This is a genomic window from Parasphingorhabdus sp., from assembly GCF_036568145.1.
Classification (GTDB): Bacteria; Pseudomonadota; Alphaproteobacteria; order Sphingomonadales; family Sphingomonadaceae; genus Parasphingorhabdus.
In genome coordinates, this window is the sequence record NZ_DATCTC010000032.1 from 1 (window position 1) to 57671 (window position 57671).

Sequence of the window (57671 nt, forward strand, 5' to 3'; positions counted from 1 at the left end):
GTTCGCTTATTGTCATTTTAATTCTTGAAACAATGTTCACGATGCCAAGCCAGAAATGCTGGGTGCGGGCGGTCCGCCGTGCGGTGTGGAGCCAATGCAATGCAGTTTTTATTAATCATTGCACGGATACTATCGGGATCATTAGCTTGGCGACTGACCAGGATTCCAAGATCGTCTTTGAGGCTAATTAATCCTCGGTCAAACATCCAATGAACTGTTCCTGATAGGGCGAGGCCATTGCTAACAATATCCGGACCGCCTTTCTCTACTGGCTTAATATGCGCCGCTTCTACTTCTGCTCTGCCTCCGCCATTAATTAGCTTCAGACCGGTGATAGCGCACCGGCAATCGTAAGCTTCCACCACCCGTCTCCTAAACAGCCGGTCACGAACGAAACGTGATCCAAGGTTGGCAACACGGTCACGCTCAACTTCAAACTGAAAGGGCGATCGCTCCTCACGCAATGTGGGTGCAATTGATTCTTCGATATCCACGCGGGGAAGAAAACTATTATCTTCCGCTAATCCCAAATCAATGATGCGGTTGAAATCTTGGGGTGACAACGGACGGACAGCAGATTGTGCGCGGCCCGAATTTCTGCCCTCGGCATTAAGAACACCTAGTTCCACGACACCATGCGGCCCGTTGAAGGGCACTGGGTTGACGAAATCCAGATAGCTACCCGGCTCAATCAGCGCTAGATACATATTCTTCGCAGTGGGATCGGGAATAACCTGTTCTACTTTTGCGACAGCAAAATACCCGCGCGTATCCGCCACCTTGCTTGGTTCATAATAGATGATCCAATCGCCGATACATTGCTCAACCCGCGTCAGATATTGGCGCGGGAATTGGTATCGCTCAGCCGGACTGTCGTCATAGATCGAATCTGATCGGTGTATGAAAACGCCAAAGGTCATTGATAGACGCTAGCGGGCCTTAAAGAGTTTGGAAATCTTAATGTGTGTTTCGTCTATTCTCTCGCACGGACGCTCACGTTTTATGGATCAATCCTTGGAGCTTGCAACTCCTCTTGCTGATTTTAAAAAAGTCGGTATGGTAATCTCCAATAATCAGAAAAAGACATTTTGGAGAGAAACGATGGCGTGGGATTTTGAAACCGACTCAGAATTTCAGCAGAAGCTCGACTGGATGGAGGAGTTTGTTCGTGAGAAGGTCGAGCCCCTTGGCATGCTCGGCATCCATCCCTATGATGTTAAAAATCCGCGCCGGAATGAGCTTGTACGGCCATTACAGCAAGAGGTTAAGGATAATTCTCTCTGGGCCTGCCATCTTGGTCCCGAGCTTGGTGGGCAAGGATATGGCCAAGTCAAACTGGGGCTTATGAACGAGATACTGGGCGGTGCAACTTTCGCTCCTATCGTATTTGGTTGCCAGGCGCCCGATACCGGCAATGCAGAGATCATTGCGCACTATGGAACGTCAGAACAGAAGAACCGGTATCTACTTCCGTTGCTGAATAACGAAATCGTTTCCGCATTTTCCATGACCGAGCCACAGGGTGGTTCCGACCCGACCAATTTCGTGACCCAAGCGGAGCTTGACGGTAACCATTGGAAGATCAACGGGGAAAAGTGGTTCTCCACCAACGGCAAATGGGCCGATTTTCTGATCGTGATGGCAGTGACCAATCCCGATGCGCCGCGTCATCAGCGCATGAGCATGTTCATCGTGCCGATTGACACGCCCGGCGTTGAGGTCGTGCGCAATGTCGGCGTTTATGGGCAGCAGGATGGGTCCGAAAGCTATGTCCGTTACACCGATGTGCGTGTACCGGCCGATCATCTGCTGGGCGAGCAGGGCAGCGCCTTTGCTATCTCTCAGACCCGGCTTGGCGGGGGGCGGGTTCACCATGCCATGCGTACCGTGGGCAGTTGCAAACGCTTGCTCGACATGATGAGCCGCCGCGCGGTCAGCCGAAAGACCCGCACAGGACAGATCGGTGATTATCAGGCGGTGCAGATGCAGATTGCCGACAGCTATATCGAACTGGAGCAATTCAAGCTTTTCGTACTCAAGACTGCATGGATGATCGACAAATATCAGGATTATCGAAAGGTCCGCAAAGACATAGCGGCGATCAAGGCGCTGATGCCGAAGGTGTATCACGACATTGCGGCTCGCTGCATCCATATCCACGGATCGCTGGGCGTATCGAATGAAATGCCTTTCGTAGGTTCGCTGATCGGTTCGATGGTCATGGGGATCGCTGACGGCCCGACCGAAGTCCACAAAGTGACTGTCGCGAAGCAACATCTGCGCGCCTATGCGGATGTGAACGACCCGATGTTCCCCGAATATTCACTGATCAACCGACGAATCGCCGCGCAGGAAATCTATGGCGAGGCGGTCGATGACTTTGCAGATGTAGCGGAGGCCAGCGCATGATTGGCGGTGTTCGCGCAGGTGTCCATTTCGCACGATGGGATGGCGGCTCATGATAGTATCGAAAACTGCCCCCAAGCTCGGCCTCATCACCAAAATGCTCTACGGCGTGGGCTCCGTTGGCTATGGTATCAAGGATGTCGCGTTCCGCTCATTCCTGCTACTCTATTATAATCAGGTCGTGGGTGTGCGAGCGGACCTGGTATCTGCCGCGATTTTGGTGGCGCTGGTTTTCGATGCCATATCCGATCCTATTGTCGGTCAATGGTCAGACAATATCAGGACACGGTTCGGCCGCAGGCATCCGTTCATGTTCTTTTCCGCCATTCCGGCTGCAGGCAGTCTGTTGCTATTATTCATGCCGCCTGAGGGCATGTCCGATTTTGCTGCGTTCTGGTATATCATAGTCGTCGGGTGCTGCGTACGTACATTCATCACATTTTACGAGATACCCAGCTCCGCCCTCGCCCCGGAATTGACCAGCGACTATAATGAGCGAACCTCCGTCGCCAGCTTCCGGTTCTTTTTCGGCTATCTTGGGGGAATCGGGATGGCGTTTCTAACGCTGATGGTGTTCCTCGCCCCGACTGAGGAATATGCTGTCGGACAGCTCAATCCGATGGGCTATTGGCGCTTTGCGGTTTTCGGATCGTTGACGATGTTCTTTGCCATAATATTGTCGAGCCTCGGCACGTTCCATCGCGTAAAATATTTCAAACCGCCTCTGCCCAGCCCCTGGCTTGGTGTATTCCGGACGCTGGGCCAGATGCGAGAGACTTTCTCGCACAAGGGATTTTTGGCGCTGCTCGGTTTTGGCCTGCTGAAATATACCGGCATCGGCATGACCTCTGCCTTGTCGATCTATTTTGGCACCTATCTATGGGGCCTCTCCTCATCGCAGCTTGCGATCCTTGTTCTCGACTCTCTCGTCGGGGCTAGTCTTGGGCTATTCATGGCCCCTTGGCTTTCCCGAATTTTCGGAAAGCGCAACGCCGCGATTGGCCTTGCCGTTCTGGCTGTCCTGATCGGAGCGACCCCCTATATTTTGCGTATCTCCGGCCTGTTTTTCGAGAATGGCGACCCGCTGCTGGTGCCGACCCTTTTCATGCTTTCGGGGCTGTATAACATGTGCGGCTTTTCCTCGGCTGTTCTGACCCATGCCATGGTCGGTGACGTAGTAGAGGAAAGCCAGCTTGCGACAGGCCGCCGGTCGGAAGGACTGTTTTACGCCGCCAATACCTTCATGCAGAAAGCGACATCCGGCCTCGGCGTTTTTGCAGCCGGTTTGCTGGTTGCATTCGTGGGCCTTACGCCCGGCAGCAATCCGGGCGCCATCGACCCGGCAATTCCGTTGCAGCTCGCAATGGTGTATATACCCGCATTGCTGCTGCTTTACATTGGCGGAGCGTCGTTCCTGATGTTTTACAAGATCGATCGCGATAGCCACGAAGCCAATCTGGAAGAGCTGCGTATTCGCGACCGGGAGTCCGAATATGATGTCGAGAGCATCGTAAGCTCGTCCAGTTGACACGCCCCAACAAGTTTTAACCGAAATGCCGTGCAACGCGGTCTGAATAGCTAAACAGGAGGAATTGATGGCGACCAAAGCCAAAGTTGAAACAAGCAGCCCGGACGAGGCCTTTCGAAAGGAAGTTCGGACGTTCCTGAGCGAAAATTTCCCGCCCGAGTTGAAAGGCAAAGGCAATGCCCTGGCTTCGGTCGAAGGGCCGGGCCATGAAACCGAAGCGCAGAAAAACTGGCGTCAGGCGATGGGATCGCGCGGATGGGGCACGCCCACCTGGCCAGCGGAATATGGCGGCGGTGGCCTCAACCGCAAACAGGCTGCGATCCTGAACGAAGAAATGGCCAAGGCCGGAGCCTATAATCCGATTGGCGGCATGGGCGTTATGATGTTTGGTCCTACCTTGCTGGAATATGGCAACGAGGCGCAGAAAAAGGAGCATATTCCACCAATCTGCCGTGGTGAAATCCGCTGGTGCCAAGGTTATTCCGAACCTAACGCGGGGTCCGACCTCGCCAATCTGCAGACTTTTGCCGAAGACAAGGGCGATCACTATGTCGTCAACGGCCAGAAGACCTGGACCAGCGGCGGCCAGTGGGCGGACAAGTGCTTCTGTCTCGTCCGCACGGACAAGAGCGACAAGCATCGCGGCATCTCTTTCCTGCTGATGGACATGGATGCACCGGGCGTCGAAGTCCGGCCGATCCAGATGATCAGCGGAATGAGCCCGTTCTGCGAAACGTTCTTCACCGATGTGAAGGTTCCGAAAGAAAATCTCGTCGGCGAAGAGGGCCAGGGCTGGACCATCGGCAAGCGATTGTTGCAGCATGAGCGCACAAATCTGTCAGGCGGTGGCAGCATGGCACGTCGCGGTGGATCAAACCTGGCTGATCTTGCCAAAAAATATATGGAAACCGACGCCGACGGCCGTCTTTCCGATAAGGTCATGCGCGACAGGATCGCGGATTTCGAAATCCGCTGGAGCGCGTTCCTGCTGACGGCCCGCCGCGCAGCTGAAGAAAGCAAGGCATCGGGCGGCGTGTCGGAAATCAGCTCTGTGCTGAAAAAACTGGGCACCAAGCTTGGCCAGGAACGGGCCGAAATGAGCATCGAGATCATGGGCTTGCAGGGCCTTGGCTGGGAAGGTGAAGGGTTCACCGAGGCTGAGCTGGCCGGTGTGCGCGGATGGCTCTTTGGCAAGGCTACGACCATTTACGGCGGCTCTACCGAAATCCAGAACAATATCATTTCCAAGCGCGTGCTTGGAATGCTCGATCACCAATAAGAAAAAGGGACGAAATAATGGCCGTTCTAAACGAAGAACAAGAAATGCTGCGCGATATGGCGCGCGAATGGTCGACCAATGAAAGCCCGGTCGCCGAATTCCGCAAAGTCCGCGCAAGCGGCGCACCCGAAGCGTTCAACCCGGACGCTTATAAAGCGATGGCCGAAATGGGCTGGACCGGGGTCATCATCCCCGAAGAACATGGCGGCAGCGATTTCGGCTGGATGTCCGTTGGTCTGATTGTCGAAGAACTTGGCAAGACGCTGACGGCAAGTCCGCTTATCGCTTCAACACTGGCAGCTTCGGCGATCATTCTTGGCGGAAGTGACAAACAGAAGGCCGAGTGGCTGCCCAGAATTGCCAGCGGTGAGCTTATCGCCACTCTCGCCATCGACGAAGGACCGCATCATAACCCGGCAAATATCGCTACATCGGTCAGCGGCGGCAAGGTGTCAGGCACCAAGGCATTCGTACACGAAGCCCATGCAGCCGACCTGTTCGTTGTCGCAGCCACTGACGGGCTATATCTCGTCGAAAATGGCGATAGGGTCAGCCTTTCCACCCGCAAGCTCACGGATCAGCGCAGCCATGCTGAGGTCACGTTCGATGGCGCGGTAGCGGATAAGTTGGAGGGCGGCGGAGATGATCTGCTCGATCATGTTCTCGACCGCGCACGCATCATCACTGCCTGCGAAATGCTCGGAATGGCGCAGCGCGTGTTCGATACAACGCTCGATTATCTGAAACAGCGCGTACAGTTCAATCAGGTGCTGGCCAGTTTTCAGGCATTGCAGCACCGGATGGCCGACCTGTTCGGTGAATTGGCAACCATGCGATCTGCTGTCGAAGGTGGCTTAATGGCGCTCGATGCCGGTTTCCGCGTCCCGGAAGCGGCCTGCATTGCCAAGGCCCGCGCATCTGACGTGCTTCACCTTATTAGCCGTGAAGGCGTGCAGTTACATGGCGGTATGGGCATGACCGACGAATATGACATCGGTCTGTATCTGAAGCGTGCCAGAATATTGGAAGCCAGTTGGGGCACTTCGTCCTACTTGCGCAACCGCTTTGCCAATCTGAGCGGATACTAAGCCATTGGATCCGATCGAGGATCCGGATGGAATCTATGATAAAGCCAGTGCCCGACAAGGGGCACTGGCTAATCATGCGCGTTTTGTAGACGAGAATCTTAAGCGCAATTTTATTGCCAATTTCATTCACGGCGTTCTGGGCATGACGGGTTTCCGCCTGATGTATGCCCCTACCATCATCCCGGCCTATCTTATGATGCTAACCGATAGCGCAGCGGCTGTTGGTCTCGCCAGCGCGCTATTGCAGCTTGGCGCGACGATTTCCCCGATTGCCAGCGGGTCGCGGATAGAACATCGCAGCCACATATTGTCGTACGCGATCCGCGTCGGCTCCCTGATGCGATTGCAGATTCTCGGCATGGCGCTCGCAGCGTGGTTCCTGACTGGAAATACCCTGCTTTTCGTCACCTTGGGCCTGTTTTTGCTGCTCGGCTTTTTCACCGGAGCGCAGCGGGTTGCTTTCCAGATGCTGATGAGCAAGCTGATCCCAATCCGCAAGCGTGGCAGGTTGCAAGGATATCGCAATCTTGCTGGTGGCTTGATTGCTGCTGTTCTGGCCTGGGTAGCGGGGAATTATTTCATTGCTCAAAACTGGTTGGGCAATGGCTATGCGACAACATTCCTCTTCGCGTTTCTGCTGACCAGCGCCGGGTTGGTGGTGTTAAAAACCATGATCCGCGAACCGGCAGCGCCCATTTCGCGTCCCCGGATGCCGATGATGGAAAGGATCAAGGAATTTCCCGTCCTGCTGTCGGACAAGGATTTTCGCGGCTTCTTAATCGTTCAATGCTTTGCTACCGCTGCGCGCGTAGGGGCGCCTTTCTATACGATTTATGCTGGCAGCTTGCTGGGCCTCGACGGGGCACTGATCGGCGGCCTCAGCTTTGTGTTTCTCGGCTCCGATACCATCGCGAATATTATCTGGGGGCCAATGGGCGACCGGTTCGGATTTCGCATCGTTTATATTGGTTCGCTGCTATGTTCGATAGCTGGCGTCATCACCCTGATGATGGCGAGCAGCGCCAATCCCATTTACGCGGCATTCATCCTTTTGGGCTTTGGCACATCGGGCTGGATGCTGGCAGCGAGCACGATGGTGCTGGAATTCGGTAGCCAGGAAGATATCCCGATGCGGCTTGGCCTTGTGACAACGGTAGAGGGCATCATCGCCGCCATCGGGCCTGTATTGGCCGGGGTAGCGATAGCCTTTGTGGGATTCGAACCGTTTTTTGCGACGGTGCTGACTGCACTCATGATTGCGGCAGCGCTGATTTTATTCATGGTGCGTGAACCACGCAACGTCATCAACTAAGCCTAGTTCCAACCCACGCTTGGCTCTATCGCGTTCTATTTATCAATCATTCCATCATAGAGGGTGGATGCATAGACACGGATAGCTTCATTGGGATCAGTGAAACGCCGTGCCCATCGACGTCCTTCATATGCCCCGTTCAGAGTTGACATGAAGACTTGGCTCGCAACGAGGGGATCAATAGGCCGAACGGATCCATCGGCAATGCCATCAATTAGCATCCCGGCAAAGCGCCGGGCCAACCGGTTGGAGCGTGTCACGACGTTGAAACGGTCGTTGCTTTCAAGGGCCTGAAGAGCAGTTGTGCGTAGTAACGGTGTCGTGTCATAAAATTGCAGGTCAATGAGTCCGGCCATGACACTCGACAAACGGGTCCAGTAATTGCCGTCCAGACTTAAGCCAGCCATCTGGGCCGCCGAAAGCCGGTCATAGCTTTGCTGGAAACAGGCGAGGACCAAGTCATCCTTGGCCTCGTGATGATGATAGAAGCTGCCCTTCGTCACATTGAGGATTTTGGCGATCCGGTTCACCGAAGCGCCATGATAGCCCCGCTCGTTAATCGTTACCGTCGCGGCGCGTAGAAACTCGGCGTTCTGGCTGGGTGCCTCACCTATATCCGTGCGCCAGAGTTTTCCGTCCAGCTTTTGCGGGTTCCATTCGCTGCCGGGTGCAGCAACTCCATAAGCCAGAACATCGAAAAGCCGTTCTTGAACACGGTCGAAATCCAGTACAGAATAGCGCGTTGACCATGCGGGCCACCACATCATTGCTTCCAGCAACACATGTGCTCGCACAGTGTAGAGTGCCTTTTGCGCGTCATTGGTCGGTTTGCCAAAAAATTCGCGAACTATATTCACGATGGATCGGTACCGGTTGAGAAGCGGCTTTTGCGTATCTTCGTCTAGCGTGCGTATTTCAGAAAGAGCCGTCAACAGGCCAGTTTCACCGCGCCTGATCCGTTTGCGCAAGGCCACATGTTCGGCAAGATAATAGCGAAGACGGGCTGCCGGATTATCCTGTGCACGAGAATCCCGCGCCATTTGTTCCATCAGGTCGAGCGTGGCATCATAAACGGCAACGACGAGTTTCTCCTTGCGAGAGAAATAATAGGTAATGCTCGTTGCATTGAGTCCAATCGCTTTCGCAACCGAAGCCAGGGTCGTCGCCTGCACCCCCTGCGTGTTGATTAGCACAGACGCGGCCTTGATGATGGAGTCCCGCTTCTTGTCAAACCTATCGGTAGCCTTGTCTTTCGTCGCCATCGGACCCCCCACTGCGCGTAACGTCAAGTCATCACATGCGCCTGATTTTCATGTCAGACAAATCCAGTCAGAACAAGCTGTGCAGGTCCTTTTTAAGAATCTTCCCATTCGCATTGCGCGGCAAGACATCCTGCACAAACACGATACGAACCGGCACCTTGAACTTGGCCAGACGCGCCGCGACCCATTCTTGCAATTCTTGCTCGCTCGCACTTTCACCCGGTGCAAGATGAACAACTGCTGCGGGTTCCTCACCCAATTGCTTATGCGACATACCAATCAAGGCAGCATCAGTAACCGCCGGATGATCGTAAAGTACATTTTCAACTTCAGATGAGTAAATATTCTCGCCCCCGCGCAGGATCATATCCTTCGCCCGGTCGACAATATAGCACCACCCCTCTTCGTCCAGCCGCGCCAAATCACCTGTTCTTACCCATCCGTCTATGAATGTCTCTGCCGTGGCTTGCGGGTTGTTCCAATATCCTTTCACAACCATCGGCCCGCGCGCCCATAGTTCGCCAACTTCACCCGTGGCCATTTCCTGTGTGCCGTCCTCGTTCATGATTTTCAGATCGGCAACCGCGACGGGCGGGCCGCAACTATCGGGCCGGTTCAGATAGTCTTCGCTTGAATGGCTTGTGACCGTCGCCATCGTTTCGGTCATCCCCCAGCCATTACCGGGCAATGCGCCAAATTCTTCGCGGATCTTGCGAACCAGTTCGGGTGCGGCAGGAGCGCCGCCATATGCTATAGCCTCAAGACTGAAGAGATCGTAATTCTTGCGCTCCGGATGCTCAAGCAATTGCCAGGCTATCGTCGGGACACCTCCGGTAGAATTGACCTTTTCGCGCTCGATGATCTGGAATGCCTGGACAGGGTCCCATCTGTGCATGAAAATCAGTGTATTTCCTGCGGCTATGCTCCCCATCAGACCAGCCGAACATGCGGTAACATGGAAAAGGGGTATAACGGTCAAGCCAACCTTCTGGACCGGGTCCGGCAACGGATCACCGCGCCGAAGCACCGTGCAGGCGCCGCTATAGGCGCTGGTCATAATGTTGGTGCAAAGGTTCCGATGCGTGCCAAGTGCACCTTTAGGGTTGCCGGTTGTACCGCTGGTATAGAAAATGGTCGCGTCATCATCGGGCAAGATTTCCACGGCAGGCAGAGTCCCTGCTGGCAGGTCTGCATATTCGCCAGGTTTGCCAATGATGGATTCCAGTGTTTCCGCACCTTCCGGTGCGATTTCGCTGCGCGATACGAATATCGTTTCCAACGCGGGGATCTCTGAAAGGTGCGGCTGGACACGATCCCAGCGCTCGTCATCACAGATCAGAATCTTGGTTCCCGAATTGTCGAGGCCATAGGCAAGTTCCAGCCCGGTCCACCATGCGTTGAGCGGCACGACGATTGCGCCAATCACTGCACCGGCAAAAAACGCGACCGGCCATTCCGGAAGGTTGCGCATCGCCACCGCAACGCGATCCCCCTTCTTTACACCACGCGCCTGCAATTCCGTGGCTAGACGACAGACCGCCCTGAACCACGCATCATAGGTGACGCGCTCGTCCTCGTAGATGGTGAACACACGGTCACCATGCGATTGTCCGGCCATTGCAATGGCGCGTAGATTTGGCGGAGCATTTTTCCATGTGCGGGTCGGGATACCGTTAATATCGACGGTCTCCATCTCGAACTTGGCTCCGGGCGCTGTCAACAGCGCCATGCATTCTTCGCGGCTAATAATCGGCCACCCGGCGGGAGCTTCCCAACCGATTGCCGATGCGAGACTTTCCGTTTGCACTTTACTTGCCATCGTCAGAGTACTTCAAACAAACCAGCTGCACCCATACCGCCACCGACACACATGGTGACAACGACATATTTTTCGCCGCGGCGTTTGCCTTCGATCAGAGCATGACCGACACAGCGCGCACCCGTCATGCCAAAGGGATGCCCGATAGAGATCGACCCACCGTTCACGTTAAGCCTGTCATCCGGAATGCCAAGCCTGTCACGGCAGTAAAGCACTTGCACCGCAAAGGCTTCGTTCAATTCCCACAGACCAATATCACCAATTGTCAGATCGAAGCGTTTGAGCAGCTTGGGAATGGCAAAAACCGGGCCGATGCCCATTTCGTCGGGCTTGGTACCCGCTACCGCCATGCCGACATAACGGCCGAGCGGGCTCAAACCGCGCTGTTCAGCCAGCCCCTCTTCCATTAGCACCGAAGCAGCGGAACCATCCGCAAGCTGTGAAGCGTTGCCTGCGGTGATGCAATATCCCTCACCCATAACGGGTTCGAGTTTCGCCAGACCTTCCAGCGTGGTTGTCGGACGGTTGCAGTCATCCATCGCAATCGTCACGTCTTTCTTGCTGACTTCTCCGGTTTCCTTGTCCTTCACGTTCATGGTCGTGGATATTTCGAGTATCTCGTCGCTGAACTTTCCAGCCTCCTGCGCTGCGGCAGTGCGTCTCTGTGATACTAGCGAATATTCATCCTGCGCTTCGCGGCTAATGCCATAACGCTTGGCCACTGTTTCAGCCGTTCCGATCATCGGCATGAAAATGTCGGGATGCATCTTTAGCAATTCTTCATCGCGTTCCGGCTTGCCGCCGCCCGAACGGATGGCCGAGATCGACTCGACCCCGCCTGCAACGCAAATATCCATACGGTCAACGATGATCTGTTTTGCTGCAGTCGCAATCGCCATCAGTCCTGACGAACATTGGCGGTCCATGGTCATTGCCGCCACATCAACAGGCAATCCGGCGCGAAGAGCGATCTGACGCCCCATGTTGGAGCTTTGCGCTCCGCTCTGGTTGGCGGCCCCGATAACCACGTCATCAACCTCTGCACCGTCGAGTCCCGCACGCTCGACCGCAGCCTTAACCGACCAAGACCCCAATTCCACCGGATGAGTTGCATTAAATGCCCCCCGCATTGATTTCGACAACGGAGTGCGGGCGGTAGACACTATAACGGCATTACGCATTTCAGCTATTTCCTCTCTTATTTATTTGTCGCGATTTAGTCAGAACAAATCACAAAAGGCAAGAGATGATTAGCTTTTCTGAAAATATGGTTTGAGACTAATTATCGTTTAGACTAACTTATTGTAGTTAGTTTGAACTATAGGTATGCCGGAAATCCATAGGGAAAAAGTCAGGGATTAAGCATAAGTTTCCCGGCTTAGAGTCGGCCAAACCTGGCTTTGATAAAAGGAGAGTGAGACAATGAATTCTGCCATTTCAACCGAGCGTCAGGGCAATATCCTGATAATCACAGCGGACAATCCGCCGGTTAACGCACTGAGCCAAGCTGTGCGTGAAGGATTACAAAAGGGCATCGAGCAAGCATTGAGCGATGATAGCATCGAAGCCATAGTGATACGCTGTGATGGCCGCACCTTCTTTGCCGGAGCCGACATCACCGAATTCGGCAAGACACCCAAGGGGCCAAGCTTACCCGAAGTCTGCGATATAATCGAAGCCAGCGAGAAGCCGGTGGTTGCCGCGATCCACGGCACGGCGCTTGGCGGCGGCTGCGAGGTCGCGCTGGCCTGCCATTACCGCGTTGCTGTTCCCTCCGCCAAGCTGGGCCTACCCGAAGTGAAGCTGGGCCTGATTCCCGGTGCTGCAGGGACACAGCGCCTTCCGCGTCTCGTCGGCGCTGAGGCTGCTCTGCCCATCGTTGTCATCGGCGATCCGATTAGCGCCAAGAAAGCGGAAAGCATCGGCCTGCTCGACAAGCTTGTTGGCGAAAACAGTCTGGCGGAAGATGCGGTGGAATTCGTAAAAACGAAAATCGGCCAGCCGGTTCCGCGCACCTCACACGGTACCGCCAATCAAGACGGCGTGAAAGACCCGCAGATTTTTGACAATTTCCGCGCTAAAAACGGGCGCAAGCTACGCGGTTTCGACGCGCCGAATGCTGCGATAGAAGCCGTTAAGGCAGCAGGAGAAATGTCGTTCGAAGACGGCGTAAAGAAAGAGCGCGAGCTGTTTACCAAGCTGATGACAGGAACGCAAAGCGCTGCCATGCGGCATTATTTCTTTGCCGAGCGCGCTGCAAACAAGATCGATGACGTGCCTGCGGACACTCCGTTAATCCCCATCAAGACAGTTGGAATCATCGGAGCCGGAACCATGGGCGGCGGCATCGCCATGAACTTCCTGTCCGCCGGGATTAAAACCGTCATTCTGGAAATGAAGCAGGAAGCGCTGGACCGCGGCATGGGCGTCATCCGCAAGAACTACGAAAATACCGCAAAGCGCGGCCGCATGACCGCCCAGCAGGTTAAAGACGCGATGGGCCTTCTTTCGGGCACGCTCGACTATGAAGATCTCGCCGATTGCGATCTGGTGATCGAAGCCGTTTACGAAAATATGGACGTGAAGAAGGAAGTTTTCGCAAAACTCGACAGCGTGGTAAAGCAAGGCGCTATTCTGGCCTCAAATACAAGCTATCTGAATATCGACGAAATTGCGGCCGCGACCGAACGCCCCGGCTATGTTCTGGGCCTGCATTTCTTTAGTCCCGCAAACATAATGAAGCTGCTTGAAATCGTTCGCGGCGATAAAACACGAGATGACGTGCTTTCCACATCGATGAAACTGGCCAAAAGAATTGGAAAGATTGCCGCTGTGTCCGGTGTCTGTCCTGGCTTTATCGGCAACCGCATGCTCTCGCCTCGTCAGCAACAGGCTAACCAGCTCATCATGGAAGGCGCGAATTATTGGGATGTTGACGATGTCCTGCTTGAATTCGGTTTTCCCATGGGGCCATTCCAGATGGGCGACCTCGCCGGTATCGACATCGGCTGGCACCGCGATCCTTCAAAGGTCACGACGGTACGCGAGGCGCTATGCTCTGTGGGTCGTTTCGGCCAGAAAGCGGGGAAAGGTTTCTACGATTATGACGAAGCCCGTAACCGCACGCCTTCGGACGAGGTGAAAAAAATAATCTCCGACTTCGCCGAGAAGGAGGGCCATGAACAGCGCGATATTTCGAAGGAAGAGATCAAGGAACGCCTGCTTTATCCCATGGTCAATGAAGGGGCTAAAATCCTTGACGAAAAAATGGCACAGCGCGCCAGCGATATCGATGTTGTGTGGATCAACGGCTATGGCTGGCCGCTTTATACCGGCGGTCCGATGTTCTGGGCCGATACGGTCGGATTGGATAATATCGTAGCCGGCCTTGAAAAGCACGACCTTCCGGTCAGCGATTACCTACGCAAAAAGGCGGAAGCAGGCGAAAAATTCACGCGCTGATACATAATGAAGATAGTGGGCAAATATTCCGCCACGAAACATTCAGGGGAGGCCCAGCTCGGCCTCCCCTTTTTTATATCCCGCGCAAATTCATGCGCTTATGGCGCCCTTTTTGCCGGCACCATCGAGCGGTAAAGCGGGCTCAATACAAGCTACATACCCATCGATTGAATATTGGGTATGAGAGAAACCCTCATCGCCGGAGCAAACTCATAGTTTGAAAAATTGAAACCTTCAGCGCCAGTCAATCAGCTTATTGCTTCTTATCTCAGGCATTAAATATAGATCAATATAATGATAAATAATTCTTTTATAGAAATACCGACCCGCTATCGCGTTAATAACCCGGAAAAAAGATTAGCCACAAATCATAGCCCAGAAAGAACCAAATATAGTAATTTAGTGAATTAACTTGACACGCTGCGTCAATTTTACTCATTTAGAACTTACGGTATGTCACACAAAAGTGCAGCCGTTAGAGGAGAGGAATATGATCAAACAAATCCGACGGCACACGTGCGCCATGTCCGCTTTGGCAATTGGCATGGTTACAATGACTCCTGGCACTGCGTTTGCCCAGATAAACGACGATGGCTCCGCAGACGATGTTGAAAACCGAACTATCGTTGTGACAGGGTCACTGATCCGAGGCACTCCGGAAGATAGCGCGCTGCCGGTTGATGTTTTTTCAACCCAAAATTTGGCTGAAGAAGGTGTGACTTCACCGCTTGATTTCATCAAAGATATTCCAGCCGTTGGTTCCGTGCTTGGCGATTCCAACCAGTTCTCGTCTTCAGCGCAAGGTCTTGGCGGCGTTGGTACGCTGAACCTTCGTAACCTGGGTCCGACGCGTACGCTCGTATTGCTGAACGGTCATCGCACGATTATTTCGCCGGGTGACGGCCTGGTCGACACGAACCTGCTACCGATGTTTGCGCTTGAACGGGTGGAACTGTTAAAAGACGGGGCTGCCGTTACCTATGGCTCTGATGCTGTTGCTGGTGTTGCAAATTTCATTACCCGCAAAAATTTTGAAGGTGTCGAAATCCAGGGTGACTACCGCTTCATCAGCGATAGCGATGGTGATTATACCGCCAGCATTCTGGCCGGCAAAAACCTTGGCCCCGATGTGAACATTCTGGCGGGTTTCGGCTATCGCCATCGTTCGCCGCTCGCAGCAATTGATCGCGACTATGCAAACCTAGATTACGAAACCAACCCGGCCGGTTATTCGGTTGTCAGCAATCCGGCGACCTATTTCCCGGCTATCAGGCCAGCTGGCCCTATCCGCGACAATCCAGCGGCAGCACTTCGTCCCACGCTAATCTCCGGAACGCCTTATCAGGATGCGGGTTGTAACGATCTTGGCGGCACTCAGGTCTTTTCAGGCGGAGCGGCTCCTCTCTGCGCATATCAGTTCACCGATTATAATAATCTGGTCGAAGAGCAGGATTTCTATCAGGCATTTGCTCAGATGAATGTCACTCTCTCGGACTCGGTGCGTTTCAACGCGGATGTTCTGTGGGCGCGTAGCGTTACGAAAACCGTCCTGTCGCCATCCTATCCTTCGACAACCTCTCCAGCAGGACCGGGAACCCAATTTAATTATTTCGTACCAAGCACCAACCCCGGCTTCGCGGATTTTGTTGATCAGACCGGCTTCCCAACCGCTGTCGGTCCGTTTACGCCGGGCGCTGCTATCCTTGTATATCGCCCGTTTTCGCTCGGCGGCAATCCACTGGCTGGCGAACCTTACGGCAATGAAAGTTTCAGCAAGAACAATAGCTGGCGCGCTTCGGCTGGTTTTGAATTTGACGTATCTCCGACACTGACGGCTTCCTTGCAGGGCACCTATATTCAGGCCAGTTCGGAATCGCTTGTTCCTGACTATCTGCCTGTTCGTTTGCAAAATGCCCTGGACGGTCTGGGCGGTCCTGACTGCGATGTTGCAACAGGCACACCCGGTCAAGGCGGCTGCATGTATTATAATCCGTTCTCGAACGCGATTGCGCTGAATCCGGTCACCGGCCAGACTAACCCCAACTACACGGGCGCTTCCGGCCAGATGAATTCAAATAATCCTGCGCTGATTGACTGGATGTTTGGCAATACCGGCACCAACCAGCAGGAGCGGCAAGTTGTTATTGATGCGCTGGTCAGCGGCGATCTTGGCGGATTGGATTTCGGCGCAGGTCCGGTCGCATTTGGTATCGGCGCGCAATATCGTTCCACCAATTTCAAAACGGCGGGCCGCAATGACGAGGGGCTGTTTCTGAACGATTCGAACCGTAACCCCTGCCCGATCCTTGGCGATACAACATGTACGGTTCGCACCGGACCTTTTGCGTTCCTTGGGCAATCGCGTAATGTTGCGCTGGAAAGCGATGTGTACGCCGTTTTTGGCGAGGTACAGGTTCCGATTCTCGACAATCTGGAGGTCAATCTGGCGCTGCGTTACGAAGATTATGGCGGACAAACCGGGTCCACTCTGGATCCCAAAGCCAGCTTCCGGTTCGAAGCAACACCGTGGCTGGTGCTGCGTGGTTCCGTCAGCACCACCTTCCGTGGTCCGTTGCCAAGCAACATCTCGCCATCAACTGTGACTGCCTTGCAAGCAATTGACGCCGCAAATGCCGGTTTCCTTTCAGTGGATATCACAGGCGATCCGGCCCTTAAGCCGGAAAGTGCGTTCACCTATAATATCGGCGCTGTGGTCCAGACGGGCGGCTTTAATGCCTCGATCGACTATTGGAGCTATGACTTCGAAGACGCGATCGCGACGCAGGACGAAAATGCCATTGCATCGTCCGTCATTCCGACACCAGGTGGTCTGGCCGATTGTAGCAACCCGCTTGCAGACCGCCTGACCTTCTCCGGCGGCTGTGTTCAGGGTGTGACGACCGGTGCCGACCTTGCCCGTATCCAGACATTCATCGTGAACAGCGCACCCGTAAAAACGGACGGTATCGACCTGAAGGCTGATTACACGTTCCTATTTGGAGAAGCTGCTTTGACAGTGGGTGGTGCAGCAACATGGACCCTCAACTATGATGTGGATCCGCAAAACGTCCTGGGCGTCCAGATTTCCGACGCTTATGATGCCGTTGGTTTTGCGAACTTCGACCGCTCACCGGGCACTATTTCCGAATGGAAGGGTAACGCTTTTGCCAACCTCAATATCAATAATCTCAACCTCCGCTATGTCTTCCGTTATGCCAGCGGAGTGAAGGACGACCGTTGCCCCGATAATGCGCCGTGCTTTACGTCAACATACGGCACAAGCTTCGGTGATCCGACGACGGAGACAGACTTTGGACGCAAAATCCCTGCCCTGACGCAGCATGACTTAACCATGCTTTATGACCTTCCGCTCAACTTTGCGGCCATCCAGTTGCAGGCGTCTGTTGAAAATATCTTTGACGAAGATCCACCAGCAGCGCGGTTCGAGCTTGGCTACAACCCGTTCATCGGAAACCCGCTTGGACGCACAGTTCGATTGGGGGCCAAAGTCAATTTCTAAGGCCCACTTCAACAAAGACTCGAAAATGCCCCGCGCCAAAAACGCTGGGCATTTTCTTTATTCTCACTTTATATCCCCGCTGTGCTTCGCGCAGACAAACACTAGATAAAGGTTCAAAATCATTACTCTTGCAAATCTATTAGAACCTGTCCTGTCCGACGATGGACATTTTACCGGCCAGCCCGGCCCAGCCGTCGGCCCACGCCTGTTCGGGGGCCAGGCCATAGCGCAGGCATTAATGGCAGCCTCTCTTGAAGAAGGGAGCGAGCGCTTAGCCCACTCGCTACATTGCTATTTTCTCAAGCCGGGAAATGCCGAAGAACCGGTTGATTATCGCGTTACCCACCTGACCAGCGGACGTAGCTTCTCGATACGGCGCGTAGAGGCCATTCAGAATGAGGTCGTCATATTCTCGATGATCGCATCGTTTCAGCATCCCGAAGCCGGCTTTACGCATCAGGACGCGGCCCGCGATGTTCCAACTGTGGAACAAGCATCTGCCAATCTGCAAAGCTGGCTGGATCAACACAGCGATTCGCCGATCCGCCCCGTGATCGAACGTATATCGAAGCGTCCGATCGAGATCATACCCCTTGATGCATCAGTTTTGATGGGAAGCTCATCACAGGAAGCGAAATCGGGTGCGTGGATGCGAATGCGTGAACCAGCAAATGCCAACCCTCGAATGAACCGCGCCCTGCTTTCCTACGCATCCGATATGCTGCTTCTTCGCAATGCTATATTGCCCCACATCCGCGAATCCAATTGGCAAGATTTGCAGACCGCTAGTCTCGATCATGCAATCTGGTTTCATGACACACCGGATTTTGATCAATGGCACCTGTTCCTTATGGAAAGTCCGTGGGCCGGGGGAGCACGCGGGCTGAACCGTGGACATTTTTTTACACAAGACGGACGAATGATCGCAACTGTCACCCAGGAAAGCCTGATGCGCCCGCACGGAGATGCGCGCAAAGGGCTGGCTGAATGACAGGCGAAAGGGAACGTAAAACAGGTTAGACGCAACCGGTGCGTCCATGGAAATGATCACATAGATTTGCAAATTATTTGGGGGCCAGCTTAACCTAACCTGCCGGGTTAATGCTGCCATTGAGCCGAAATTTCCAATGCGTGATCACCAACGCACGAAAAGGGCTGGGGATAAAATGGATTCCATTTACGCCCCGCCAAGTCTGCAACAAATTATCGCAGCAAATCATAACCCGTCATAATAACGTCATTTCGGGCAGCTAGGGGGCGCTCAGCTTCCAGCTAACCTCTTCACAATCCAACTATAAATTACCTCAGGAGCAATCATGCGCCATTCATTACTGCTGTCCGTTGCATTCGTGGCACTTTCCGCACAGCCTTCCTTCGCTAATAGTTCTGTTGACGATAGTATGTTTGACGACATTGTCGTGACCGGAACGCGTGATGCCAGCCGTACCCAGTTTGACACCATGGCGCCCGTTGACGTTGTTTCGGGGAGCGCCATTCAAAGCAGCGTATCCGACGACCTGTCCGACACACTGGCACAGCTCGCTCCGTCGTTTAACGTCCAGCGGCTTCCCGCCAATGACGGGCTGGCCTTCGTGCGCCCGGTGCGGCTGCGCAACCTGTCGCCCGATCATACGCTCGTGCTGGTCAATGGCCGCCGCTTCCACCGTTCGGCGCTACTTTCGACCGCTCAGGCAGTAGATTTCGCCCAGATTCCAACCTTCGCAGTCAAACGGATCGAAGTTCTACGTGATGGCGCTGCTGCCCAATATGGATCGGACGCGATTGCGGGCGTGGTCAATGTCATCCTTGACGATGATGCCGGATTTTCCGCTTATGGCAAATTTTCCGAATATTATGAAGGCGATGGCGCACAATATCAGACCGGTATTCGCACCGGCGTGAACTTTGGCGACGGCGGCTACCTGACGATAACGGCAGAATATTCCGAAGCTGACGCAACCTCGCGCACGCGCCAGCGTCCCGATGCAATCGCCTATCAGGAAGCAAATCCCGATATCGACGTGCCTAATCCTGTGCAGCGCTGGGGCCAGCCGGACGTCAATTCCCTGCGCGCCGCGTTCAATACCGCTATGCCGATTTCGGAAGCTTTTGAACCCTATGCGTTCGGTACTTTCAGCTGGGGCGACGGCGTGACCGACTTTAACTGGCGCAACCCCGATGGCACGGCCAATGTCTATAATCCCAGCACGGTTTTCCCTGACTGGAACGTATTGTCACTCTATCCGGCCGGTTTCACGCCCCGTTTCGGGTCCGATTGGACCGACCACCAGATTGTTGGCGGTGTGCGAGGCGATTTGTCGGACAGCTTCAGCTATGATTTCAGCGCGTCCCAGGGTGAAAACAGCATTGATTACACCATCGACGAAACGATCAACGCATCACTGGGGCCATTGAGTCCGACCTATTTCTATCTTGGTCAACTGACTCAGCAGGAATTCAACCTCAATGCCGATTTTGTCTATCGCGCTGACCTGGGACTCGCATCACCATTAAACATCGCCTTTGGCGCGGAACGCCGCCTGGAGACTTATAAAGTCGGCGCGGGCGATGACGCATCCTTTGCCGTCGGGCCGGGTGCTGCAACCGGGCTTGCGGCCAATTCCAACGGCTTTCCGGGCTATAGCACGGATCAGGCAGGTGAATGGGATCAGGAAAGCTATGCCGGTTATCTTGATCTGGAAACCCAGCCGCTACCGGGTTGGACCGTTGGCGGAGCGATGCGTTATGAAGATTATTCCGAATTTGGAGACACGCTGAATTTCAAAGCCTCCAGCCGCGTTGAACTGACCGATGCGCTGGCTTTGCGCGGCAGCTATTCCACAGGTTTCCGTGCCCCGTCACCGGCACAGACATTTACCAGCCGCACATCCCAGGGGCTCGACACGACGAACCTGCAAATATTTACATCGGGACGTCTGGCGCTCAATGATCCGATCGCCCTCGCCCTTGGGGCGCAGCCGCTCAAGCCGGAAAAATCCCGTTCGATTGCGGCCGGGCTTTCTTACCGGACAGGCGGACTCACAGCGACGGTTGACCTCTACCAGATCAAGGTGAAGGACCGCTTTGGTACTTCGCAAAGCTTCGTAGTGCCTGATGAATTCGACAATCCAATGGGCTACACGTCAGTTTCTTACTTCACCAACGATTATGACACGCGTACCCGTGGTATTGATGTCGTGCTGGCCTGGAACGGTCAGGTCGGCCCCGGCACCCTCGACCTTTCGGCTGCTTATAATTACAACCAGACCAAAGCGACCGCCGGTTCGGTTGCCGACAGAACTGCCGATCAAAAGCGTATATTTGAAGGGGCCCGTCCAAAGCAGAACGCTACCGGATCCATCGGCTATACACTTGGCGATTTCAACATCATGGCACGCGCGCGCTATTATGGAAAATGGACCGACTCCTCGGGCAATTCCACCGGCAAGATTTTCCAGGACTTTGGCAGCATCGCTCTGTTTGACCTGTCCGTCGATTACAAGATGACACAGAATATCAGCCTGCGTGTCGGTGCGGAAAATATCTTTGACACCTATCCGGACGAAGCGACCAACCAGGCGGTTCGCGGACTCATCTATTCACGTAATGCCCCATATGACACCGATGGCGGTCAATATTATGTCCGCGTCGGAGTGGAGTTTTAACATGATTGCCCGGCGGCAATTCATTGCGGGCGCCGCCCTGCTTCCGGCAATGCTGGAAGCAGGGGCTGGGGTGGCAAAGCCAGTCATGTCACCGGCAAAACTGGCAACCAATGAGGCCTATTGGCAAACGGTTGCCGCCCAATATGAATTGCCGCAAGGCATTACCCAGTTGGAAAATGGCAATTGGGGCGTGATGTCAAAGCCGGTACTCGACGCCTATTTCCGAAATCAGCGCAAAGTTAACCGCGAGAGTTCCTATTACTCACGGCGCGAATACGGCTCGCAATGGGTCGCTGTTCGTGAGCGCGTCGCCAATATGGTGGGCGTCAGGTCCGACGAGATCGCCCTCACCCGCAACGCGACAGAGGCGCTGCAATGTCTGATCGGCGGGTATAATCGTCTTGGTTCCGGAGACGCCGTTCTTTATGCCGATCACGATTATTCCGCCATGCAGTCCTCAATGGATTGGCTCCGCAGCCGCCGCGGGGTTGATGTCATACGCATTACACTACCCGAACCGGCGACATGGCAGGGGATGATTGACGCCTATGCACAGGCGCTCGACGCCAACCCGCGTGTCCGGCTGATCCTCCTCACCCATTTGGGTCACCGCAGCGGGCTGGTGCTGCCCATCCGGAAGATCATTGAAATGGCATCAGCGCGCGGGGTCGATGCCATAGTCGATGCAGCGCACAGTGTGGGTCAGCTCGACTTCAAGCTGCCCGCATTGGGTGCGAGCTTCGTCGGCTTTAACCTACACAAATGGATCGGTGCGCCTTTGGGAGTGGGCGGATTTTATATTGCGAAAGACCGGATCCCAGACATTGATCCGCATATGACTGACTTGGATGATACAACCGCCAACATCAACGCGCGCGTCCATAGCGGCACGGCCAATTTTGCCGCTACAATGACTGTGCCCAATGCAATCGATTTCCAGGAGGGAATCGGGGGCGCGGCCAAGGAAGCCCGGCTTCGTCATTTGCGGAACCTGTGGGCCGAACAACTGCGCGATATGCAGGGGCTTGAGATACTTACGCCCGCCGATCCGCGCCTGAGCTGCGGCATGACCTCATTCCGTTTTTCTGATCGCCGGAGCATGGCCGATAATGAAGCGGTTGCACGGGAACTTCTGGAGCGTTTTAACATCTTCACTGTAGCACGCGACGGACTTGCCAAGGGTTCCTGCGTCAGGATAACCCCGGCCTTGTTCAATAGCAGCGATGATATCGCACGGCTGACCACCGCTCTTCGGACCATGAGCAAAGGGTGATCATTATCCGGAACGTCCCTGATACAAGACCATCCCCCCGCTCACACCTCCTGCGGTAATTTTTCAGGGAGCGGGAATAGGGTAACAAACTGTTTTGCCAGTTTGCGGTCCCCCTCAAGCATGAGCAGCCCGGCTGTTTCCAGTGTTTCTATGGGCTCGCCGCCATAGACAACTGCTGCCAGCATTTCTGCAGATCCGGTGAAGATGAAGTCTGCGCCTTCTGTCTCGCTCCGCTGCGTTTCAATGGCACCGTCACGGATTGTGACGACAAATTGGTCACGCCCTATCCGGAAGCCTGCTTTTGCAGAGAAGCCTTTTACACGGTCCGGGTCGAGCATTGTGCGGAATGACATCATGATCGACGCCGCGCTGAGCGGCAGGGTCGGGTCATGATTAGGATGCCGCGTTGCCCACTTACCCAGCACCTGGATAATGTCCTCCGCCTCATAACCCCATTCGGTCAGTTCATAAACCTGAGCGGACACCGGCGGGGGTGCCTTGCGCTTTTTAAGGATGCGCGAAGCTTCAAGCCCCTCCAGCCGCTGGGTCAGGATTTTGGCGCTGATCCCCGGCAGTCCTGCACGAAGCTCGCTAAACCGGCGCGGCCCGAACATCAATTCGCGGATGATGAGAATGCTCCACCGCTCACCGATAAGGTCAAGAGCAAAGGCGGTTCCGCAGGCATCATCATACCAGCGATTTCGAACGCCTTGCCGATTTTCAGTTTCTTTTTGTAACTTCATGGTTGCTTTTTGTAACTCACATTCTAATTATTTGCAAATGCCGACTCGAACGAAGGGAGCTAATAATGACAAAAGCCGCTATTTGCCTTTGGTATGAAAGTGATGCCAAGGCAGCCGCCGAATTTTATGCCGCCACTTTTCCCGATAGCCATGTTGATGCAGTGCACCATGCCCCTAGCGACTTTCCCGGCGGCAAGGAAGGCGATGAACTGACTGTTGAATTCACAGTGCTTGGTCTGCCCTGCATGGCGATTATTGGCGGCCCCACTTTCAAACAGAGCGAGGCCTTTTCTTTTCAGGTCGAAACTGCGGATCAGGAAGAAACCGATCGCTATTGGAACGCCATAGTCGGCAATGGCGGACAGGAAAGCGAATGTGGCTGGTGCAAGGACCGTTGGGGCGTCAGCTGGCAGATCACTCCGCGCATATTGAACGAAGCAATGGCGCAAGGCGGCGAGGTTGCCAAACGTGCTTTCACAGCCATGATGCCAATGAAGAAAATCGACGTTGCCGCGATTGAAGCGGCTGTAAAAAGAGAAGCTCTATGATGGAGCTATTCGGTCATCCATTCTCATCATGCACGCAAAAGGCAACGATTGCTCTTTACGAAACACAAACGCCGTTCAATTTCCGCATGCTGGATCCAGAGCATCCCGATAATGAGGCCGAGTTTGCAAAACTCGCACCGCTCGGGAAATTTCCGCTGTTACTGGATAACGGATTGGTGATCGAGGAAACAACGATCATCATAGAGCATATCGCACAACATCACGCACCTGACGCTGGCCTGATCCCCGCGAACGCAGATGATGCACGGCACGTCCGTCTATTCGACCGAATCTGCGATTTTTATGTCATGACGCCAATGCAGCGGATCGTTGCTGATTTCATGCGCCCGGCAGAAGATCGTGATCCGACAGGCGTAGCAGGCGAAAAAGCAACGCTCGACAAGGCCTATAGCTGGTTGGAAGAACGGCTGGAGGCGGGTGAATGGGCGACAGGCCGGACGTTCACCCTTGCCGATTGTGCGGCGGCTCCGGCTCTGTTTTACGCGGACTGGGTATATCCGATTGCCGACAGCCTGCCCCTGCTGAAAGCCTATCGCGCGCGCCTGCTGTCCCACCCTTCGGTCGCACGCGCGGTGGATGAGGGCCGCCCTTATCGTTCCTTTTTTCCGGGCGGAGCGCCTGACAGGGACTGAACCAACGAACAGGGCAGAGCAACAATGAAAATAGGAGCATAAAATGACAGATTGCACCCCGAAAACCCCCGAAGAAACCTACGAACTTTCCATCACCCGCCATATCGCCGCGCCACCGGAACGGGTCTGGCAAGTCATGACCGAGCGCATGACCGAATGGTGGTGCCCGAAACCGTGGCGAACAGAGATTATCGAGCAGGACTGGCGCACCGGAGGCCGCACGGCGACGATCATGCACGGCCCCGATGGCGAGCGGCATGAAGGCGAAGGTATTTTCCTGGACGTCACGCCGGGCAAACGCTTTGCCTTTACAGATGCGATGACGGCGGACCTGAAACCGCAAGGACCCTTCATGATCGGCATTTTCGAGATCGAGCCAGAGGACGGCGGGACCCGCTACACCGCAAGCGCGCGCCACTGGACCAAGGAGGCACAACAACAGCACGAAGAAATGGGATTTACCGACGGATGGAGTACCGTTTCCGACCAGCTTGCGGAGCTATGCGAGAGAGAAACGGCGGAGGCTTGAATGGCCATAAAGCTTAACCACACTATTATCCGGTCTAGCGACAAGGAAAAGGCGGCGAATTTCCTGACCCATATATTGGGCCTGCCTGACCCCAAGCCCGCTGGCCATTTTCTTGTGGTCGAGCTTGATAATGAGGTCTCGCTCGATTTCATGGAGAAAGAAGGCGATGTCGCGCATCAGCATTATGCATTCCAGATCGAAGATGCCGACTTCGACGCAGTGTTCGGCCGCATCAAGGCGGCGAGCATAGATTATTGGGCCGACCCGGCGCGCTCGCAGCCCGGAGAGATTAACCACAGGAACGGCGGACGCGGGGTGTATTTCCCCGACCCTGACGGCCATCTGCTGGAAGTGTTGACCCGGCCATAGGGCGATAGGGCGATGGCTAAATTTGGATGAAAACTATGTTTGATTGGAAACCATAATGTCTATTGATCCGAACACGAATATCGAAATATCCGCTTTCAAATGGGTGCCTGATTTCGCGAAAGGAATGGTCCGCGATATGCGGATCCGATGGGCGCTGGAAGAAATCGGTCAACCCTATAGCACTGTCTTGGTCGATGCGACCCAGCCTCGCGGCGAAGACTATCGGGAATGGCAACCCTTTGGCCAAGTCCCCGCCTTCGATGACGGCAAAGTACGCTTGTTCGAGACCGGCGCGATCCTGCTTTATCTTGGTGAACAGGACGAGCGGCTGATGCCGCGTAGCCCGCAGGCAAAATGGGAAACCACGACATGGCTTATCGCCGCACTTAACAGCGTGGAACCGATGCTGATGACGATCGTATCCTATGACATTTTCCATGCCGACAAGGATTGGGCCAAGGCTGCACGGCCAGCAGCGGTCGAGCTTGCCGAAGCGCGGCTCAAGAGCGTGTCCGATGCACTTGGCGACAAGGATTGGCTGACAAGTCAGTTCAGTATCGCAGACATCATGATGGTAACCGTGCTGCGCAACATAAAACACACCGACATTATCAACGGTTTTCCGAAACTTGCCGCTTACCAGAAGCGCGGTGAGGAACGACCTGCATTCAAACGCGCACTGGATGCACAAATGGCCCCATTCACCGAAAACGAGCCACAACCGGCTTAGCCCAAAGAAGGAGAGAGAAAATGAGCTATATAGACGGATTTGTAATCGCGGTTCCGACCAGCAACAAACAGAAATTCATCGATCATGCCAAAGGTGCGGACTCCATGTTTCTGGAGATGGGTGCGACACGCGTTCTTGAATGCTGGGGCGATGACGTTCCTGAAGGAAAGACCACTGATTTTCGCAGCGCGGTCAAGGCACAGGATGATGAAACAGTGGCATTTTCCTGGATAGAGTGGCCGGACAAGGCAACGCGCGATGCTGCGATGAAGAAAATGATGGATCCCGATAATGATGATCCGCGGATGGATCAGGAAAAAAATCCGATGCCCTTTGATGGCAAACGCATGATTTTTGGCGGCTTTGAAGCGGTTGTGACACTAGAAAAATAGGGAGCAGGAAGATGACAAACAAGCATGGTGATTTCATCTGGTATGAATTGATGACAAGCGACGCCGATGCAGCGCAAAATTTTTATGGCCCGCTGATCGGTTGGAATTTCTCCAAAATCGGTCAGGCAGATATGGATTACAGGGAAATTTCCATAAACGGTAACGGCGTTGGCGGTATATTGACGTTGACGCCAGAAATGTTGGCTGGCGGAGCGGTTCCTTGCTGGACGGGTTATATCAATGTCGATGATGTCGACGCGAGCGCCAAAAGCATCAAGGATGCGGGCGGCACCATCCATATGGAGCCATGGGATATCCCCGATGTCGGGCGCGTAGCCTTTGCCGCCGATGATCAGGGCGTGCCATTCTACATCATGTCACCGACGCCGCCAGCCGATAATCCGGATGCAACAAGCAATGCCTTTGCCGCAACCGAGTCCATGGTCGGGCATTGTGCTTGGAATGAACTGGCCACCACCGATCCGAAGGCTGCAAAGGACTTTTACAGCCAGCAATTTGGATGGAAAGAGAATGGCGACATGGACATGGGTCCGATGGGCAAATATGAATTTTTAAAGGTTGGCGATGATCGCGGTTTCATGCTGGGTGCGCTTATGCCCAAACCCGATGAAATGCCGATGTCGGCCTGGACCTATTATTTCCGTGTCCCCGATATTGACAAGGCTGTTGTAGCGATAAACGCGAACGGCGGCACGGTTACGTGGGAGCCGACCGAAATCCCTGGCGGTGATTTTTCCCTGAGCGGTATAGATCCGCAAGGTGCCAATTTCGCGCTGGTCGGACCGAGAAAATAGGCATCAGCGTTCGTTATAACCTTTGCCCTTGAGGATCTTTTCCCGGCTTTTTTCAATGCGGGCGACACGGGTTTTGGACTGTTTGGCGTCCGTAAAGTGTAGAATATATCCACGCTTGCGTCCGGGAGTGAGTGTATCAAACGCTTCGGCCAGTTCCGGGTCACCGTCCAATATATCGACTAATTCATCCGGGTATGTGAGGTTTTCTTTCGCGTCAAAGTCAACCTCCAACCCGTCCTTTTCCGCTTGTATGGCCTTTGCGATATAGGCTTTGATGGTGTTTTCGTTGTCGGTAATTTCTTGCAGCCCACTGAAGCGCATCTGGCGCATGGCTTGCGAATGCTTGCCGGGCTTCACAAGAATATTCTTGTCGTCCTCTAACAGCGCGCCCTTGAAGAACCCGAGCGCACAATAGTTCTTCATCGCATAGATGATGGCGGCATTGCTCCCCTGATACGAATAACAGAGTTTGCTCCATTTAACGCTCTCATCAAGGCCGCAGTCCAGGATAAGAGAACGCAGCTTCTTCCTTTCTTCCTGCCATATTGGCTTGTTCAATAATTTATCGATTTCCGGAGTAGATCGTTTTTGCGTCATAACATACCCTCTCAGGGGACCGGCTTCGTTATCGCTGTGCGATAGTTATAATCGCGCACCAACAGAATCGGTCACATAGGTTAGCCTTGTGGTCAGTATCATTTTTTGCTCTGTTTTGATGCCACTTTACAAATATATTATTACATAGCATTCTAAGTAACTATACGCCATGCGGTCACGATTCCGGTCCCTTTCACATCGGTCGTTACAACATGCTAAGGCTTTCACAGATGATTCTGAAGGAACAACATGACTGAAACATATAGCGGCGGGGCACTGGAAGACATTCGCGTGGTCGAGATGGGGCAATTGATTGCCGGTCCCTTTTGCGGGCAGTTGCTTGGCGATATGGGGGCTGAAATTGTTAAGCTCGAGCCACCTGAAACCGGCGATCCGATGCGCTATTGGGGTCAGGGCGACAAACCAAGCTGGTGGCGTGTGGTCGCGCGCAACAAATATTCTGTAGCATGCGACCTACGTTCGGCGGAAGGGCAGCAACTGGCCCGCGACCTGATCGCAAAAGCCGACATATTGATCGAGAATTTCCGCCCCGGCACGCTGGAAAAATGGAATCTGGACCCGGCTGACCTTCGCAAAACCAATCCCGGATTGATCGTCGTGCGCGTGTCCGGCTATGGCCAGACCGGCCCCTATTCGGCGCGTGCCGGATTTGGCGGCATAGGTGAGGCAATGGGCGGATGGCGCGGCATAGTCGGCCATCCCGACCGCCCACCCGCACGCATGGGTGTGTCCATAGGTGACACGCTTGCGGCCAGCTATGGATGCATGGGCGCACTTGCCGCGCTCCACCACCGCGACAAAACCGGCGAGGGACAGATTGTTGATTCCGCGCTCTACGAAGCTGTGTTGCAGGTGATGGAATCAACCATATCCGATTATTCGACCAGCGGAACCAAGCGTAAGCGCACCGGGTCCACCCTGCCCGCTATCGCCCCGTCAAATGTCTATCCATGCCGCGACGGCGAATATCTGATCGGTGCCAATCAGGACGGTGTTTTCGCGCGGCTGGCCGCTGCGATGGGAAGGCCCGAACTGGCCACCGACGAACGCTATGCCACCCACATAGCTCGCGGCGCGCGGCAGGAAGAGCTGGATGCGCTGATCAGCGAATGGACGAAAACAATGACGGTCGAGGAGCTTGAGGCCAAGATGGTCGAAGCCGGTGTTCCCGCCGGACGTATCTATGATGCCGAGGACATGATGGCCGACCCGCATTTTGCAGCGCGCGAGGCGTTAGTAACCGTCCCCGATGCAGAGCTGGGCGAAGTAACCATGCAGAACGTCTTTCCGAAAATGTCCAAAACCCCCGGCAGCGTGCGCCGCCCTGCCCCGCTCACTATCGGTCAGGATAGCGATGATGTTATCCAGCGGTGGTTGGGCGGCGAAGAAGCGAAGGAATGAATATCCTCTCGCTACAGATTGAAACCTGTATTTGAAATATCCAGCACTTCACCGCATTGATCACAAGTTGGCACATATTGCAGCTTGTGGCCGCATGGCTTGTGCGTCAGAATTAACGGCGGTCCTTTTTCATCGGCAAACCAGCGGTCGCCCCATTGAAGCAAGGCCAGCAAGACAGGATATAGATCACGGCCCTTTTCGGTCAGCCGATATTCAAAGCGCTGTTCATTCGCTGAATAGGGAATTGCCTTGATAATATCCTGCTCCTGAAGCCGCTCCAGCCGGTCAGACAGAATATTGGTGGCCATCGCCGTATCGCGCTGAATCTCGTCAAACCGGTTTATCCCGGTAAAACAGGCGCGAACAACCAAAGTTGCCCAGCGGTCCCCGAAAAGCTCTATGACCGAGTCCGTCATGGTGCGATTGCCACGCTTTGCGCTTGCCGCTGCGGTCTGCTTGCGCCGCCTGCCATATACGGGGGTGACCTGACTAAGTCCTGGCCCCGCCGCCCAGCTTACATCTCTGGGATCAATTTCTGTTTTACATTCTACGCAGGTTGGCTGGGGAATAGTTTCGTTGCCGCACTCTCTATGGAACATCCGGACTTCAAAACCGCGCGCACCCCATTCCCATCGCCGCTGCCAGCGCAATATCATCAAGGCCACAGGGAAAAGCCCCCTGCCTTTTTCGGTCAGCCGATATCCCTTCTGACGCTGCGTATCTTTAGTGAAGACATCGGTTTCAACCAGCTTGACCAGACGGTTGCTCAGGACCGAACGCACTATGCCGGTTTCTTCCAGAAATTCCTGAAAACGGCTCTTGCCCAGAAAGGCCTGCTCCATAATCAGAAGCACCGGGACATCGCCAACCACTTCCAGAGCGCGCCAAATCGAGCAAGCCCGAATGGTGTCAATCTTCATGGTTCATTTCCCAGTTACCTTGTGCCAATTGCCCTCCAATCGCACATATCCCGGAATGAGAATATCATATTAGATACAGGGCAGTTCCAGATCGGACGCCATGCTTACGATAACCATTTCGACCTTGGGGTCAATGAAAGACAGGCAAGCAAAGCTTCCCGTTGAAACTGAACCCTGCCGTTCACTCACAGAGCCAAGTGAACGGCAGGATATTTTTTAGAACTTCATATCGACTGCCAGGGCTATATTGCGGGGACGATCATAAATCGCGTTATACGCATTACCCGTGTTGCTGGTAATCGTTGTCCCCAAAGGCACAGCACCCGCAGTCTGCTTGATACGCTCGTCGGTCAGATTGCGTCCGATCAAGGCAATCGACCATTTGTCATCGACATGGCCAAGCGAGATACGCGCACCCATTTTGACATAGCCATCCTGACGCGTGCGCGGATCAAGATTGGCCGCTGCAATATATGCACTCGAAAAATCGGCATTAAGATTGATGCCCAGCTTCATAGAGTCGCTGACCGGGTGGCTAAAGTCTCCGTTCAGGTTTCCCGACCATTTGGGTGACAATGTGTTGCGCTTGCCCGAATAGTCACAAAATCCGTCCGGTGAATCCGGAACTTGCAGATAATAGCATTGCCCCTCGATGAAATTGGTAAACTCGAAATCCAGATAAGCCAAAGAGCCGCTGAGCGTAAAATGGTCATCCACTGCCCAGCGCATATCCGTTTCAATACCCTGGGTCCGTGCACCGGAAGCGTTCCGCACGTTGAAATTCAGCGTGCCGTCAAACACATTGGTCTGCAAATCCTTATAGATTGTCCGATAGGCAGACACGCTCCACGCAAAGGAACGGGATTTATATTTGAGGCCCGCTTCATAATTATCCGCACGCTCGTCGGTAAATATGAATGAACCGGGACGTGCGACTGTAGTCGAGTCCGGAAGCGAGTTTGACCGCACGTCAAAACCACCAGCTTTCGTGCCGCGAGCGAACGAAGCATAAGCCATCAGATCATCGGTAATGTCATACTGGATATTCGCCATCGGGTTAAAGCTGTCCTCGCTCAGCTTGCCCGAAATACTATGCTCCTCGATATTAAGCGCGCGGAAGGTAGCGGTCACAATGGCCGGATTAAACGTATTGAGCGGCCCCTGAACAATGACAAGATCGCGCTGTCCGGTTTTCTTCTCATGGTTGAACCTGGCACCGACTGTCACACGCAGCGCATCGGTCAGCGACAATTCACCTTGAGCAAAGACCGAAATAAGATCGGATTTCTGCGAATAGACGCGGTCGTTTGATGTGTCCCCCAAAGCATTGAACGGAGGACCAAAGGCTAGAAAAGTCGGGTTGAATTCAACCTGGTCATCAACTTTCAGGCTGCTGTTCTGGTAAAAGATACCTGCGATATAATTAAATGTCTGATCGCCCGGAGAAGTCAGTCTCAGTTCCTGCGAAAACTGGCGATAATCCTCTTGCATCGCCGTTCCATCAAGAAAACTTGGCGCGACAAAATCGACATCAACCAGCTCGCGCACCTTGTAATCCAGATAGCCGGTGGTCGATGTCAGGACATGGTCTCCCAGCTCCAGATTGGCGTTGACGACAATATCGAATATTTCATTGTCACTCTCGTAACCGCCGTCAGCGCGGACATAATCCTCCGTGGTATCGACAAATAGTGGGCCGCTGAAAATGGCATTATAAGTCCCGACCGCACCAAAAATCTCGCGTGGCTGTCCTTTGGTTTTGAAATGGGCATATTCGCCTTTGATATCGACGGAAAATGGCCCCCCATTATCGTAATCGACTATGCCGCGAACAAAGGCTTCCTTGACATTGGGCTCTTTACGGTCCTGTTTCGTGTTAAAGAAATATCCGTCCATCGAGCGATAATAGCCCACAACGCGCGCGCCAATATCCTGCGATAACGGACCGGAAAGAACACCGGTAATCTTTGCCTCGTTATGGTTGAATTCGTAAAGCGCATTGACCGACGCTTCGAGTTCGTTCGACGGGCGTCGGCTCACTACGTTGACGGCGCCGGCGATAGCATTTTTACCGAATAAGGTAGGCTGCGGTCCGCGCAGCACCTCAACGCGCTCCAGATCGACGAGCGGCATGCGGCTAAGCTGGTCCCGCCCGTAATAAATCCCGTCAACAAACATCGCCACGGACTGTTCAAAGCCCTTGTTATCACCCGATGCAATGCCGCGAATTGCAATGCGGTTGGCAATTGCTGTCTGTGTGATTTTGAGGTTGGGAATCGAGGAAGCAACCGATTCAAGATTGGTTTGCCCGTATGATTCGATAGCCTCACCCGATACTGCGGAAATCGAAATCGGCACGTCGGACAGGCCTTCTGCACGCTTTTGCGCAGTGACTACAATTTCGGTCAGTCCGCCCCGCTGCGGCGCGTTATCTTCCTGCGCATAAGCCACGCCAGGCATCGCGAAAACCGAGACCATCAGAGCCGTAGAAATAGTATTTTTCATTCATATCCTCCCCATATCCAGTCTGGATGACTGCACTGCAATTTATCTTGCGTTCATCCTGCTACTATGCATAAGTATGTTTATGCAAGTTAGTTTTTTGGAGCGGAGCGATAAGTTTTAATGGCCATTCCTGACCTTTTACGGAAGAATCTGAAATTACCCGCAATTGTTGCGCCGATGTTCCTTGTCTCGGGACCGCAGATGGTTATCGCGTCATCCCGTGCTGGCCTGATTGGCTCTTTCCCGGCCCCCAACGCGCGCACTCCGGAAATGCTGGAAGACTGGCTTAGCGAGATTGAAACGGCCCTCGCAGATGATCACGATACTGCCCTCTGGGCGGTAAACCTTGTCGTGCATCCGTCCAATGACCGCTTCCCGAGCGATCTGGACGCTGTGGTCCGTCACAAGGTGCCACTGGTCATTACGGCTTTGGGTAGTCCCGCTCGCGTAGTGGATGCTGTCCATGATTATGGCGGGCTGGTCTTTGCGGATGTCAATTCCGTGGGGTTCGCGCGCAAGGCTGCCATGGCGGGGGTTGACGGGTTGGTGCTTGTCGCTTCCGGCGCTGGCGGACATACCGGGCTGACGGCGGGCTTTGCCTTTGTCGAGGAAGTTCGCCAGTTCTGGGATGGCCCCATTGTCCTCGGCGGCGCGATCTCGACGGGCCATGCGGTGCGCGCAGCAGAAATATTGGGCGCGGACCTTGCCTATCTCGGTACCTCGATGATTGCGTGTGAAGAGAGCCTTGCCGACAATGCGTATAAAAACATGGTCGTGGCCGCTGGTGCAGAAGATGTCATCCCGTCCAAAGGGATAACCGGTGTCACTGCCAACTGGCTCCGGCCCAGTCTGGTTGCGGCGGGCTATGATCCCGCGAATATGCCGGAAGATAAAAAGCCCAATTTTGAAAACGCTCAGGACGATGCGAAAGCCTGGAAAAACGTGTGGTCTGCCGGGCAAGGCGTGGGCGCAGTGCAAGCCGTGGAACCTCTTGCGATGATAGCTGAGCGGCTGAAGAATGAATATGAAGCGGCGGTAAAACAGCCCGCATTTAGGAAAGGAGATTTCAGATGACAGTTGAACTCGTAGGAACCGTCCGCTCGACATTAAAGCAGAGCGATCATCCTTATATCGGGGGTGCGTGGCAACCGACCTATAATGAATGGAATGCAATCTTCGCCAATGGCGATGAGCGGGTTATCGGGACAATCCCTGATGATATTGACGGGGTATATGTTCGCACTGGCGAGAACCAGATCCACGAACCTATTGGCCGTTATCACCCGTTTGATGGCGACGGATTCATTCATGCGATGAGCTTCAAGGATGGCCGTGCAAGCTATCGCAGCCGCTTCGTCCGGACCAAGGGATTTCAGGCCGAGCAGGAGGCCGGGCGTTCATTATGGGCGGGGCTCATGGAACCGCCGCATAAATCGACCCGTCCCGGCTGGGGCGCACAGGAATGGCTGAAAGACAGCTCCTCAACCGATGTCTGTATTCATGCCGGCCAGATACTCTCATCCTTCTACCAGTGCGGCGAAGGATACCGGCTGGACCCGTTTACGCTGGAACAGGATGGCACCGAAGGTTGGGTTCCGCTTGATGGCATATCGGCGCATTGCAAAGTTGATGAATCGACCGGAGAACTGCTGTTTTTCAACTATTCCAAGCATGCACCCTATATGCATTACGGCGTGGTGGGGCCGGACAACAAGCTCAAACATTATGTGCCGATTCCGCTCAAAGGGCCGCGTCTGCCGCATGACATGGCATTCACCAAAAACTACACTATTCTCAATGACTTACCTCTATACTGGGATCCTGGATTGTTGGAAAACGGACTCCATGCAGTCCAGTTTTACCCCGATCAGAAGTCCCGCTTCGCAATCATCCCGCGCTATGGTCAGCCAGAGGACATTCTCTGGTTCGAGGCAGAACCATGCTATGTGCTGCACTGGCTAAACGCTTGGGAAGAAGGGGACGAGATCATACTCGACGGCTATTTCCAGGAAGAGCCCATGCCCAAATCCTATGAAGGCGCGCCCAAGGGTTTTGAACGCATGATGGCCTATCTTGACCAGCAGCTTTTGAAACCGAAACTTCACCGCTGGCGCTTCAACCTTAAAACCGGCGAAACCACTGAAGAACGTCTGCGTGATGAAATCATCGAATTCGGCATGTTCAACCAGAAATATGCCGGACGTAAATATCGTTACGCCTATAGCGCCATACCTGAACCCGGCTGGTTCCTCTTCCGGGGACTTGTCAAACATGATCTTGATACCGGCATTGATGAACGCATTGAGTTCGGCCCCGGCCGCTACGCAAGCGAGTCTCCCTTTGCACCGCGTATCAATGCCAAGGATGAAGACGACGGCTATCTAGTGTCCTTTGTCGCCGACGTAAATACGGATCAGTCGGAATGTGTGCTAATTGATGCCAAGAATATTGCAGCTGGCCCGGTATGCCGCATCATATTGCCTGAACGTATCTGTTCGGGCACCCATTCGACATGGGCCAATGGCGATGATATCGGCATGCCTTCCAACAACATACTCGCAGGCTGACATGATTGCTGCAGGGGAGGAAAAACGCAAAAAATACAGAGCGAGCGGTTGGTGGGGAGATCAGACGCTAAGCGATATGTTCCTGGCTAATGCCAAGGCGTATCCGGAACGTATCGCATTAGTTGACGCACCCAATCGAGAAAGCTTTGCATTCGGCAAACAGCGCCGCCTAAGCTACGCCGAGCTCAAATCCGAAGTTGATAGATTGTCCTGCATACTTCTGGACGCCGGGGTTGGCAAAGATGATGTAATATTGGCGCAGCTTCCGAATATCAGCGAGTTTGTGGCACTTTATTTCGCGGTGGCACAAATTGGCGCAGTCATAAGTCCGACAGCGGTGCAATACCGAAGCCATGAGCTAAAGAGCCTTATCGATATCGTCGAGCCCAAGGCTTTTGTCTGTGCTACCAGAGTCAAAGGCTGCGATCATGTCGGAGTGGCACAATCCTTAATCGGAGATTCTGTCCGGTTGATGACATTCGGACCCGACGCGCCTGCCGGAGCGGTTGATCTTTCCGATCCGGCAAATAATATAAGCGCCGACTTAGTGAAGCTACATGATCATGTAGCCGCCAATCCTGTCAATGCAGACGATATTTTCACAATATGCTGGACTTCCGGCACAACGGGCACTCCCAAGGGCGTACCGCGCAGCCACAACCATTGGGCCGCTGTTGCGGCCGCCGGCTATGAGGCACTGAAGGTTGACCAGGGCGACATTTTACTGAACCCCTTCCCACTGATTAATATGGCCAGTATCGGCGGGATAACCATGTGCTGGCTCACGATCGCGGGGACAATGGTGTTGCATCACCCCTTTGGCCCCGCAGTGTTTCTACACCAGATTAATACGGAACGTCCTAACCTGACCATCGCCCCGCCTGCGGTGTTGAATATGCTCGTTCAAAACGAAGCACTTCTTGCCACTGTTGACCTGTCGTGCCTGCGTGTTATCGCCTCTGGCTCTGCCCCGCTCGCCCCTGCCATGGTGCGCGCGTTTCAGGAGAAATTTGGCATAATCATCGTCAATGTCTTCGGATCCAACGAAGGCATGAGCTTTATCACTGGCGAAGCTGACGCACCCGACCCTGAACAGCGTGCCTGCCTGTTTCCCCGAAACAAACCATATCAATCTCCCTTTGGCACGGGCCGCTCAATCAATATCGAAAGCCGCCTGATATCACAGGCAGATGGCTCGGTGATTGAGGAAAGCGACATCGGCGGCGAGCTACAAATCCGCGGACCGTCTCTGTTCGAAGGCTATTACCGTTCCCCCGAACAGACCGAAGAAGCCTTCACCCAAGACGGTTGGTATTGCACCGGTGATTTGTTTGAAATTGCCGAAAATGGCTCATTTTACCGTTTCATTGGCCGGTGCAAGGACCTGATCATCCGCGGGGGCATGAATATTTCGCCTGAAGAAATAGACCAGTTGCTCGAAGGTCATCCCGCACTCGCCGAAGTATCAGCATTCTCTCTGCCGGACCCGACATTGGGGGAACGGGTGGGCCTCGCCTACGTGCCGCGTGGAGATCATGATGTTTCTCTGGACGACATTAGCGAATATCTTGGAGCCAAGGATTTCGCCATATTCAAACACCCTGAACGGCTGGTCCGTTTTGACAGCCTGCCCCGCAACGTAACCAACAAGGTCATGCGCAGCGAGGTGAGGGATAGGGCTCTGGCCATGATAGAGAAAGGAAGCTGATATGCCGAGCGAGGTTTATATCCTGGGCGGTGCGCAAACCGATTTTGCGCGAAATATAGAGCGCGAAGGCGGCGGCATGTTCGAACTGTTCCGCGATGTTGCCGAAGCCGCCTTTCCCGCCACTCAAATTGAACCGAAAGAGGTCGAAGTCGCCCATGTCGGCAATTTCGTCGGCGATCTTTTTGCCGGACAAGGGCATCTTGGCGGATTTTTCGGACATGTGCATCCTGATCTTGCGGGGATTCCTGCGTCACGACACGAAGCGGCCTGCGCATCGGGCTCCATTGCCATACTTGCCGCAGCCGCAGAAATCGAAGCTGAACGCTATGGCCTTGCTTTGGTACTCGGTATCGAATTGATGCGAAATGTGCCCGGACAAAAAGCTGCCGAATATCTGGGTGCCGCCGCGTGGACGGGCCGCGAGGCACAAGAGGCGCGGTACGTTTGGCCTTATATGTTTTCGCAGGTTGCCAGTGAGTATGAAGAACGCTTCGGATTGGACCGGGCACATTTACGCGCGATTTCTGAGAATAATTTTGCGAATGCAAAGCGCAATCCAAATTCACAGACACGTAGCTGGACGCTTGGCCCTGAGAATTTTTCAGAAAGTGACGACGAAGCCAATCCTCCGATCGAAGGCAGCCTTCGCAAATCAGATTGCGGTCAGGTTACTGACGGAGCGGCTGCGATCTTTCTGGCTTCACGGGAAGTAGCAGAAAATTATGCCAAAAGTCGCGGGATCCCGATGGAAACCATTCCGCGTATCAAGGGGTGGGGCCATTCGACAGCGCCCCTGCTCTATTCAGCCAAGGTCAAGGCTAGTCGCGGAGAGCCATATATCTTTCCCAGTGTGCGCAAGGCGATGGCCGATGCGCTAACCCGTGCAGAGATGCCAGATATCTACGCTTGCGACGGGGTTGAAGTGCACGACTGTTTTTCCATCACCGAATATATGGCGATTGACCATTTCGGTATCACGCCCCCCGGTGAAAGCTGGCGAGCGATCGAAGACGGCACGATAAAGCTAGGCGGAAAGCTGCCGGTTAATCCGTCCGGTGGACTGATCGGCCTTGGCCACCCCGTTGGCGCGACAGGCGTACGTATGATGCTCGATTCCTGGCGGCAGGTAACTGGAAATGCCGGTGATTATCAGGTTGAAGGCGCTAAAAACATGGCCAGTTTCAATGTAGGTGGTAGCGCGACAACCTCTGTCAGCTTTGTGGTTGGTGTCTGATATCATGCCCGAAGCCTTCATCTACGATGCAGTACGCACGCCGCGCGGCAAAGCAAAAGCCGATGGAGGTTTAGCAGCATTGACGCCGCAGGAGCTCGTAAAACAACAACTCGCTGCGCTGGAAAGCCGCTGCACCGGGTCAACGGATCAGGCCGATATGCTTATCCTGGGCTGTGTCGGACAGGTCGACGATCAAGGCGGAAATATCGCGCTGGTTTCCAAACTGCACGCGGGTCTGCATGATGACTGCGCAGCCTATAGCATCAATAATTATTGCGCATCCGGTCTATCCGCCATCGGAATGGCGGCGGCCTCAGTAGCATCCGGACAGACGAAGCTGGTTTTGGCCGGCGGCGTCGAATGCATGAGCCGCGTGCCGTTCATGGGCGACAATGCAAGCTATTATACGGATACAGGCTTGCCGGTTCGCAGCCTCTATATCCCCGTGGTGCTGGCCGCTGACCGGCTTATTGGTAACGAAGGGATTAGCCGCGCCGAACTTGATGCCGTGACCCTCTCCTCGCAACAGAAGGCTGCAGCAACGGAAAATAATTCCGCGCTGCAACGCTCACGCATAGCCACAGGTGGCCTTGACGCCGAAGAGTGCATCAGGCCGCTAACAAACGCAGCTTCACTCGCCGCGATGCCGCCCGCTTTTGGTGGATTGCAGAAACAATATGCGACAGCATTAGAGGGCAAGCCATTCACACCGCACCTGACACTTGGTCATGCTCCGCCCGTATGTGACGGGGCTGGAATGGCAATTGTCGGTGGCGGCAACCTTGGCATGACGCCACGTGCCCGCATCCTTGGCTTTGCAGAAACCGGCGGTGATCCTGCAGCTTCTCTGACTGCCGGTTATAGCGCGATGGACAAGGTCTTGGCCACAACCGGCCTTACATTGGCAGACATGGACCGTATTGAATTTATGGAAGCTTTTGCCGTCACTATTGCCAAATTCATGCGTGATCGCAAAGCCGATCCGGAACGTGTGAATGTCTCTGGCGGGCATATTGCCAAGGGCCATCCGATGGGCGCAAGCGGCGCTATTCTTGTGTCCACTCTGCTCGATAACCTTGACGTTTGCGATGGCACGCTTGGACTCGTGGTGATGAGCGGCGCGTCGGGTGTCGGCACCGCGATGATAGTTGAACGCGTTAATTGAGCAGGAAATAATGATGGAAAAGCTAAGCGACCTTATCGAACGACATACATCTACGCTGAATGCCGCCATTGATGCTGTTAATACACGCAAAAGCTGGAGCCCGTTTCACAACTCCCCCAGTGCGCGCTTTCATACCCCTGGTGCACCCGAAGCTGGAAAGGCGGCATTTGAAGCACAGCTTGGTAAGTCATTCGATCTGGATCAACCCGGCATATCCAGTCGCACCGGTTCTGAAATCTCTCCGTTCACACGGCAACCGCTCGGCATTGATTATCCCGTAAGTGAACCGTCTGCCCTGATTTACGCAGCGCAAGAGGCAATGGTGCAGTGGCGCAAAACCGATCCCGACACGAGGATTGCGCTCTGTCTGGAAATGGCGGAGCAACTTTACGCACGCAATTTTGAAATGGCGCATAGCGTTATGCATGTCGCAGGACAAAGCTACACACAGGCATTTAGCGGCAGCGGTCCCAATGCACTGGACCGCGGGATTGAAGCGCTTGCCTATGCCGCAAAGGCAATGCGCGACGTATTACCCAACGCCCGCTGGGACAGTATATTCGGGAAGGAGAATGTCTCGCTCGACAAATATTACACTCTGGTCCCGCGCGGTATCGGGTTTGTTATCTGCTGCGCATCGTTTCCGACGTGGAATGCCTACCCGGCAATGTTTGCGAACCTGGCTACGGGTAACCCGGTCATTGTCAAACCTCATCCTATCTCCATCCTGCCGATGGCTATCGTGGTGCAGCAATGTCGTAGAGTATTGGAACAATATGGTTTTGACCCCAATCTTGTATCGCTCGCGGTGGACTCAATGGAGACGCCGATTGCCCAGCGCTACATTGACGATCCGGCGGTGCAGATTGTCGATTTCACCGGCAGCCCGCGTTATGGCAGCCATCTGGAGGCCACCGTCACCGGAAAGCTGCTGTTTACAGAAACGGCCGGCATCAACTCGGTGGTTCTGGAATCGTGCGAGGACCTGACCGCGACGGCAACCGCCATTGCGCGGGCCACTTGCCTGTTCTCCGCGCAGATGTGCACTAGTCCGCAAAATATCTATGTTCCGGCTGGCGGAATCAAGACCGGTTCAGGGCACGTCTCTTTTGATGATGTTGCCGCCGCATTGGTTGCGGCCATTGATGCTATTGCCGATAATCCGGCATCGGCGGCTGGTATCATGGGCGCTGTCCAGGCCGAACCAAGCTGCGCCATTGTACGCGATATTGCCAAACGCGCCGCGCAGAATCGGAACGCACGGATATTGCGGGAGCCGTCCAGCTATCCTCATCCTGATTTCCCCGATGCGCGCACGATGACGCCGCTGGTTATCGCCCTGCCCGCTGACAATGCCGCGCTTTATGCCGAGGAACATTTCGGGCCGGTGATGTTCATTATTGCAGCATCCGATGGCGATGCAGCCATTGCCGAAGCAACAACACTAGCGCAACAGCACGGAGCGATTTCCTCCTATCTCTATTCCATGGATGAGGCGTTTATCGACCGTTCGCTTGATGCCTATGCCCAGGCGGGAATGAACCTGTCGATCAATCTCCACGGAGCGATGTGGGCCAATTTCGCAGCGGCTTATAGTGATTATCACGTATCTGGCCTCAATCCGGCGGGCAACGCCTGCCTTGCCGACCTCGCCTTTGTCGCGGGCCGGTTCCGCATCGTCCAGCACCGCCGCCCGGCGCGCACAAAGGTCCAAAGCCATGCCGCATAATCGCAGCGACTTTATCGGCGCGTGGAGCCTTGTCGACTGGCGGATCGAATATTCCGACGGCAACGTGACCCGCCCGTTCGGAGAAGGCGCCCACGGTTATATTGTCTATTCACAGGACGGCACAATGACCGCCAGCATAGCCAAAAACACACGTCCCGCCTTCGGCCTCACCAACGCCCGTAACGCCAGTGTGCAGCAGAAATCCGCCGCTTTCGACAGCTATTTCCACTATGCCGGTCCGTGGAAGATTGACGGCGAAGAAGTGGTCCACACTGTCACCATGTCGCTAAACCCCGATATGACCGGAACCCAGCAACGCCGCGTCGCCCGGTTCAGCGGTAATGACGAACTGACGCTTTCCGCACTTGAAGCCACAAAGAGCGGCGGCGAACGTCACCATATCCTGCAATGGCGGAAGATCCCCTCTCTATCATCTCAGTGAATCTCGTGAATGATATGGCGGACACCAAAATCGGTACGTTCACCAACACCCACGGCCAGCACACCGTTCAGCCAGCCATATTTTTCGCTCGCCGTTTCGAACACCGGCGCGATACGTAGATAATAACGGGCCGGATCGACATAGGGCTTTGCCAGATCGCCAAAATCGGCGCGGACATCATCGGGGATGACGCTGCGTCCGTTATAGGTCAGGTAAATCAGGTCGCCGTCATCCGTTTCCCACACCGCCCGCGCATCAAAAGTGCCTGCGGAAGCACCGCTGCCCAGTCGTCCGCTGCGCGACCAGTTACCACCGCCCGGCAGGATTTTCCCACTAAGGCGCGGTCCGGAAATGCGCCCGCCGGTGATATATCCCATTCGTTGATCCCCGAAGGGCGACTGACCGATCCCGACAAGGCCACCTGCGACTTCAAATTCCGCCGTGCATAAATATGTGCTTGATAAGTCCGGCAGCTGACCTGCCACATTGTCGTGAGTCATATTTGCGAATCCTCCACTTGAAAACTATAGACAATCATAGAACGATTAGTATACTAAGGGTCAAGTAGATTGACGGATCATTTGTGATCAAGGGCAACCCCTCGCAAACCGTCATAATAAAAATAATCAAGGAGGATATATGAAAGCGCGAAATCAGACATTACTCACGGGTGCAGCTATCGCTGCTATAATGGCATCAGCTATGCCAGCAATGGCGCAAGTAACTGAGGATACGGCAGCGTCTGACGAGACTAGCACTAACGAAATCGTTGTTACCGCGCAAAAGCGCGAACAGAATCTTCAGGATGTTCCGATTTCGATGGAAGTCGTCAGCGGTCAGAAGCTCGCCGATTTCAACGCTAACGACATTAAATCGGTGATGAACTATACGCCAAACGTCTTCGTGCAATCGACGGCGGGCAATGATGTCATTTATATCCGCGGATTCGGTTCCCCGCCAGCAAACTTCGCGTTTGATCAGTCGGTCTCGCTCTATGTAGACGGTGTCTATGCCGGACGTTCGCGTCAGGCACAGGCTCCCTTTTTCGACCTTGAACGCGTAGAAGTATTGCGCGGTCCGCAGGGCGCATTGTTCGGCAAGAACACCGCCGCCGGTGCTGTCAGCGTGGTATCAGCCGGTCCAACCGACACACCCGAAGGCGCTTTCACCGCGCTTTATAATTTCGACCATAAAGGCATCGATATTTCGGGCTATGTGTCCGGTCCAATCACCGATACACTCAGCGCGCGTCTGGCTTATAAAGTCGTCAAGCAGGACGGCTATATCTATAACCGCGCGACCGATCATGATGATCCGGAAACAAAACAGCAGCTTGTCCGCGGGACGCTCAAATGGGAGCCTTCGGATAGTTTCGACTTCACGACAAAGGTTGAATATGCAAATCGCGATGTCGTTGGCGGCATAACGGTTTCCAACCCGGTCGATAGTGAGCAAGACCCCCGGACAGACCGCTATCTGGAACGGTCGGAACTGGGTGATGAGGGCAACCGCGTCGAATCGGTCATGGTATCGGGAACCGCGAATATCGCGCTTGGTGATTATACTTTAACTTCGGTTACCGGCTATTCATGGTTCAAATCCAAAATCGTCAACGGCTTTGACCAGACGATCCCCGGCACCGGCGGCGCGTTTACCAACAATTCGGTTTATAACGCCTTTCCCGAACGGTTCGACCAGTTTTCGCAGGAACTGCGCATCCTATCGCCAACCGGACGGACCTTTGAATTTGTCGCAGGGTTATATTACGACCATTCCAACTATCGCCTCGACCAGCTTCAGGGTTTCAACATCCTCGATCTGGGCGGAGCCCCCTATTTTGGCCGTATCGACAGCCGCTTTAACCAGAAGTCCGAATCCTATTCGGTCTTTGGTCAGGGCACGCTGAACGTCAATGACAGCCTGCGCGTCATCGGTAGCCTGCGTTACACGCATACTGACAAAGAAGCCGATTTTGCATCGCGTCTTGTATATGGTCCCTTCCCTATTCGCCCGATCTCAAGCGCAGTCGGCTCGCTTAGCGAAGGCAATGTGGACCCGTCGGCTACGATCCAATATGACATCGCACCGCGCATCATGGTTTATGCAACTTATGGACGTGGTTCCAAATCAGGTGGCTTTGTCAGTAACTCTCTGGGCACAGTTGACGAGACATTTGCTTTCGATGCGGAAAAATCCCGCAACTACGAGGTTGGCCTGAAATCAACTTTGTTCGATGGCAAGGTTATCGCCAACGTTTCGGCCTATGATACAAAGTTCAAGGATTTGCAGGTTTCGGTCTATCAACCGGAAGTTTCACAATATCTGACCGGTAACGCTGCCAGCGCTACCTCGAAAGGTATCGAGGCTTCGCTCAGCCTGTTCCTGTCACCCTATTTCGACATTACCGCGTCGGGGGCATATCAGGACTTGAAATATGACGACTTTCCGGGTGCGGCATGTTTGGCCTCGCAGCCGGATACGTGTGACCCGGCCACCAACAATCTGGCCGGTTACCGTCCTGTGCTTGCGTCTAAATTTACAGGCAGCGTGACCGCTCATACCGGGTTCGACATTTCGGAGGATTTGAAATTCGATATTACCGGGATCGCATCGGGGCGTTCGAAATTTTATAACGCGGATGATCAGGATCCAAGGTTCGGTATCCAAAAGGGTTATGTGAAGCTCGACCTGCGTGTACAGCTCGCCGATCAGGATGATCGCTGGCACATCGCATTGGTCGGCAAAAACCTGACCAACGAGCTAACCACCGGAAGCGTGTTCAGGTTGCCCAACCCTATCACCGAAGTAACGCGGGCCATAATGTATCTTGAACCGACCCGTAATATTTCATTAGAGGCCGGATTCAAATTCTAGGCCAAGAGGTCTGATGATGACCCAAGCAGCGACCGCAGCTAATGTTATCCCGACACGGGAAACGGCGGCTGCGGTCGTTTCTGTTCATGCCTGTGCCAATATGCTCACCTGAAAGAACTCCCCATGATCGAAGTCTATTTTACCCCTACGCCCAACGGCCATAAAGTGTCGATCATGCTGGAAGAAATCGGCCTTCCGCACCATTTGATCGCGATGGATGTACTAAAGGGAGATCACCTGACCGCTGATTTTCGCCTTATCAATCCGAACGGGCGCTTACCGGCTATTGTCGACCATAAGCCGATTGGCGGTGGCGCGCCGTTGGCGGTTTTTGAATCGGGCGCGATCCTGCTTTATCTTGCGGAAAAAAGTGGCCAGTTGCTGTCCAACGATCCCCGCCGCCGCAGCCAGGCCCAGCAATGGTTGATGTGGCAGATGGCAAGTTTCGGACCGATGCAGGGACAGGCTCATCATTTCATCCGCTATGCTCCAGAGGGTCAAACCTATCCGGTCGATCGCTATCGTAATGAAACGGTCCGGTTGCTCAATGTCCTGAACGGACGACTAAGCGAAGCGGACTATCTGGCCGAGGAATATTCCATCGCCGATATTGCCGCCTGGCCATGGGCACGTGCCATTAGCGCGATCGGGCTGTCGCTGGATGATTATCCCGCGGTTCATCGTTGGTTCGAAGCTATTGCAAAGAGGCCTGCTGTCATCAGAGGAACTGACGTAAAAAATGCAACCAACCTGTCAAGCGCGCGGCCCGTACTTTCCGAAGAACAATGGTCGAACCTGTTTGGAAAGAATATGCTCGATGCCCCGACACGATAGCGGCTATCGTAAAGCAGATTGACAGATAAGCTTAAATAGCTAAGTATTATATACATACAATAAATCGTCGATCAGGAGAGATATGTCGCAAACCACCGCCCTACAGGGAGCTCCATCCGACAGTGTATCGGCTCTGCGGCGCAATGTTGCGCTCGGCATGTTATTTCTTGTCGGCACGATTAACTTCGTTGACCGCCAGCTCTTGTCGGTTCTGGTCGAGCCTATTCGGGCCGAAATGCAGTTTAGCGACACCCAGTTCGGACTGCTCACCGGCATGGCCTTTGCGCTGTTTTATGCTGCTATGGGTGTTCCCGTTGCGATGATTGCCGACCGCTGGAATCGCGTAAAACTGATCGGTATTGCGTGTGTTGTATGGAGCGGTTTTACCGCTGCATGCGGGCTGGTTTCAAATTTCTGGCAACTCGCTGTGATGCGCTTTGGTGTCGGCGCGGGGGAAGCTGGTGGCACTGCGCCTTCGCTGTCCCTGATCGCCGATTATTATCCGCCTGACCGCAGGCCGCTGGCGATTGGGTTGTTCACACTTAACGGCCCGTTCGGTGTCTTTGTCGGCGCGGCATTTGGCGGCTGGGCGGCGGCCAATATCGGCTGGCGCGGCGCATTCATAACTATCGGATTGGTGGGTATCCTTGTTGCACCGCTGCTCATCTGGCTTGTGCGCGAACCGGCGAGAGGGCTAATGGATACGCACAAACCTGCCGATGAAGCCGTGCCCTTTAGCCAAAGTCTGTCCATGTTTATCCGCCGGCCGTCGCTGCGCATGGTGATGATCGCCAGCGGGCTTGCCGCCTTTGTCAGTTATGGCATGCTCAACTGGATCCCCGCATTTTTGATGAGAACACAGGGGATGCCATTGTCGGCGATGGCGACGTGGTTTGCCCCTGCTGCTGGTATTACCTTTGGCGTTGGAATATTGGGTGGCGGGTGGCTGGTCAGCCGCGCCGCACGCAGCTCTGCGAAAGCCTATGGCACTATACCCGCAATCGCGACCGCCGTGCTGGTTCCCACCTTTATTGCTGCGCTGCTTGTGGACAGTTGGCAAATATCACTGGCGCTTATGCTGATCCCCATGGCAGCTTGCACCGCCTATGTCGCACCTGCGCTGGCACTGGTTCAAAACCTGACTCCGCCGCGTTCGCGTGCCACGGCTGCGGCGGTTCTGATGCTGATGTTCAACATTGTCGGCCTTGGCCTTGGTCCCTTGTTCGTAGGGATGGTTAGCGATGCGCTAAAGCCCGCTTATGCCGACGAAAGTCTGCGCTGGGCCCTGATGACACTTATACCCGTCGCGATTGCAGCGGGGATAGCACAGTTCGCAATGACGCGGCATCTGGAGAATGATTTCTCGGAATGAGGGAGTCCAATGGGCCGCATGTTTGATGTAAGAATATAAGGAGAGGTTATGACGAAAGATGATGATATTCGGGCGTTGGCAAAGCAATTTTTCGATGCGATTGAACAGGGCGATATTGAGACGATGCAAAGCAGCTTCGCGCCCGATGCCCAAATCTGGCACAATACCGACGAATTGATCGTTACCGTGGAGCAGACCGTTCAAACGCTGACCGCCATGGTCTCCCGGATCAAGAACCGCCGCTATGCCGACCGCCAACTGACCGTCTTTCCCGGCGGATTTGTTCAGCAGCATGTTGTAACCGGCCAGCGCGTCCATGACGATGTGGATGTTCGTTTGCCTTGCGCAATCATCTGCAAGGTTGAAAATGGAAAAATCACGCGGCTCGATGAATATTTTGATTCAGCCCATGTCGCTGCATTCCGCAAATATGCCTAAGGAGTAAACTATGCCAATATTGCGTCAGGTCCCACGATCCGAAGTTACCGATGAAACCGTACTTGCCTATTATGACCGCCTATTCGGAGACCGTGATCCGGTTGCCGAGCCGGGGACTGCAACCGGCACACCTGGCGACTGGTGGACGGTATTTGCGCTTGCGCCGGACATTTTCAAACATGCCGTGGACGGGTTTGCTGTCTATCGTCACCCGGCTCGGAAAATTGACCCCGTGCTGCGTGAACTCGGCCAGACGCGTGCAGGCTGGGTAAAGGGCAGCCAGTTTGTCTTTTCACAGCATTGCAAATCGCTCCGCGGACTAGGCGTAAGCGAGGAAAAGATTGCGGCAGTTCCCCATTGGACAGTCGCCAATTGCTATAATGAACAGGAACGCGCCGTGCTGGCCTATGCCGACTGTCTCACACAGGCTAATGGACGTGTGCCGACAGAAATTTTCGACAAGCTCAAGACTTTCTGGGATGACGAACAGATATTTGAATTTACCTACATCACCTGCCTTTACGATATGCACGCCGTCATCACGCGCGCATTGAAAATGGAATATGATGACCGTGAAGAGCCTATTGTAGAGGTTGCAGCGCCCGAAGGCTTTAATGCCGCCGACTTCCTTAGCGCCCCCAAACCAAAGGATGCACCAAAGGAATAAGCCGGTTCAGGCTTGACCTGCCAATAACCGTCAACCTGTTTGACGATTATTGGCAGGTCTGCTAAAAGAACAGCCAAAGGGGTCGGCAGTAATTTCCCACTCAGGACGAGAAAATAACGGAGATGGATAATGGTAGAGAAAAATAAAGAATTTGAATTTTGCGGCGTCAACCACCTCGCACTGGTTTGCAAAGATATGGCAAAAACGGTTGAGTTTTATCGTGACATATTGGGAATGCCGCTCATCAAGACACTCGACCTTCCCGGTGGACGCGGCCAGCACTTCTTTTTCGATATTGGTAATGGCGACAGCTTGGCCTTTTTCTGGTTTCCCGAAGCACCGGAGGCCGTACCCGGCATCTCGGCCCCCGAGGCATTGCCGACAAAGGGCAACTTCATGTCAGCACACGGATCAATGAACCATATCGCGATCAATATCCCGGCCGAGCGATTTGACGAATATTATGACCGGCTGGTTGCCAAGGGCGTCGAAGTCACCAAGAAACTGAACCACGACAACTCACCCGCCCAGGCTTCCGAAGAAATGCACGACGGTGTCTATGTCCGCTCTGTCTATTTCTTTGATCCCGACGGTGTATGCCTTGAATTTGCAGCGTGGACACATGTGTTCGACGAAAAAGACGTCGCGCACGATCCCGTTCAGGCCGATGGCACCAAGCGCGAAGGTCTTGTCACGGGACGAACCGCTGTTCCTGCAGAATAAACGGTATTCTCAACCTCTTTAAGACCCGGCCGCTGCGTCGGGTCTTGAAAGACATGCGTCACTATTCCTCGCCCAGTCCATCTCATACGTAGCGGGCACCTTCTTTCCGCTACCCGTCGTATTGCTTCCATCGCTGGGATCATAGAAAATCCATGCCATGCTATTATCGAATGAGGAAATTCGGTCATTGTCGCGCTTTGCGAGTAACGCGTCGATTTCTCGCTGCTCGGTGCGAGAGCCTCTGATCATGCGAATAGAACCATCACGAAGATCGAAAGCTCGATAATAAGTTCGACCAAATATGCGTGTATTATACCCCGGTTTGAACGACCATTGGCTTGGCCGGGTTTCAGTGGGCAGCCGAACCGTCGTTACATAGCAACTAAATTCAGGTTCATTATAATAGGGTAGATACTGATCCTGTTGTGCTGCTCTGATCCGTTTGGGGGGCGAGCTAACGCCGCCACCGGGAAGGGCAAATGATCTGGCTCCGTTGCCGTCATCGTCCCAGTCGACCATTCCGGTGCCACTTACCATCAACACGCTTGCTTGCGCTTTTTGATCATATCTCCATTGAACATCGTCAATTGTTTGCCATGTGTCGCCGATCGACTGCTGACGAAAAGCACTAAGCAATTGTGCCGGGGCTACTGCGGAGAATTGGGCTTGTTGCGCCAGCCCGTCGATACCACGGGTAATCACTGTGCGCGTTTTCCGTGCTGGCTGATTGAAGCCAGCACGCGCATCGATTTCGAACAAAGTGGTTATATCGGGCTGCTTGGCGGGGTGCCATTCAAGACGCTCTATCGAGCTGCCTTCTGCCCTGAGCGGCAAAATCCAGCGATAAGGTAAAACCGGTTCAGAAACTGGTGGAGCGACCGGGGGTAATGTGCCGTCCAGATAGTAAAGCTTGCCACCGATCCGCGCCCTTACAAGAACGTGATCAAACATTTCCGGGCTAGGAAGCCTCTGGTCGAGACCATCGTCACCACCGGAATTATTTGCCATCACAGCTTCTGCTTCGATACCTAGCTCGGCAAGCAATCCTAACAGTAAAACAGTCTTGCCCTTACAATCGCCATATCGGCGCTGCCATGTTTCTTCCGATGTAGCGGGGGTCAGGTTTCCACCGTCAAGACCAATATATATGTATCGTACATCCTGCTGAACGAGCTTGAGTGCAGCGCTCGCGCGATCAAACTCGTTGTCATGTGTAGCGGCTATGCGCTTGACCTCTTGCTTCAGCGATGAAGTGTCAGAGATGCTTGCTGCATTGCTATACAGTTCAGCAAATTTCCGTGAGATGGTCGTCCAATCTGAAAAGTCACTATACTCGACGATACGTTGCCAATTATAGCGAGGTGGCGCGTCCTTTGGCGGGATCAAATGGGACGGGTTATCTAAATGGAACTCAATTGTTCGCTCACCTTTTATGGCGACAGCCGCCATATCATCGGTCATCTTTATAATAGGCTTTTGACCTTCAATCCAGTTCAATCCCAAGCGGAACCGGCCCTGAGGTACATTAGGTTCAAGAAGGAGCACACCTGCGTCCGTGTTCCCCAAAGTGGGGTCATTAACACGAATTGTGTAGGCGAATTCCAGTTCATCTCCTACGCGCAAGTCAGGAACCCGGCTCACTGCTGTCAGAGTACCGTCGAGTATTGCAGCTTCCAACTGGCCTTCCTGTCGCAATATTTCGAAAGATGCGCTCGGGAATATGTCAATCACTTCACCATCACGGTGCACTTTGATCGCATGTACTGTAGGTGCGCCAGACGCCGGATTCCAGGAAATAGACAGATTGCCAATTTGTAAAGCGTTGGGATGGGTGATTTTCATCCGGTAGCCACTATAATATTGCTGTCCTTGCTCGTCGAGATGGACAAGAAAATCGCTCCTTCGCACAAATACCAGCCCGCTGACGTCTGCTGGTACTGCCATGAGTTCGGATGGAACCACCCAATCCGGTTCCGCGCCGCGCTGCACCTGGTCGTTTTTCGCATAGGCTGATCCGTGGATCAGTATTGACGCTATGAATATTGAATATTTAAACCGCATTTTGCCCCCCAGTTCTTGCGGTATAATGATTGAAGCTGTGGTATTTACAAGTGGTAATGAAAAAAGTCCCTGCTCGTTTACTACCTTAAGCGCGGCGCGTAATTTTGGAATTTGTCGGCCTCACTCCAGCCCGTCGTGTCGATAATTACATGGTCACGCGAGTAGTTCTCCCAGTCTTACACTCCGATAATCTCCCCTATGGACACCGCAGCATCTTGCTCCGGTCGTGAGAGGTAGAATTCAGCAATCAAATGGCCGTTCTCTTCTCCCTTCGTATGAAGGCCTTGTGCTGCAAGCTTGTCCAGCACACCTTCCTGTTCGGCATGGGAAACGAAAGCGCGTTGCACGAACGGTTCGCAATCAAGTTTTTCCGTGACATAGCCGTGAGTGGCCAGTTCCTGCGCTATGGGTTCGAACGAAAACATGCGTAGCACGAAATTCGCCAGCCATGGTTTCTGGCCCTGTGTCACGACGGGCATCAGTTTTGAAAAGCTGGTTTCAGTAACATAGCCAACACAGCCCGTAGATATGATTATATCGACCGGTTGCAACATATCGCTCGCTGCTTCGGGCAGAGGCCCCCTCTCCAGGTCAAGCGCAAGCCCCTCATCGAGCAGACCGGCATTTTTAGCATAGTCGATTGCTGGCATCGAAGAGTCCAAACCAACGATAGTGGTCGAACTGGCCGTGGGGAGCTCTTCAAAGAAGAGGCGATCGGCGTCGATCACCTGTTCAGGCGTGGCATGGTCCAAAAGCGGGTCGGTCCAGTGTTCATAAAGATCATCCATATCGAGATCATGTTTTAGCAAAGCCGCGTTAACACCATAGGAACAACCCAGATCCAATGCGCAAACCGGCTCATTCTTGCGGTCTTCGAGATGATGGATCAACGAATCGAAGACGGGTTTGGCGCGATCAGGAATCTTGTAATCGACCTTGCCAAGCTCGCGGAAATAACTGCGCGGATCGGGCCTGCCATAGATATGGGTCATATCGGCCTTCACTGCGTTGATATCGACGTGCAACATAACATCTCCTTGGGAAACGAGGGGTTGAACTATGGTGTCGTCGCATTGCATTGCCCCAACGACTAACAGGATCCTGCGGCACGGCCGCGCTGCGCAATAGCGCAATGGGCTCCGAACATAGCGATCAGATCGAAGCTGTGATCCTAAGCAAACTGCTTCAAGGCAAATATTGGAACAGCCCGTTAACGGACAATGCCAACATCATGTCTAAGTGTAGCTATTACCGCGAGAAATGGCAACATAAGCGACCGCTTGCCTGATCGGGCCGTACTTACAAGTTCGATGCCCCCTTGGTGGTCACGGCCTTGCCACTAAAACGCACACATTTCGCAGTTTTGCAGTTTACCTCATGGATTGCGCGAGCAGTATGTCGAGAAAACCTGCACTTTCCTGAACTTTATAGGTGCCTGAGCTACCAATATACTTGCATTAGATAGAATACTAAGCAATTACTTAGCTGGTTAATTTTTTGAGGAGATTATCTTGCTCAACCATCCTGTTTTGCCAACCACTATCGTTGGCAGCTACCCCCAGCCCGATTGGCTGATTGATCGCGAACGCCTGAACCACAGTCTGCCGCCTCGTGTCCGTGCCGAAACATTATGGCGCATTCCTGAACCTTGGCTCGGCGAAGCCCAGGAAGCGGCAACGCTCATGGCAATCCGCGATCAAGAAGAGGTCGGCATCGACATTATCGGCGACGGAGAGATGCGCCGAGAGAGCTATTCAAACCGCTTGGCGACCGCATTATCGGGTATCGATAGCGAGAAACATGGCACGGCCATTGATCGCACTGGAAAGGCCAATCCGGTGCCGCTCGTTTCCGGACCGATCCGCCGTCTTGCACCAATCGAAGCGCAGGATGCTGCCTTCCTACGCCGCCACACAAAACGCCCGGTAAAACTGACCCTGCCCGGCCCGTTCACCATGACACAGCAAGCCGAAAACGGCTATTATCCGGATGGCCGCGCGATGGCGATGGATTATGCCGATGCGGTCAATGCCGAGATTAAGGATCTGTTCGCCGCTGGTGTCGATGTCGTGCAGCTTGATGAACCCTATCTTCAGGCGCGCGCGGATGAAGCGCAATATTACGCCATCGAAGCCATTAACCGCGCGCTGGACGGCGTTGAGGGGACAACGGCGCTCCACATCTGTTTCGGTTATGCCATGGTCCATCACGGCGCGGGGTCGACCAAACCAAAGCCAAAGGCGTATGACTTCCTTGCCGAACTTGACGCGTCGGCAATCGACGTCATCTCTGTCGAGGCTGCCCAGCCAAAGCTAGACCCCGCGATCCTCGCCGAATTGCCCAGCAAAACGATCATGTATGGTGTACTCGACCTGTCCACGCCGGAAGTCGAAACACCGGAGATCGTCGCTGACCGCATCCGCGAGGCGCTTCGCTATGTCGATGCAAAACGGCTATGGATCGCGCCCGATTGCGGGATGAAATATCATAGCCGTCATCATTCGCTGGAAAAGCTGAAAGCCATGGTTGACGGTGCAGCGATTGTGCGGGCGGAGCTTAAATAGGCGGCCAAATCGCCATTTCTGTTAGCACGGAAATGGCGATATACTACGCCCCCTACTCACCCATCAATAAACTCCGTAAGGCACGGCACAACCACTTCCGGCATTTCAATCGTAGTCAAATGACCCGCTCCCGCAATGACCTCAAGCCGTGCATGGGGAATGCCCTGCAATATCTCGTCATGGTTCGCGCGGGTGGTAATTCCGTCCTGATCGCCCCAGACGAGCAACGTCGGGACGGTTATTTCATGCAGTGTCGGCCGGCTATCGCTGCGCGCCATAATCGCGCGCTGTTGCCGCAGGAATGTCTCCGCGCCGGTATCCGCCGCCATCCGCCGTGCGATGTTGAGCAGACGTTCATCGCGCCGCTTGGCTTCGGGGAATAAGATCGGGATGCGTTCCTCGACCACTTGATTGAACTGGCCGCTCTCGACCAGTTCAATATATCCCTGCCGTCGCGCAGTTTGTGCGGGACCATCGGCGGAGGCCAGCGTCGAAAGCAGCACCAGTTTTGCCACGCGTTCGGATGCACGGCGCATCACGTCAAATGCCACAAAACCGCCCATCGCATGACCGATCAGGATGAATTTTTCGGGCGCATTATCAAGCAGGTTCTGCGCCATTTCCCCGATTGTTTCGCCGTGCTGGTTATCGGCAATAATCAACTCGCGGTCGCTCCACGCGTCACGCAATGGCTGCCATACTTCATCGGTGAGAAGCTGGCCGGTGATGAGTACGATAGGAAGAGACATTAAATCACCTGATGCAAGAGGGGTTCACCAGCCGTAAGGCGGCTGCAGTTTTCATACGCAACCTTTAAGCTGCGAGAAAGCGTCTCGGGGGTCAGCCATGCGATATGCGGCGCGAGCACGGCATTCGGCAAGTCAAGCAGCGGGTTTGACTGCGACAAGGGTTCGTTTGCAAACACATCAAGCCCCGCACCGCGCAAATGCCCGGACGAAAGTGCCTCGACCAGCCTTGCCTCGTCAACCAGCTCCCCGCGCGCCGTGTTCACCAGAACCGCGCCCGGCTTCATAGTCAATGGATCAATGACCCCGCGCGTCTCTTCGGTCAGCGGGATATGCAGCGACACAATATCGCATTCGGCAACAAGACGGTCGAGCGGCCAATAATCATAATCCACATCATGCTGACTGCGCGCGGTATAGACAATTTTTGCGCCCAGCGCCTCTAGCACCGGCGCCAATCGCTGGGTCGAATTACCAAAACCAACCAGGCCGATTGTGCGTCCTGCAATTTCACCGACATAATCCAGTTCAGACGGGTCGGCAGTCCAGCCCTTCCCCTTCCGTGTTCGCGCATCAAAAAAGCAGGTGCGGCGCAATACCGCCATCATCAGCGAAAGCGCCATTTCTGCCACCGCCTGACTATTTGTTCCAGGCATATTGCAAACGGCGACATCATTGTCGCGAGCCGCGTCAAGCGCGATAGTATTGACGCCAACGCCCAGCTTCTGAATCAGTTTGAGATTGGGGGCAGAGGCGATAAATTCTCTCGTTACCGGCGTCAGCACATGGAGCAGTGCGGTGATTTCCCCCGCGACTTTATCCAGTGGTTCCGCTTCATCAACATGCGTCACAACACCGGGACCAAAGACTGCATCCACTTCAGCGCGAAAGCCGGGACTTGGACGAGCGTGCAGAACAATCATGTCAAGGTCTCCGCAATTGGAGCCGCAAAGGCCGACGCACCTGCGAACACAGCGTCACTACTCATTGCCTCTTCGATACGCAGCATCTCGTTCCATTTTGCCATGCGTTCAGAACGTGTGAAGCTGCCGACCTTTAACTGTCCTGCATTCCAGCCAGTCGCCAGATGGGCGATGGTGACATCCTCGCTCTCCCCCGACCGGGCCGAGACTATCGCGCCCCATCCGCGAGTGACTGCCGCGTCCAGTGCAGCCTTCGCCTCGGTCACTGTGCCGACCTGGTTGACCTTTATCAGCGCGGCGTTACAGGCGCCGGCATCATGCGCGTCTGCAACCCGCTTTGCGTTGGTCACGAGCACATCGTCGCCGATAATCTGTACATGGTCACCCACCGCAGTCGTGACCGCCGCCATCGTTTCCCAGTCATCCTGGCCGGCTGGATCCTCGACCGACAATATCGGGTATCGCTTGGTCCATTCGATGATCCGCGCGCCCATTTCTTCTCCCGACAAGCGGCGCTCATCAAGCGCGAGATTATAGCCGGACGCATCGCCCAGTTCATTCGCCGCAATGTCTAATGAGATAAACACATCTTCACCCGCACGGTGTCCGCTCGTCTCTATCGCACGGGTCAGCGTATCGAGCGCATCCTCGTTTGAGGTGAAATTGGGCCACCAGCCGCCTTCATCCGCAACGCCGGTCAACGGACCTTTTTCCTCCATCAACCGCCCCGCAGCACGGTAAACATCATCAGTAATTTCAAGCGCGCGGCGAAAGCTGCCTGCTTTTGGACACATGATCATAAAATCCTGGACATCGGTGCGCCGACCAGCATGAGCGCCACCGCCGAAAATTTGTATTTCAGGCAGCGGTATCCGCACCGCCTTACCCCCTGAAATGTAGCGCCAGAGCGGCTCACGGGAATCCGCGGCAGCCGCATGTAGGACCGCCATCGACACCGCCACCACTGCATTGGCCCCCAGCCGTGCCTTGTTAAGCGTGCCGTCCAGATTGATCAGCGCAGCATCAATCGCACTCTGTTCACGCGCATCCATGCCTTCTAACAACGGAGCGATTTCAACCCCGATTGCAGAGACAGCGCTTGCAACACCGTACCCACCAAATGCTTCACCCCCGTCACGCAGGTCAACCGCTTCATGGGCACCGCGTGACGCACCGGCGGGTGCAATAGCACGGCCAACCGCTCCAGATTCTAGAACTACCTCAGCCTCCACCGTGGGCCGCCCGCGCGAGTCCCAAAGCTGGCGTCCAGTAATAGAAGCGATACGTGAAGTCATGCAAAAGTCCTTTTCCATTGGGTAACAAGATCATCGATGGGCAAGGCATCGAGGATCAACGCGCGTGCCTGCGACCGCACGATATTCTGGTGATCGGGCTCGGTCAGATATGGCGCTGGCGATTTGCCCTCCATCCGCGCAAGGAGCAATGCGCCAGTAAGCCGTCCGGCGCGCAGCAGCAGTTCGTTCGGGGCCTCCCAATCAATTGCCGCACGATAGGAATCGACCATTGCAACGGCGGCTTGTTGCAACCGCTCGTCATCCAGCCACACGGCCTTCAACAATAAATGGGTCGTGCAAAACGCAAGGTCGAACGCCGGATCGCCATACACCGCACATTCGGCATCAATGAATACCGGGCTACCGCTTCTGACTAGGATATTCTTCGGGCTGACATCGCCATGCACCAGTGCGATTTTACGCACCATCAGATCGTCGGCAAGTGCCCGCAGCGCGGGTGCCAGTTCAGCCTCCTGCTCCGCCACATAGAGTAGGAACGGATCGACGCGCAACGCACGAAACATTTCATCATTGGAGAAAGCATTGCGGTCAGCATCACTATTCGCAGTAGCCGTATGAACCGCAGCAATATTTCGGCCCACCTGCGCCGCAAAGTCGATGTCCACGCGTCCTGCGACCAGTTCATCTTTCCAAACCGGGCAATCGGGCAAAAACTCCATCGCAAAGGCATGACCAGCGCCTAGTTCAGCAAGAACTTTCGGAGCAATATCAGGGTTAACTTCGCGAGCACGCTGAAGCCAGCGCACCTCGCTTGCACCCCTTTCAACCGGAGCGGTCCATTCAGCGGCGACGCGCAATTGCGCTAGCGGGCGCTTTACCACAATCGGCCCCGTCGGTGTCTCTAGCCGCCATACATCGCATGACACTCCTCCAGTCAGCGGTTCAAGGACCGGATCATCCGCGCCAATCAAATCGGCATCACGCAATGCCTGAACAATTTCATCGTCGCCAGATGGCATCAGAGCTTTTCCTTGATCCAGCTACCAACCAGATCGGCTGCATCCTGACGCTCCTTGATAGAATCTTCAAAATAATGCGCGCCGGGGATTAGCTCAAGCTGCTTGTCCGTGCTGCCGAGGAAGTCAAAAATCTTGCGCGCATCGCTTGGGAATACGCCGGTATCCGCCAATCCCTGCACAACCAGTGCAGGCGTATCATGTTTGGCGAGATGCGGCTTGCCCTGACATGGTGAGGTCTCAAGGCTCCACATATTGAGCCAGGTCTTTATGCTATTTGCGCGGCCAATGCTGGGGCTGCGGTTGGCGATGGCCGGATCACCACGATAACACCAATTCGGCTTGCGGTCCGACGGATCAATTGTGGGATCAACGCAGCGAATATCACCCCAACATCGGAACATGGGAAAAATCCGGTCGGGAATATCCGCATCGTTCAGGCGTTTTAACTCAGCCTTTGCCCAATCGGTAATCCGCTGGTTACGTGCCCGTTGCGCAGCGCGATACTTCGCAAT

General features: G+C 54.3%; 48 protein-coding genes (1 of these 48 running past the window's edge). 32 read left to right on the top strand and 16 right to left on the bottom strand.

Annotation, left to right across the window (positions count from 1 at the left end; all coding sequences use genetic code 11):
- Positions 1-17: 17 nt before the first annotated feature.
- Entirely contained in the window at positions 18-920 is a 903-nt protein-coding gene (locus VIN76_RS13170) for an HNH endonuclease (protein WP_332042326.1), read from the bottom strand.
- An 82-nt stretch (positions 921-1002) separates the two neighbouring features.
- Here VIN76_RS13170 and VIN76_RS13175 point away from each other — a divergent pair, with 82 nt between their 5' ends.
- The 5 genes from VIN76_RS13175 to VIN76_RS13195 all read left to right on the top strand — a co-directional run bounded on the left by VIN76_RS13175 (position 1003) and on the right by VIN76_RS13195 (position 7613).
- Positions 1003-2409: an acyl-CoA dehydrogenase family protein gene (locus tag VIN76_RS13175; RefSeq protein WP_332042327.1), complete on the top strand. Its 1407-nt coding sequence runs from the start codon at positions 1003-1005 to the stop codon at positions 2407-2409.
- Positions 2410-2458: 49 nt separating this feature from the next.
- The gene (locus tag VIN76_RS13180; protein ID WP_332042328.1) at positions 2459-3934 is read left to right on the top strand and encodes an MFS transporter; all 1476 of its coding nucleotides are present in this window, start codon (positions 2459-2461) and stop codon (positions 3932-3934) included.
- 67 nt (positions 3935-4001) lie between these two features.
- Complete coding sequence (locus VIN76_RS13185; RefSeq protein WP_332042329.1) at positions 4002-5213, top strand: acyl-CoA dehydrogenase family protein; 1212 nt, start codon at positions 4002-4004, stop codon at positions 5211-5213.
- A gap of 17 nt (positions 5214-5230) precedes the next feature.
- A complete protein-coding gene (locus VIN76_RS13190) occupies positions 5231-6301 on the top strand; it encodes an acyl-CoA dehydrogenase family protein (protein WP_332042330.1) in 1071 nt (356 codons plus the stop codon).
- Positions 6302-6305: 4 nt separating this feature from the next.
- Entirely contained in the window at positions 6306-7613 is a 1308-nt protein-coding gene (locus VIN76_RS13195; protein WP_332042331.1) for an MFS transporter, read from the top strand.
- Between the two features lie 35 nt (positions 7614-7648).
- Here the strand turns inward: VIN76_RS13195 and VIN76_RS13200 are convergent, their stop codons facing one another.
- The 3 genes from VIN76_RS13200 to VIN76_RS13210 form a co-directional block, all read right to left on the bottom strand.
- Positions 7649-8875, bottom strand: a complete 1227-nt coding sequence (locus VIN76_RS13200; RefSeq protein WP_332042332.1) for a TetR/AcrR family transcriptional regulator — start codon at positions 8873-8875, stop codon at positions 7649-7651.
- A gap of 67 nt (positions 8876-8942) precedes the next feature.
- Positions 8943-10694, bottom strand: a complete 1752-nt coding sequence (locus VIN76_RS13205; protein WP_332042333.1) for a class I adenylate-forming enzyme family protein — start codon at positions 10692-10694, stop codon at positions 8943-8945.
- A 2-nt stretch (positions 10695-10696) separates the two neighbouring features.
- Positions 10697-11875 (bottom strand): acetyl-CoA C-acyltransferase, encoded by a 1179-nt coding sequence (locus VIN76_RS13210; RefSeq protein ID WP_332042334.1) that lies wholly within the window; start codon positions 11873-11875, stop codon positions 10697-10699.
- Positions 11876-12116: 241 nt separating this feature from the next.
- On the opposite strand from VIN76_RS13210, the gene VIN76_RS13215 reads away from it, so the two are divergent.
- The 5 genes from VIN76_RS13215 to VIN76_RS13235 all read left to right on the top strand — a co-directional run bounded on the left by VIN76_RS13215 (position 12117) and on the right by VIN76_RS13235 (position 22614).
- On the top strand, positions 12117-14156 hold the full coding sequence (locus VIN76_RS13215) for a 3-hydroxyacyl-CoA dehydrogenase NAD-binding domain-containing protein (protein ID WP_332042335.1): 2040 nt from the start codon (positions 12117-12119) through the stop codon (positions 14154-14156).
- Positions 14157-14646: 490 nt separating this feature from the next.
- Positions 14647-17676, top strand: a complete 3030-nt coding sequence (locus VIN76_RS13220; RefSeq protein WP_332042336.1) for a TonB-dependent receptor domain-containing protein — start codon at positions 14647-14649, stop codon at positions 17674-17676.
- A 151-nt stretch (positions 17677-17827) separates the two neighbouring features.
- Entirely contained in the window at positions 17828-18667 is an 840-nt protein-coding gene (locus VIN76_RS13225; RefSeq protein WP_332042381.1) for an acyl-CoA thioesterase, read from the top strand.
- A gap of 325 nt (positions 18668-18992) precedes the next feature.
- On the top strand, positions 18993-21341 hold the full coding sequence (locus tag VIN76_RS13230; protein ID WP_332042337.1) for a TonB-dependent receptor: 2349 nt from the start codon (positions 18993-18995) through the stop codon (positions 21339-21341).
- Position 21342: 1 nt separating this feature from the next.
- Complete coding sequence (locus tag VIN76_RS13235) at positions 21343-22614, top strand: aminotransferase class V-fold PLP-dependent enzyme (protein WP_332042338.1); 1272 nt, start codon at positions 21343-21345, stop codon at positions 22612-22614.
- Positions 22615-22655: 41 nt separating this feature from the next.
- Here the strand turns inward: VIN76_RS13235 and VIN76_RS13240 are convergent, their stop codons facing one another.
- Entirely contained in the window at positions 22656-23357 is a 702-nt protein-coding gene (locus VIN76_RS13240; RefSeq protein ID WP_332042339.1) for a winged helix-turn-helix transcriptional regulator, read from the bottom strand.
- Positions 23358-23422: 65 nt separating this feature from the next.
- Between VIN76_RS13240 and VIN76_RS13245 the strand changes: the two genes are divergently transcribed.
- The 7 genes from VIN76_RS13245 to VIN76_RS13275 are packed head-to-tail and all read left to right on the top strand — an operon-like array spanning position 23423 to position 27393.
- A complete protein-coding gene (locus tag VIN76_RS13245; RefSeq protein WP_332042340.1) occupies positions 23423-23905 on the top strand; it encodes a VOC family protein in 483 nt (160 codons plus the stop codon).
- Complete coding sequence (locus tag VIN76_RS13250; protein ID WP_332042341.1) at positions 23902-24558, top strand: glutathione S-transferase family protein; 657 nt, start codon at positions 23902-23904, stop codon at positions 24556-24558. Before VIN76_RS13245 ends, VIN76_RS13250 begins: the two co-directional genes overlap by 4 nt.
- A 43-nt stretch (positions 24559-24601) precedes the next feature.
- Positions 24602-25087 carry an SRPBCC family protein gene (locus tag VIN76_RS13255; RefSeq protein ID WP_332042342.1) on the top strand — a complete coding sequence of 162 codons (486 nt, stop codon included), beginning with the start codon at positions 24602-24604 and terminating at the stop codon, positions 25085-25087.
- Positions 25088-25456, top strand: coding sequence for a VOC family protein (locus VIN76_RS13260; protein WP_332042343.1), 369 nt, complete (start codon positions 25088-25090; stop codon positions 25454-25456).
- 55 nt (positions 25457-25511) lie between these two features.
- A complete protein-coding gene (locus tag VIN76_RS13265) occupies positions 25512-26186 on the top strand; it encodes a glutathione S-transferase family protein (RefSeq protein ID WP_332042344.1) in 675 nt (224 codons plus the stop codon).
- A 20-nt stretch (positions 26187-26206) separates the two neighbouring features.
- Positions 26207-26578, top strand: coding sequence for a DUF1428 domain-containing protein (locus VIN76_RS13270; protein WP_332042345.1), 372 nt, complete (start codon positions 26207-26209; stop codon positions 26576-26578).
- A gap of 11 nt (positions 26579-26589) precedes the next feature.
- Positions 26590-27393, top strand: coding sequence for a VOC family protein (locus tag VIN76_RS13275; protein ID WP_332042346.1), 804 nt, complete (start codon positions 26590-26592; stop codon positions 27391-27393).
- Between the two features lie 3 nt (positions 27394-27396).
- Here the strand turns inward: VIN76_RS13275 and VIN76_RS13280 are convergent, their stop codons facing one another.
- Positions 27397-27990, bottom strand: a complete 594-nt coding sequence (locus VIN76_RS13280; protein ID WP_332042347.1) for a YdeI/OmpD-associated family protein — start codon at positions 27988-27990, stop codon at positions 27397-27399.
- A gap of 249 nt (positions 27991-28239) precedes the next feature.
- Between VIN76_RS13280 and VIN76_RS13285 the strand changes: the two genes are divergently transcribed.
- The gene (locus VIN76_RS13285) at positions 28240-29412 is read left to right on the top strand and encodes a CoA transferase (RefSeq protein ID WP_332042348.1); all 1173 of its coding nucleotides are present in this window, start codon (positions 28240-28242) and stop codon (positions 29410-29412) included.
- 11 nt (positions 29413-29423) lie between these two features.
- Here VIN76_RS13285 and VIN76_RS13290 read toward each other — a convergent pair whose 3' ends face one another.
- On the bottom strand, positions 29424-30332 hold the full coding sequence (locus VIN76_RS13290) for a helix-turn-helix domain-containing protein (protein ID WP_332042349.1): 909 nt from the start codon (positions 30330-30332) through the stop codon (positions 29424-29426).
- 216 nt (positions 30333-30548) lie between these two features.
- Entirely contained in the window at positions 30549-32837 is a 2289-nt protein-coding gene (locus tag VIN76_RS13295; RefSeq protein ID WP_332042350.1) for a TonB-dependent receptor, read from the bottom strand.
- Positions 32838-32957: 120 nt separating this feature from the next.
- On the opposite strand from VIN76_RS13295, the gene VIN76_RS13300 reads away from it, so the two are divergent.
- From VIN76_RS13300 to VIN76_RS13330, 7 genes are read left to right on the top strand one after another with little or no spacing between them, the layout of a single operon-like run.
- Entirely contained in the window at positions 32958-33911 is a 954-nt protein-coding gene (locus tag VIN76_RS13300; protein WP_332042351.1) for a nitronate monooxygenase, read from the top strand.
- Positions 33908-35404 (top strand): carotenoid oxygenase family protein, encoded by a 1497-nt coding sequence (locus VIN76_RS13305; RefSeq protein WP_332042352.1) that lies wholly within the window; start codon positions 33908-33910, stop codon positions 35402-35404. Before VIN76_RS13300 ends, VIN76_RS13305 begins: the two co-directional genes overlap by 4 nt.
- Position 35405: 1 nt before the next feature.
- Positions 35406-37112, top strand: coding sequence for a class I adenylate-forming enzyme family protein (locus tag VIN76_RS13310; RefSeq protein WP_332042353.1), 1707 nt, complete (start codon positions 35406-35408; stop codon positions 37110-37112).
- A gap of 1 nt (position 37113) precedes the next feature.
- Positions 37114-38346: an acetyl-CoA acetyltransferase gene (locus tag VIN76_RS13315; RefSeq protein ID WP_332042354.1), complete on the top strand. Its 1233-nt coding sequence runs from the start codon at positions 37114-37116 to the stop codon at positions 38344-38346.
- Between the two features lie 4 nt (positions 38347-38350).
- Positions 38351-39511, top strand: a complete 1161-nt coding sequence (locus tag VIN76_RS13320; RefSeq protein ID WP_332042355.1) for an acetyl-CoA C-acyltransferase — start codon at positions 38351-38353, stop codon at positions 39509-39511.
- Positions 39512-39521: 10 nt separating this feature from the next.
- Positions 39522-41240 carry a phenylacetic acid degradation protein PaaN gene (gene paaN, locus VIN76_RS13325; protein WP_332042356.1) on the top strand — a complete coding sequence of 573 codons (1719 nt, stop codon included), beginning with the start codon at positions 39522-39524 and terminating at the stop codon, positions 41238-41240.
- The gene (locus tag VIN76_RS13330) at positions 41230-41682 is read left to right on the top strand and encodes a lipocalin-like domain-containing protein (RefSeq protein ID WP_332042357.1); all 453 of its coding nucleotides are present in this window, start codon (positions 41230-41232) and stop codon (positions 41680-41682) included. Before paaN ends, VIN76_RS13330 begins: the two co-directional genes overlap by 11 nt.
- On the opposite strand, the gene VIN76_RS13335 is transcribed toward VIN76_RS13330, so the two are convergent.
- Entirely contained in the window at positions 41676-42182 is a 507-nt protein-coding gene (locus VIN76_RS13335; RefSeq protein WP_332042358.1) for a DUF3237 domain-containing protein, read from the bottom strand. The genes VIN76_RS13330 and VIN76_RS13335 overlap by 7 nt on opposite strands.
- 139 nt (positions 42183-42321) lie before the next feature.
- Here VIN76_RS13335 and VIN76_RS13340 point away from each other — a divergent pair, with 139 nt between their 5' ends.
- The 6 genes from VIN76_RS13340 to VIN76_RS13365 all read left to right on the top strand — a co-directional run bounded on the left by VIN76_RS13340 (position 42322) and on the right by VIN76_RS13365 (position 48590).
- A complete protein-coding gene (locus VIN76_RS13340) occupies positions 42322-44556 on the top strand; it encodes a TonB-dependent receptor (protein WP_332042359.1) in 2235 nt (744 codons plus the stop codon).
- Positions 44557-44679: 123 nt separating this feature from the next.
- Positions 44680-45390, top strand: a complete 711-nt coding sequence (locus VIN76_RS13345; RefSeq protein WP_332042360.1) for a glutathione binding-like protein — start codon at positions 44680-44682, stop codon at positions 45388-45390.
- 82 nt (positions 45391-45472) lie between these two features.
- The gene (locus VIN76_RS13350; RefSeq protein ID WP_332042361.1) at positions 45473-46762 is read left to right on the top strand and encodes an MFS transporter; all 1290 of its coding nucleotides are present in this window, start codon (positions 45473-45475) and stop codon (positions 46760-46762) included.
- A gap of 48 nt (positions 46763-46810) precedes the next feature.
- Positions 46811-47200, top strand: a complete 390-nt coding sequence (locus VIN76_RS13355; RefSeq protein ID WP_332042362.1) for a nuclear transport factor 2 family protein — start codon at positions 46811-46813, stop codon at positions 47198-47200.
- 10 nt (positions 47201-47210) lie between these two features.
- Positions 47211-47867, top strand: coding sequence for a carboxymuconolactone decarboxylase family protein (locus tag VIN76_RS13360; RefSeq protein ID WP_332042363.1), 657 nt, complete (start codon positions 47211-47213; stop codon positions 47865-47867).
- Between the two features lie 129 nt (positions 47868-47996).
- Positions 47997-48590 (top strand): VOC family protein, encoded by a 594-nt coding sequence (locus VIN76_RS13365; protein ID WP_332042364.1) that lies wholly within the window; start codon positions 47997-47999, stop codon positions 48588-48590.
- A gap of 18 nt (positions 48591-48608) precedes the next feature.
- On the opposite strand, the gene VIN76_RS13370 is transcribed toward VIN76_RS13365, so the two are convergent.
- Together VIN76_RS13370 and VIN76_RS13375 are read right to left on the bottom strand one after the other, a co-directional pair.
- Positions 48609-50651 carry a DUF3857 domain-containing protein gene (locus VIN76_RS13370; protein WP_332042365.1) on the bottom strand — a complete coding sequence of 681 codons (2043 nt, stop codon included), beginning with the start codon at positions 50649-50651 and terminating at the stop codon, positions 48609-48611.
- A 176-nt stretch (positions 50652-50827) separates the two neighbouring features.
- Positions 50828-51679, bottom strand: a complete 852-nt coding sequence (locus VIN76_RS13375; RefSeq protein WP_332042366.1) for a hypothetical protein — start codon at positions 51677-51679, stop codon at positions 50828-50830.
- Positions 51680-52162: 483 nt separating this feature from the next.
- Between VIN76_RS13375 and VIN76_RS13380 the strand changes: the two genes are divergently transcribed.
- A complete protein-coding gene (locus tag VIN76_RS13380) occupies positions 52163-53215 on the top strand; it encodes a uroporphyrinogen decarboxylase family protein (RefSeq protein WP_332042367.1) in 1053 nt (350 codons plus the stop codon).
- Between the two features lie 56 nt (positions 53216-53271).
- Here the strand turns inward: VIN76_RS13380 and VIN76_RS13385 are convergent, their stop codons facing one another.
- The 5 genes in view from VIN76_RS13385 to VIN76_RS13405 are tightly spaced (each overlapping or abutting the next) and all read right to left on the bottom strand, a layout consistent with a single transcriptional unit that may run on beyond the window.
- Positions 53272-53964 carry an alpha/beta fold hydrolase gene (locus VIN76_RS13385; RefSeq protein ID WP_332042368.1) on the bottom strand — a complete coding sequence of 231 codons (693 nt, stop codon included), beginning with the start codon at positions 53962-53964 and terminating at the stop codon, positions 53272-53274.
- Entirely contained in the window at positions 53964-54884 is a 921-nt protein-coding gene (locus VIN76_RS13390) for a 2-hydroxyacid dehydrogenase (protein ID WP_332042369.1), read from the bottom strand. Before VIN76_RS13390 ends, VIN76_RS13385 begins: the two co-directional genes overlap by 1 nt.
- A complete protein-coding gene (eno, locus tag VIN76_RS13395) occupies positions 54881-56179 on the bottom strand; it encodes a phosphopyruvate hydratase (RefSeq protein WP_332042370.1) in 1299 nt (432 codons plus the stop codon). Before eno ends, VIN76_RS13390 begins: the two co-directional genes overlap by 4 nt.
- Positions 56176-57159, bottom strand: coding sequence for an aminoglycoside phosphotransferase family protein (locus VIN76_RS13400; protein WP_332042371.1), 984 nt, complete (start codon positions 57157-57159; stop codon positions 56176-56178). The genes eno and VIN76_RS13400 overlap by 4 nt, the downstream gene beginning before the upstream one ends.
- A protein-coding gene (locus VIN76_RS13405; RefSeq protein ID WP_332042372.1) for an alpha/beta hydrolase crosses the window boundary here: on the bottom strand, positions 57159-57671 show its end. Its footprint extends 615 nt past the window's final position; the window shows 513 of its 1128 coding nt (coding positions 616-1128); its start codon lies beyond the right edge, outside the window; it ends in the stop codon at positions 57159-57161. Before VIN76_RS13405 ends, VIN76_RS13400 begins: the two co-directional genes overlap by 1 nt.

Bases quoted from the DNA above. Each gene is read 5' to 3' on its own strand.
- VIN76_RS13170 (WP_332042326.1), bottom strand. From the start codon at position 920: ATGACCTTTGGCGTTTTCATACACCGATCAGATTCGATCTATGACGAC.
- VIN76_RS13175 (WP_332042327.1), top strand. From the start codon at position 1,003: ATGGATCAATCCTTGGAGCTTGCAACTCCTCTTGCTGATTTTAAAAAA.
- VIN76_RS13180 (WP_332042328.1), top strand. From the start codon at position 2,459: ATGATAGTATCGAAAACTGCCCCCAAGCTCGGCCTCATCACCAAAATG.
- VIN76_RS13185 (WP_332042329.1), top strand. From the start codon at position 4,002: ATGGCGACCAAAGCCAAAGTTGAAACAAGCAGCCCGGACGAGGCCTTT.
- VIN76_RS13190 (WP_332042330.1), top strand. From the start codon at position 5,231: ATGGCCGTTCTAAACGAAGAACAAGAAATGCTGCGCGATATGGCGCGC.
- VIN76_RS13200 (WP_332042332.1), bottom strand. From the start codon at position 8,875: ATGGCGACGAAAGACAAGGCTACCGATAGGTTTGACAAGAAGCGGGAC.
- VIN76_RS13205 (WP_332042333.1), bottom strand. From the start codon at position 10,694: ATGGCAAGTAAAGTGCAAACGGAAAGTCTCGCATCGGCAATCGGTTGG.
- VIN76_RS13210 (WP_332042334.1), bottom strand. From the start codon at position 11,875: ATGCGTAATGCCGTTATAGTGTCTACCGCCCGCACTCCGTTGTCGAAA.
- VIN76_RS13215 (WP_332042335.1), top strand. From the start codon at position 12,117: ATGAATTCTGCCATTTCAACCGAGCGTCAGGGCAATATCCTGATAATC.
- VIN76_RS13220 (WP_332042336.1), top strand. From the start codon at position 14,647: ATGATCAAACAAATCCGACGGCACACGTGCGCCATGTCCGCTTTGGCA.
- VIN76_RS13230 (WP_332042337.1), top strand. From the start codon at position 18,993: ATGCGCCATTCATTACTGCTGTCCGTTGCATTCGTGGCACTTTCCGCA.
- VIN76_RS13235 (WP_332042338.1), top strand. From the start codon at position 21,343: ATGATTGCCCGGCGGCAATTCATTGCGGGCGCCGCCCTGCTTCCGGCA.
- VIN76_RS13240 (WP_332042339.1), bottom strand. From the start codon at position 23,357: ATGAAGTTACAAAAAGAAACTGAAAATCGGCAAGGCGTTCGAAATCGC.
- VIN76_RS13245 (WP_332042340.1), top strand. From the start codon at position 23,423: ATGACAAAAGCCGCTATTTGCCTTTGGTATGAAAGTGATGCCAAGGCA.
- VIN76_RS13250 (WP_332042341.1), top strand. From the start codon at position 23,902: ATGATGGAGCTATTCGGTCATCCATTCTCATCATGCACGCAAAAGGCA.
- VIN76_RS13255 (WP_332042342.1), top strand. From the start codon at position 24,602: ATGACAGATTGCACCCCGAAAACCCCCGAAGAAACCTACGAACTTTCC.
- VIN76_RS13260 (WP_332042343.1), top strand. From the start codon at position 25,088: ATGGCCATAAAGCTTAACCACACTATTATCCGGTCTAGCGACAAGGAA.
- VIN76_RS13265 (WP_332042344.1), top strand. From the start codon at position 25,512: ATGTCTATTGATCCGAACACGAATATCGAAATATCCGCTTTCAAATGG.
- VIN76_RS13270 (WP_332042345.1), top strand. From the start codon at position 26,207: ATGAGCTATATAGACGGATTTGTAATCGCGGTTCCGACCAGCAACAAA.
- VIN76_RS13275 (WP_332042346.1), top strand. From the start codon at position 26,590: ATGACAAACAAGCATGGTGATTTCATCTGGTATGAATTGATGACAAGC.
- VIN76_RS13280 (WP_332042347.1), bottom strand. From the start codon at position 27,990: ATGACGCAAAAACGATCTACTCCGGAAATCGATAAATTATTGAACAAG.
- VIN76_RS13285 (WP_332042348.1), top strand. From the start codon at position 28,240: ATGACTGAAACATATAGCGGCGGGGCACTGGAAGACATTCGCGTGGTC.
- VIN76_RS13290 (WP_332042349.1), bottom strand. From the start codon at position 30,332: ATGAAGATTGACACCATTCGGGCTTGCTCGATTTGGCGCGCTCTGGAA.
- VIN76_RS13295 (WP_332042350.1), bottom strand. From the start codon at position 32,837: ATGAAAAATACTATTTCTACGGCTCTGATGGTCTCGGTTTTCGCGATG.
- VIN76_RS13300 (WP_332042351.1), top strand. From the start codon at position 32,958: ATGGCCATTCCTGACCTTTTACGGAAGAATCTGAAATTACCCGCAATT.
- VIN76_RS13305 (WP_332042352.1), top strand. From the start codon at position 33,908: ATGACAGTTGAACTCGTAGGAACCGTCCGCTCGACATTAAAGCAGAGC.
- VIN76_RS13310 (WP_332042353.1), top strand. From the start codon at position 35,406: ATGATTGCTGCAGGGGAGGAAAAACGCAAAAAATACAGAGCGAGCGGT.
- VIN76_RS13315 (WP_332042354.1), top strand. From the start codon at position 37,114: ATGCCGAGCGAGGTTTATATCCTGGGCGGTGCGCAAACCGATTTTGCG.
- VIN76_RS13320 (WP_332042355.1), top strand. From the start codon at position 38,351: ATGCCCGAAGCCTTCATCTACGATGCAGTACGCACGCCGCGCGGCAAA.
- paaN (WP_332042356.1), top strand. From the start codon at position 39,522: ATGATGGAAAAGCTAAGCGACCTTATCGAACGACATACATCTACGCTG.
- VIN76_RS13330 (WP_332042357.1), top strand. From the start codon at position 41,230: ATGCCGCATAATCGCAGCGACTTTATCGGCGCGTGGAGCCTTGTCGAC.
- VIN76_RS13335 (WP_332042358.1), bottom strand. From the start codon at position 42,182: ATGACTCACGACAATGTGGCAGGTCAGCTGCCGGACTTATCAAGCACA.
- VIN76_RS13340 (WP_332042359.1), top strand. From the start codon at position 42,322: ATGAAAGCGCGAAATCAGACATTACTCACGGGTGCAGCTATCGCTGCT.
- VIN76_RS13345 (WP_332042360.1), top strand. From the start codon at position 44,680: ATGATCGAAGTCTATTTTACCCCTACGCCCAACGGCCATAAAGTGTCG.
- VIN76_RS13350 (WP_332042361.1), top strand. From the start codon at position 45,473: ATGTCGCAAACCACCGCCCTACAGGGAGCTCCATCCGACAGTGTATCG.
- VIN76_RS13355 (WP_332042362.1), top strand. From the start codon at position 46,811: ATGACGAAAGATGATGATATTCGGGCGTTGGCAAAGCAATTTTTCGAT.
- VIN76_RS13360 (WP_332042363.1), top strand. From the start codon at position 47,211: ATGCCAATATTGCGTCAGGTCCCACGATCCGAAGTTACCGATGAAACC.
- VIN76_RS13365 (WP_332042364.1), top strand. From the start codon at position 47,997: ATGGTAGAGAAAAATAAAGAATTTGAATTTTGCGGCGTCAACCACCTC.
- VIN76_RS13370 (WP_332042365.1), bottom strand. From the start codon at position 50,651: ATGCGGTTTAAATATTCAATATTCATAGCGTCAATACTGATCCACGGA.
- VIN76_RS13375 (WP_332042366.1), bottom strand. From the start codon at position 51,679: ATGTTGCACGTCGATATCAACGCAGTGAAGGCCGATATGACCCATATC.
- VIN76_RS13385 (WP_332042368.1), bottom strand. From the start codon at position 53,964: ATGTCTCTTCCTATCGTACTCATCACCGGCCAGCTTCTCACCGATGAA.
- VIN76_RS13390 (WP_332042369.1), bottom strand. From the start codon at position 54,884: ATGATTGTTCTGCACGCTCGTCCAAGTCCCGGCTTTCGCGCTGAAGTG.
- eno (WP_332042370.1), bottom strand. From the start codon at position 56,179: ATGACTTCACGTATCGCTTCTATTACTGGACGCCAGCTTTGGGACTCG.
- VIN76_RS13400 (WP_332042371.1), bottom strand. From the start codon at position 57,159: ATGCCATCTGGCGACGATGAAATTGTTCAGGCATTGCGTGATGCCGAT.